This window comes from Oceanobacter sp. 4_MG-2023, assembly GCF_030689165.1.
GTDB lineage: Bacteria > Pseudomonadota > Gammaproteobacteria > Pseudomonadales > Oceanobacteraceae > Oceanobacter.
On sequence record NZ_JAUYVV010000021.1, the window covers coordinates 1 to 57,671 of the forward strand.

At 53.1% G+C, this 57,671-nt stretch carries 40 protein-coding genes (1 of these 40 running past the window's edge); 9 read left to right on the forward strand and 31 right to left on the reverse strand.

The annotated features are described in order from the left end of the window. Positions 1-165 precede the first annotated feature (165 nt). From Q8W24_RS13350 to leuC, 14 genes are all read right to left on the reverse strand, one after another. Positions 166-1,380 carry an O-succinylhomoserine sulfhydrylase gene (locus tag Q8W24_RS13350; RefSeq protein WP_303434554.1) on the reverse strand — a complete coding sequence of 405 codons (1,215 nt, stop codon included), beginning with the start codon at positions 1,378-1,380 and terminating at the stop codon, positions 166-168. 117 nt (positions 1,381-1,497) lie between these two features. Next, complete coding sequence (gene purF, locus Q8W24_RS13355) at positions 1,498-3,024, reverse strand: amidophosphoribosyltransferase (protein WP_303434553.1); 1,527 nt, start codon at positions 3,022-3,024, stop codon at positions 1,498-1,500. 12 nt (positions 3,025-3,036) lie between these two features. Then, positions 3,037-3,540: a CvpA family protein gene (locus tag Q8W24_RS13360; RefSeq protein ID WP_303434552.1), complete on the reverse strand. Its 504-nt coding sequence runs from the start codon at positions 3,538-3,540 to the stop codon at positions 3,037-3,039. Between the two features lie 179 nt (positions 3,541-3,719). After that, a complete protein-coding gene (locus Q8W24_RS13365; protein WP_305475602.1) occupies positions 3,720-4,505 on the reverse strand; it encodes an SPOR domain-containing protein in 786 nt (261 codons plus the stop codon). After that, positions 4,490-5,821, reverse strand: a complete 1,332-nt coding sequence (locus tag Q8W24_RS13370) for a folylpolyglutamate synthase/dihydrofolate synthase family protein (protein WP_305475604.1) — start codon at positions 5,819-5,821, stop codon at positions 4,490-4,492. Before Q8W24_RS13370 ends, Q8W24_RS13365 begins: the two co-directional genes overlap by 16 nt. Before the next feature lie 32 nt (positions 5,822-5,853). Continuing rightward, positions 5,854-6,657 carry a tryptophan synthase subunit alpha gene (trpA, locus tag Q8W24_RS13375; RefSeq protein WP_303434549.1) on the reverse strand — a complete coding sequence of 268 codons (804 nt, stop codon included), beginning with the start codon at positions 6,655-6,657 and terminating at the stop codon, positions 5,854-5,856. Between the two features lie 14 nt (positions 6,658-6,671). Next, positions 6,672-7,919 carry a tryptophan synthase subunit beta gene (gene trpB, locus Q8W24_RS13380; RefSeq protein ID WP_370693334.1) on the reverse strand — a complete coding sequence of 416 codons (1,248 nt, stop codon included), beginning with the start codon at positions 7,917-7,919 and terminating at the stop codon, positions 6,672-6,674. Beyond that, positions 7,891-8,544 (reverse strand): phosphoribosylanthranilate isomerase, encoded by a 654-nt coding sequence (locus tag Q8W24_RS13385; RefSeq protein WP_305475619.1) that lies wholly within the window; start codon positions 8,542-8,544, stop codon positions 7,891-7,893. The genes trpB and Q8W24_RS13385 overlap by 29 nt, the downstream gene beginning before the upstream one ends. Positions 8,545-8,619: 75 nt before the next feature. After that, positions 8,620-9,444, reverse strand: a complete 825-nt coding sequence (gene truA, locus Q8W24_RS13390) for a tRNA pseudouridine(38-40) synthase TruA (protein WP_303434548.1) — start codon at positions 9,442-9,444, stop codon at positions 8,620-8,622. A 3-nt stretch (positions 9,445-9,447) separates the two neighbouring features. Continuing rightward, the gene (locus Q8W24_RS13395) at positions 9,448-12,969 is read right to left on the reverse strand and encodes a FimV/HubP family polar landmark protein (protein WP_305475605.1); all 3,522 of its coding nucleotides are present in this window, start codon (positions 12,967-12,969) and stop codon (positions 9,448-9,450) included. A gap of 251 nt (positions 12,970-13,220) precedes the next feature. After that, the gene (gene asd / locus Q8W24_RS13400) at positions 13,221-14,339 is read right to left on the reverse strand and encodes an aspartate-semialdehyde dehydrogenase (RefSeq protein WP_303434546.1); all 1,119 of its coding nucleotides are present in this window, start codon (positions 14,337-14,339) and stop codon (positions 13,221-13,223) included. A gap of 124 nt (positions 14,340-14,463) precedes the next feature. Further along, the gene (leuB, locus tag Q8W24_RS13405) at positions 14,464-15,540 is read right to left on the reverse strand and encodes a 3-isopropylmalate dehydrogenase (protein WP_305452410.1); all 1,077 of its coding nucleotides are present in this window, start codon (positions 15,538-15,540) and stop codon (positions 14,464-14,466) included. A gap of 99 nt (positions 15,541-15,639) precedes the next feature. Further along, positions 15,640-16,284: a 3-isopropylmalate dehydratase small subunit gene (gene leuD / locus Q8W24_RS13410; RefSeq protein WP_303434544.1), complete on the reverse strand. Its 645-nt coding sequence runs from the start codon at positions 16,282-16,284 to the stop codon at positions 15,640-15,642. A gap of 14 nt (positions 16,285-16,298) precedes the next feature. Beyond that, positions 16,299-17,717, reverse strand: coding sequence for a 3-isopropylmalate dehydratase large subunit (gene leuC, locus Q8W24_RS13415; protein ID WP_305475607.1), 1,419 nt, complete (start codon positions 17,715-17,717; stop codon positions 16,299-16,301). Between the two features lie 183 nt (positions 17,718-17,900). Between leuC and Q8W24_RS13420 the strand changes: the two genes are divergently transcribed. Both Q8W24_RS13420 and uspE read left to right on the forward strand, forming a co-directional pair. Further along, positions 17,901-18,776: a LysR family transcriptional regulator gene (locus Q8W24_RS13420; protein WP_305415545.1), complete on the forward strand. Its 876-nt coding sequence runs from the start codon at positions 17,901-17,903 to the stop codon at positions 18,774-18,776. Between the two features lie 134 nt (positions 18,777-18,910). Then, the gene (gene uspE, locus Q8W24_RS13425; protein WP_303434541.1) at positions 18,911-19,837 is read left to right on the forward strand and encodes a universal stress protein UspE; all 927 of its coding nucleotides are present in this window, start codon (positions 18,911-18,913) and stop codon (positions 19,835-19,837) included. Between the two features lie 150 nt (positions 19,838-19,987). Here the strand turns inward: uspE and Q8W24_RS13430 are convergent, their stop codons facing one another. From Q8W24_RS13430 to sdhC, 10 genes are all read right to left on the reverse strand, one after another. Further along, the gene (locus tag Q8W24_RS13430) at positions 19,988-21,877 is read right to left on the reverse strand and encodes a propionyl-CoA synthetase (protein ID WP_303434540.1); all 1,890 of its coding nucleotides are present in this window, start codon (positions 21,875-21,877) and stop codon (positions 19,988-19,990) included. Between the two features lie 247 nt (positions 21,878-22,124). Then, a complete protein-coding gene (sucD, locus tag Q8W24_RS13435) occupies positions 22,125-22,997 on the reverse strand; it encodes a succinate--CoA ligase subunit alpha (RefSeq protein ID WP_303434539.1) in 873 nt (290 codons plus the stop codon). Positions 22,998-23,006: 9 nt separating this feature from the next. After that, positions 23,007-24,173, reverse strand: coding sequence for an ADP-forming succinate--CoA ligase subunit beta (gene sucC, locus Q8W24_RS13440; protein ID WP_305415546.1), 1,167 nt, complete (start codon positions 24,171-24,173; stop codon positions 23,007-23,009). Between the two features lie 126 nt (positions 24,174-24,299). Then, positions 24,300-25,742, reverse strand: coding sequence for a dihydrolipoyl dehydrogenase (gene lpdA, locus Q8W24_RS13445; RefSeq protein ID WP_303434537.1), 1,443 nt, complete (start codon positions 25,740-25,742; stop codon positions 24,300-24,302). A 24-nt stretch (positions 25,743-25,766) separates the two neighbouring features. After that, positions 25,767-26,972 (reverse strand): 2-oxoglutarate dehydrogenase complex dihydrolipoyllysine-residue succinyltransferase, encoded by a 1,206-nt coding sequence (odhB, locus tag Q8W24_RS13450; RefSeq protein ID WP_303434536.1) that lies wholly within the window; start codon positions 26,970-26,972, stop codon positions 25,767-25,769. Between the two features lie 26 nt (positions 26,973-26,998). Then, positions 26,999-29,836, reverse strand: coding sequence for a 2-oxoglutarate dehydrogenase E1 component (locus tag Q8W24_RS13455; RefSeq protein WP_305475609.1), 2,838 nt, complete (start codon positions 29,834-29,836; stop codon positions 26,999-27,001). Positions 29,837-30,115: 279 nt separating this feature from the next. Beyond that, entirely contained in the window at positions 30,116-30,826 is a 711-nt protein-coding gene (locus tag Q8W24_RS13460) for a succinate dehydrogenase iron-sulfur subunit (protein ID WP_303434534.1), read from the reverse strand. A 13-nt stretch (positions 30,827-30,839) separates the two neighbouring features. Beyond that, positions 30,840-32,612 (reverse strand): succinate dehydrogenase flavoprotein subunit, encoded by a 1,773-nt coding sequence (gene sdhA / locus Q8W24_RS13465; RefSeq protein ID WP_303434533.1) that lies wholly within the window; start codon positions 32,610-32,612, stop codon positions 30,840-30,842. Between the two features lie 3 nt (positions 32,613-32,615). Continuing rightward, a complete protein-coding gene (sdhD, locus tag Q8W24_RS13470) occupies positions 32,616-32,963 on the reverse strand; it encodes a succinate dehydrogenase, hydrophobic membrane anchor protein (RefSeq protein WP_303434532.1) in 348 nt (115 codons plus the stop codon). Beyond that, positions 32,957-33,331, reverse strand: a complete 375-nt coding sequence (gene sdhC, locus Q8W24_RS13475; protein ID WP_303434531.1) for a succinate dehydrogenase, cytochrome b556 subunit — start codon at positions 33,329-33,331, stop codon at positions 32,957-32,959. Before sdhC ends, sdhD begins: the two co-directional genes overlap by 7 nt. Positions 33,332-33,689: 358 nt before the next feature. Between sdhC and gltA the strand changes: the two genes are divergently transcribed. Continuing rightward, positions 33,690-34,967: a citrate synthase gene (gene gltA / locus Q8W24_RS13480; RefSeq protein WP_303434530.1), complete on the forward strand. Its 1,278-nt coding sequence runs from the start codon at positions 33,690-33,692 to the stop codon at positions 34,965-34,967. A 420-nt stretch (positions 34,968-35,387) separates the two neighbouring features. On the opposite strand, the gene Q8W24_RS13485 is transcribed toward gltA, so the two are convergent. Together Q8W24_RS13485 and waaC are read right to left on the reverse strand one after the other, a co-directional pair. Continuing rightward, entirely contained in the window at positions 35,388-36,197 is an 810-nt protein-coding gene (locus Q8W24_RS13485; RefSeq protein WP_305475611.1) for an MOSC domain-containing protein, read from the reverse strand. A gap of 120 nt (positions 36,198-36,317) precedes the next feature. Continuing rightward, positions 36,318-37,334 (reverse strand): lipopolysaccharide heptosyltransferase I, encoded by a 1,017-nt coding sequence (gene waaC, locus Q8W24_RS13490; RefSeq protein WP_305475612.1) that lies wholly within the window; start codon positions 37,332-37,334, stop codon positions 36,318-36,320. Between the two features lie 163 nt (positions 37,335-37,497). Here waaC and Q8W24_RS13495 point away from each other — a divergent pair, with 163 nt between their 5' ends. The 6 genes from Q8W24_RS13495 (at position 37,498) to Q8W24_RS13520 (ending at position 48,596) form a co-directional block, all read left to right on the forward strand. Further along, the gene (locus Q8W24_RS13495) at positions 37,498-38,445 is read left to right on the forward strand and encodes a lysylphosphatidylglycerol synthase domain-containing protein (RefSeq protein ID WP_305452416.1); all 948 of its coding nucleotides are present in this window, start codon (positions 37,498-37,500) and stop codon (positions 38,443-38,445) included. A 112-nt stretch (positions 38,446-38,557) separates the two neighbouring features. Next, positions 38,558-39,634 (forward strand): glycosyltransferase family 2 protein, encoded by a 1,077-nt coding sequence (locus Q8W24_RS13500; protein WP_303434526.1) that lies wholly within the window; start codon positions 38,558-38,560, stop codon positions 39,632-39,634. A 5-nt stretch (positions 39,635-39,639) separates the two neighbouring features. Continuing rightward, a complete protein-coding gene (locus Q8W24_RS13505) occupies positions 39,640-41,295 on the forward strand; it encodes a glycosyltransferase family 39 protein (protein ID WP_305475613.1) in 1,656 nt (551 codons plus the stop codon). After that, on the forward strand, positions 41,288-42,088 hold the full coding sequence (locus Q8W24_RS13510; protein ID WP_305475614.1) for a phosphatase PAP2 family protein: 801 nt from the start codon (positions 41,288-41,290) through the stop codon (positions 42,086-42,088). Before Q8W24_RS13505 ends, Q8W24_RS13510 begins: the two co-directional genes overlap by 8 nt. A gap of 242 nt (positions 42,089-42,330) precedes the next feature. Continuing rightward, entirely contained in the window at positions 42,331-43,542 is a 1,212-nt protein-coding gene (gene fabB, locus Q8W24_RS13515) for a beta-ketoacyl-ACP synthase I (protein ID WP_303434523.1), read from the forward strand. 164 nt (positions 43,543-43,706) lie between these two features. Continuing rightward, on the forward strand, positions 43,707-48,596 hold the full coding sequence (locus tag Q8W24_RS13520; protein WP_303434522.1) for a biotin carboxylase N-terminal domain-containing protein: 4,890 nt from the start codon (positions 43,707-43,709) through the stop codon (positions 48,594-48,596). A 182-nt stretch (positions 48,597-48,778) separates the two neighbouring features. Here Q8W24_RS13520 and Q8W24_RS13525 read toward each other — a convergent pair whose 3' ends face one another. From Q8W24_RS13525 to recB, 5 genes are all read right to left on the reverse strand, one after another. Next, on the reverse strand, positions 48,779-49,426 hold the full coding sequence (locus Q8W24_RS13525; RefSeq protein WP_303434787.1) for a hypothetical protein: 648 nt from the start codon (positions 49,424-49,426) through the stop codon (positions 48,779-48,781). Between the two features lie 18 nt (positions 49,427-49,444). After that, entirely contained in the window at positions 49,445-49,873 is a 429-nt protein-coding gene (locus Q8W24_RS13530) for a roadblock/LC7 domain-containing protein (protein WP_305475615.1), read from the reverse strand. A 223-nt stretch (positions 49,874-50,096) separates the two neighbouring features. Then, positions 50,097-53,117: a DUF748 domain-containing protein gene (locus Q8W24_RS13535; protein ID WP_305475616.1), complete on the reverse strand. Its 3,021-nt coding sequence runs from the start codon at positions 53,115-53,117 to the stop codon at positions 50,097-50,099. A 155-nt stretch (positions 53,118-53,272) separates the two neighbouring features. Then, positions 53,273-55,288 carry an exodeoxyribonuclease V subunit alpha gene (gene recD / locus Q8W24_RS13540; RefSeq protein WP_305415555.1) on the reverse strand — a complete coding sequence of 672 codons (2,016 nt, stop codon included), beginning with the start codon at positions 55,286-55,288 and terminating at the stop codon, positions 53,273-53,275. After that, positions 55,285-57,671, reverse strand: the 3' portion of a protein-coding gene (gene recB / locus Q8W24_RS13545) for an exodeoxyribonuclease V subunit beta (RefSeq protein WP_305475617.1). The gene runs 1,609 nt beyond the window's last position; the window shows 2,387 of its 3,996 coding nt (coding positions 1,610-3,996); the start codon falls outside the window, past its right edge — the gene reads right to left on this strand; it ends in the stop codon at positions 55,285-55,287. Before recB ends, recD begins: the two co-directional genes overlap by 4 nt.

The following is a 57,671-nucleotide window of genomic DNA, read 5'->3' on the forward strand; positions in this document are numbered from 1 at the left end:
CGTCATTTCGCTGCATTCGTCGCCTTGCTCTGAACAACGGCAACACTCGCGCAGAGCCGTGCAGGATTAAATAGATGCCCCCAATAGTTATTCCGCTACGCCATTCTGCAACATCTGGGCATAAAAAAACGGGGCCGCAGCCCCGTCTGTGTGACCAGGATGCCGTCAGAGTGAATCCAGTCCTCGGGCCAGATCCTTGCGAATGTCGTTCACATTCTCCAGACCAACCGCAACACGAATCAAGCCTTGGGTAATACCAGCCGCCAGCCGCTCTTCTTCTGCCAAACGCCCATGGGTCGTTGTACCCGGATGCGTAATGGTGGTTTTGGCGTCGCCCAGGTTGGCGGTGATGGAAATCATGCGGGTGGCATCAATCACTTGCCAGGCTTCTTCACGTCCGCCATCCACTTCAAACGACAATACGCCACCCGGCAGACTTTGCTGCTGCTGGATCAGGTCATACTGCGGATGGGATGCCAGGCCACAATAGTTGACCTGTTTCACCTTCGGATGCTGTTGCAACCAGTTGGCCAGGATAGTGGCGTTTTCACTGTGGGCTTTCATGCGCAGGCTGAGTGTTTCCAGCCCCTTGGTAAAGACCCAGGCATTAAACGGGCTCATGGTTGGACCCGCGGAACGCAAAACACCAATCACGGGTTCAATCAGTTCGTGGCTGCCCAGTACGGCACCACCCATGCAACGGCCCTGGCCATCGATGTATTTGGTGGCGGAATGCACCACCAAATCGGCCCCCAACGCCAGCGGTTGCTGGATCACCGGGGTACAAAAGCAGTTGTCCACCACCAGCAGGGCATTGGCGTCACGGGCCACCTGCGACAGTGCAGCGATATCTGCGACTTCAACCAGTGGGTTGGAGGGAGACTCCAGGAAAAACAACCGGGTTTCCGGCTTGCAATGTGCTGCCCAATCGTTGACATCAACCGGATTCACATAATCGATAGCAACGTTGAATTTACGCAGGAATTTTTCAAACAGAACGATGGTGCTGCCAAACACACTGCGAGAGCACAGGACATGATCCCCCGCTTTCAAATGGGCCAGCGCCGCCGCATAAATAGCTGCCATACCGGAAGCCGTTGCAGCACAGGCTTCTGCCCCTTCCATCGCCGCCAGGCGGTCTTCGAAGGTGCGTACCGTCGGGTTGGTATAACGGGAATAGACGTTACCCGGGTTGTCTCCGGCAAAACGTGCTGCGGCTTCTGCGGCCGAGCTGAACACATAGCTGCTACTCGGGAAGATCGCTTCGGAGTGTTCGTTTTCCTGGGTCCGGTACTGGCCCGCACGAACCGCCAGGGTTTCCATTTCACAATCGGTCAGATCCGATTGATAAGGGGCCAACAAGTCGTGAATATCATTCATCAGGTTTCTGCCTTTTCTATGGCTTAAAAACATGGCCTAAAAACGCAACAGGGCAGCGGAGGCTGCCCTGTTATACAGATTCGGTTCAGGTGTCAGGCACCTGTAATACCGAAATAATCAGGATTCTGCCTCGTTGTGCAGGTCAATCGCTACGTTGTTGGCACTGGCGGCCTTGCGGCCTCCCTTGGAGGAATCGCTGCGCAAGTCGGACAGGCGCTGGAAATAATTGTCATCAATATCGCCGGTGACGTATTCACCGTTGAATACCGAACAATCAAATGCTTTCGCAGCCGTTTTGCTGCCTTCCAGACATGCACTGATCAGGTCATCCAGTTCCTGGTAAATCAGCCAGTCAGCCCCAATGGCCGTTGCAATTTCATCGGTGGTACGGCCGTGCGCAATAAACTCTTCCTTGGCCGGCATATCAATCCCATAAACATTGGGATAGCGTACCGCAGGGGCGGCCGATGCAAAATACACATTGAGAGCACCGGCATCCCGAGCCATCTCAATAATCTGCTCGCACGTGGTGCCCCGGACAATGGAGTCATCGACCAGCAGGACATTCTTGCCGCGAAATTCCAGCTCCAGTGCGTTGAGCTTCTGACGCACGGATTTCTTGCGCTGCTGCTGCCCTGGCATAATGAAGGTACGGCCGATATAGCGGTTCTTCATAAAGCCTTCGCGGTACTTGACGCCAAGCCGATTGGCCAGTTCCTGCGCCGATGAACGGCTGGTATCCGGAATCGGTATCACAACATCGATATTGTGATCCGGCTGCTCCCGCATGATTTTTTCCGCCAGTTTTTCCCCCATCCGCAGGCGCGCCTTATACACCGCGATGCCATCCATAATGGAGTCCGGGCGGGCAAAGTATACCTGCTCAAACAGACACGGCGTCAGACAGGCGTTGTCAGCGCATTGCTGGGTGAAAATCTCACCGGCTTCGGTCATGACAACACATTCACCGGGTTCAACATCTCGCTCAAGCTGAAATCCCAGGGCATCCAGCGCGACGGATTCCGATGCCACCATGTACTCAGGGCCGGTATCGGTATCACGACGGCCATAAACAGCCGGACGGATACCATTCGGATCACGAAAGGCCACCACGCCATAACCACAGATCATGGCGACCACTGCGTAACCACCACGAACACGCTCATGCACACGACGCACCGCCCGGAAGATCATTTCCGGAGTGGGCACCAGCTGCTTTTGTTCTTGCAGTTCGTGAGCAAAGATATTCAACAGGACTTCAGAGTCTGATGTGGTATTGATATGCCGCAGATCTTCACGGTAGAGGTCTTGGGCCAGATCGGTGGTGTTGGTCAGATTGCCGTTATGTGCCAGTACGATGCCGTAGGGCGAGTTCACATAGAATGGCTGGGCTTCCGCCGAGCTGGAACTGCCTGCCGTCGGATAACGTACGTGACCAATGCCCATACGACCAATCAGTCGCTGCATATGGCGGGTACGAAATACATCTCGTACCAGGCCATTATCTTTCCTTAGATAAAACTTTCCCTGATCACTGGTGACAATGCCTGCCGCATCCTGGCCGCGGTGCTGTAGCACCGTCAACGCATCATAAATAGACTGGTTGACATGGGTCTTGGCGACGATACCCACAATTCCGCACATTCGCGTATTACCTCAGAAATCAGACGGGATAGAGGACATCACCCGGTTCGCTGCGCCTGGCAACGTATTACGCGCCCAGTCTGCCAGCACTTCCAGGTGAGGAATAAACATTGATTGCTGCCACCAAGGGTCTTTCGGCACCATGGTAAGCTGCAACCCATAAACAATCGCGACCAGAACAACCAGTCCACGGATACAGCCAAAGACCATACCGAGGATACGATCAGTGCCACTCAATCCGGTCAGACGCACCACCTCGACAATCAGGTGGTTGACCATGGCACCAATAGCCAGTGTGCCCAGAAAGAGCACGACAAATGCGGCGATCCAGCGTAATGAATTGGTTTCAATATAATCAGTCAGGAGCGTGGCCAGATTACCACTGAACATGCGGGCAACCACAAACGCCCCAATCCACACAGCCAGCGACAAGGCTTCCCGGACGAAACCGCGTTTAAGGCTGATCAGGCTGGAGATTCCCAGCACCGCCAATATTACCCAATCAACGACGGCCATCTTGCTCTCGTAGCAGACTCAAAGAAGCGCGCAGTATAGGGTTTAGCATGGATTTCGACAACTGGAGAGACCGGCTTGTGGGCATTTTGCGCCAGCGAAAGCAGAAAAAATTCTATCTCCCGTAGCAATCAAGCCGCATGAATCGCTCTTGAGACAATCATTCATGGGCCAGCCTGGCGTTAGCGCGCCATAAAACGTTTGATGCGAAGGTCCGAGCGCTGCAGCTTTTTTTCCAGCTGACTACGCAGTGTTTCAGCCTGCTGTTGTTGTAGCTCCGGGCCAGCAAACACACGGGTCAGACCATCATCATCGGTACGGGCAAAGGCCTTGAAACCCTGCTGACGTATCGTATCCCGGAAGCCCATGGCATTGTCAGCGCTAGAAAAAGCGCCCAACTGTACTACCCAGGCATAGGGCAAGCCACTGTCGTCGAGATGGCCTCGATCCGGCTGCTTCCTGACCGCCGCAGGGATCATGTCATCCAGCCCGGCCAGGACATCGCTATCGGCTTGCCCGGTTTCCGCTGCAACGGGCTTGGCCGTTTGGGCAGGCGTAACAGCCGGCGTGGCCGTGGATGCCGCTACGGTATTGGCACCCGTCACCGGCTCACCATGACCCGCTGCGGTTCCTTGTTGCGCCGTTGCTGCCGCTGTTTTTGCTGTTTGTTCTGTACTTGCTGTTGCTGTACTTGCTGTTGCCGTACCCGTTGGTTCCGTCGCCGCGGTACCGGGTTGTGGCGTCAGCAACTGGGCCGCCGCCTCACCACTGGCCAGCTGTTCCAGATCAATACGAATACGCTGCTGGTTCTGGACTTCCGTCCAGTCCGGCATATCAGGCATGGGCGGCATATCCTGATCGATCGTTAGCCGCTGGCTGGAACCATCGATCACAATCGGCACGGCGATACCCAGTGCCAGCACAGTGACAACGGCCCCGAGAATACGTTTGTTCAGATGCTTTTCCATACATACTCTCCGCTTTTTTGCTGGGCATGAATGTATGTCAATGCCTGCTCAACGGTATAGAAAGACCCAACAACCAGCCAATGCTCATCAGCAGTGGCCGTTTGTTGCCAGTGCTCCAGGGCATCACGAACCCTTGTACAAGCTGTCACCTCAACGCCGCTGCCTTGCGTCACCACGGTGTGGAAGCGCAGTGCCAGTCCGGCAACATCCAGTCCCCGCGGGCAATCAAGTCCGGCCAGCGTCCACTGCGTGGTATCGGGTAATGCCTGCACCACCGCTTCTACCGGCTTGTCGGCCAGCATGGCCAGCAGAATGCCATCCACCTCTTGCTCTCGGGTGGCCAGATACGCAGCGGCCTGTTCATTATGAGCAACATCCAGCGTCAGTCTGAGTTGTCGTCCATCCGGACACAGGCACTGCCAGCCCTGCAAACGGCCAGGAACCCGCAGGCGCTTGAGGGTTTTGACCACTTCCACTTCAGGCATCAAATGGCCAACCGCTGCCAGCGCCTGTACTGCAGTGGCGATATTGGCCGCCGGAATAAATCCGCGCGGCAATACCCACGACATCGAGGTATCCTCATCCGGACACGGCAGAAAGCGCAGATTCAGAACCGCCTCGCCCCCTTGCACACACTCAGTGATATCAAAGGCTTCGCCCCGCCCCAGCCATAAACCTTCAGCCGCCTCTACCGTCGTGCGAGCACGCTCAGGAGGCATGGGCTGACCACAGACCAGATAACGGTCTGGCCGGACAATGGAGCATTTTTCATAGGCGATAACATCGAGGTCGTTACCCAGCCAGGCTTCGTGATCCAACCCGATACTGGTGACGACCGACAAGTCGGCGTCCACTACATTGACGGCATCCAGACGCCCGCCCAAGCCAATCTCCAAGACACAGGCATCGAGATTCTGTTGTTTGAACCAGGCCAGTGCAGCCAGGGTGCCAAATTCAAAATAGGTCAACGCGATACCTTGACGCGCCTGTTCAACCAGTGCAAATGACTGGCACAGATCCGCATCCGATATATCGTTGCCGTTTACCGACACACGCTCGTTGTAGCGCAGAATATGCGGCGAATTATAACAACCGACCGAAAATCCCTGACGTGACAACAAGGCACTCATCAATGCTGAGGTTGTGCCTTTACCATTGGTGCCTGCGACCAGTATCACCAGCCCGGCCGGGTGCAAGCAGCCCAACCGTTCTGCGACCGTACGGACGCGGTCGAGGCCCATATCAATTTCAGCAGGATGCACCGACTCCAGGTGCTCGAGCCAACGCTTGACGTTCCAACTGCTGAAGTCAGCCATCCTGAATATCCTTCTTGGTTACGACCGGGTTATTACTGATCCATCGCGCTGCGCATTTCCTGCATCAGCGCGGCGACCAGACGTTGAGCTTCGGCGGGGTTGGTGGCATTGTCGGCGATACGGTTAACGATCGCACTCCCCACAATCACGCCGTCGCACACGGCCGATACGGCCGCGGCTGTGGTGCCATTCTGAATACCAAAGCCCACCCCTACCGGGATAGACACGTGTTGGCGAATCCGTTGCAAGTTACGTTCAACATCGTCGACATCCAGGGCTTTCGAGCCAGTCACGCCTTTTAGCGAGACATAATACACATAACCACTGCCAGCCTGGCCAATGGCTTCGATACGCTCATCGGTCGTGGTCGGTGCAATCAGGTACACCATATCCAGACCCGCACTTTTGAAGATGGCGTCAACATCAACGGCTTCTTCCGGTGGCAAGTCGACCAGCAGCACACCATCAACACCGGCAGTCACCGCTGCTGTTACAAAGGTGTCATAACCCATGGCTTCGACCGGATTCAGATACCCCATCAGCACCACCGGGGTCGTGCTGTCAGTAGTGCGGAATTCCGCCACCATCGCCAGTACATCACGTAACGAGGTGTTATGTTCCAGCGCCCGCTCACAGGCCAATTGAATGGTCGGGCCATCCGCCATCGGATCGGAAAACGGCACCCCCAGCTCAATCAGGTCACAACCGGCGTCCACCAGTGTGTGCATCATGGGAACGGTGGCGTCCTTTTGTGGATCACCGGCAGTGATATAGGGAATCAAGGCTTTTTTGCCCGTGGTTTTCAAGGCAGCAAACAAACTAGCTATACGAGACATATCGAATTCCGTCCTTATGCAGTCACGCCATCAAGAGTGGCAATGGTATGAATGTCCTTGTCACCACGACCGGACAGGTTGACCACAATCACCTTGTCGGAAGGCATGGTGGCTGCCAACTTCATCGCAAAAGCGACGGCATGGGATGACTCCAGTGCCGGCATAATGCCTTCCAGCTGTGTCAGCTTGTGGAATGCCTCAATGGCTTCGCTGTCTGTAGCGGCGACATACTGGGCACGGCCAACATCTTTCAACCAGGAGTGCTCAGGGCCAACTCCGGGGTAATCCAGACCGGCAGAGATCGAGTGTGTCCCCATGATCTGGCCGTTGTCGTCTTCCATCAAATAGGTGCGATTGCCATGCAAAACGCCAGGACGCCCTTTACTCAAAGGTGCGGCATGGTCATCTCCTTCCAGCCCCAGTCCACCCGCTTCAACGCCATACATGGCTACTTCCGGATGCTTGATATAAGGGTAAAACATGCCGATGGCATTGGAACCACCACCCACACAGGCCACGACTGCATCTGGCTGACGGCCAATCTGTTCCTGGCTTTGCGTTTGGGTTTCACGGCCGATAACAGACTGAAAATCCCGCACCAGCATTGGGTAAGGATGCGGCCCAGCCGCAGTACCGATAATATAGAAGGTGTCGTCCACGTTGGTCACCCAATGACGCATCGCTTCGTTCATCGCGTCTTTCAGGGTTTTGGTACCGGATGTGACCGATTCCACCTCAGCGCCCAGCAGCTTCATGCGATAGACATTCAGCTTTTGACGCTCAACATCCGTCGAGCCCATAAAGACTTTGCATTCCAAGCCGAAACGGGCAGCGACGGTGGCCGAGGCCACACCGTGCTGGCCAGCACCGGTTTCAGCAATAATCTTCTTTTTGCCCATAAACTTGGCCAGTAATGCCTGACCAATGGTGTTGTTGATTTTATGGGCACCGGTGTGGTTCAGATCTTCCCGCTTGAGGAAAATACGCGCCCCGCCACAGTGGTCGCTCAATCGCTCGGCGTAATACAACGGCGACGGGCGGCCAACATAGTGCGCCAGGTCGTGATCAAACGCTTTCTGGAAATCTTCATCATCACGCAGTTTCAGATACGTTGCTTGCAACTCATCCAACGCCGCGGTCAGGGTTTCAGAGACAAAACGGCCGCCGTAAATACCAAAGTGGCCGCGCTCATCGGGCAGATTAGCGTCTAATACCGCAGCATGTGCGTTTTGTTCAGAAGTTGTGTTGTTCGTAGTTGACACGATACACCTCATTCATAAATGCCTGAATCTTGCTGGCATCCTTGATGCCTTTGTTTCCGGGACCATTGGCCTCAACGCCACCGCTGACATCCACTGCAAAAGGATGTACATCGCGAATAGCGGTTGCCACGTTATCGGGAGACAGGCCACCAGCAAGAATAATGGGTTTGTTTAAATCGTCTGGCACCAGCGACCAATCAAAGGTTTCGCCAGTACCACCCGGAACACCGGGTTTGTAGCTGTCTAGCAGCAGAGACAAGGCACCTGGGAAGCGCACGCACGCCTCCACCATATCCGACGCTTGCCGAACACGGACTGCCTTGATATAGGGGCGGTTGAATTGTTGGCAAAAGCCATCGTCTTCGTCACCGTGGAATTGAATAAGGTCGATTCTAACGACATCCAGAACGCTTTGCACTTGTTCAGAAGTCGGATTCACAAAAAGAGCGGTTACCGTAACAAACGCCGGAACCATAGCCACAATAGCAGCCGCTTGCGTAATATCAACCGCTCTCGGACTGGGTGGGTAAAACACCAGGCCAATGGCATCGGCCCCGGCATTCACAACCGCCAGAGCATCTGCTGCACGGGTAATACCACAAATCTTGGCACGTGTACGGGTCATGGGTAAGGTCGGCATCAGCAAGCTCCTGCATAAATCCGGCGATGGTAGCAGAAAACAGGCCTGCAAAGGTCTGGTTCAGCCGTCAGTCAACGCCAGTACAGGCTCTAACAGTAACGGACCAAAGGGCTGGCTGGGAATATCAAATTGCTCCGGGTAACGTACCCCAACAAAATGCAAACCATCCCCTGGGGCTGTCACTCCGGCGGCCAGGCGGGATTTGGCTTCAAGTACCTCGGTCATCCATTCGACCGGCTGATGGCCCTCGCCAATAGGAATCAGGCAGCCAACGATATTACGCACCATATGGTATAGAAAGGCGCTTGACTCCAGCTCCAGCATAATCAGATTACCCCATTGCCGTACTTCGATACGGTGCATGGTTTTGACTGGGGTTTTGGCCTGGCAATCCTTGGCCCGGAAAGAAGAAAAGTCGTGCTCACCCAACAACAACTGGGCAGCCTGATGCATACGGTCGGCATCCAACGGATAACGCCACCAGGTTAACTGCTCATATTGCAGTGCCTGACGGTATTGGCTGTTGTTGATCAGGTAACGATAACAACGGGCCTGGGCTTTGAAACGGGCGTGAAAATCCGTATCGACCTGGCCAATCCACTGCAACGAGATCTGGGCTGGCGTATTGGTGTTAATCCCCATTAGCCAACCATAATCACTGCGTTTGGAAGTGGTATCGAAGTGGATAACCTGACGGGTTGCATGCACACCGGCGTCGGTACGCCCTGCACAGGCAATCTCAACCGGGTGATTGGCGACCTTGGAGATAGCCGCCTCAAGTGCGGCCTGAACCGTGGGTTCATTGTGGTGTTTCTGCTTCTGCCAACCGTGGAAACAAGCGCCGTTGTATTCCACGATGGCAGCATAACGATAGGTATCAGACATGGATCAGGTCAGCGAATCCAGCAAGTTCTGGGCTTCCTGCTTCTGATGGTCGCTACCTTCCTGAACAATTTCGCCCAGCAGTTCCTTGGCACTGTCGGACTCACCCATATCAACGTAGGCTCGTGCCAAATCCAGCTTGGTGTCGTTGGCATCAGTACCGGACAAGTAGGCAAATTCATCTTCTGTTTCTGCCAGTTCATCCAGGTTGATCGAGTCTGCGGTGAATGATGGAATATCCATCTCGTCAAGACTTTCACCGGCTGGCTCTTCTGGTGCTTCTTCCAGGTCGGCCAGTTCCGGCAGCGCTTCAGATTCCAGATCAAACGTTAATTCTTCGAGATCATCCAGAGGTGGCAATTCATCCTCTGCGGCGTCCTCTTCCACGGCGGCTACTGGCAGTTCTGTTTCCGTAACGGCTTCCAGTTCCGGTATATCGTCAAGGTCGCCCAACTCTGGCAAGTCTTCCAGTGTTTCTGGAGCACTGTCAGCGCTGGCCTCGTCTTCCAGCTCGGCCAGGTCAAAATCATCGAGCTCCATATCCAGCTCAGACAACTCATCCACGGCTTCTTCTGCCGCATCGTCAGACCCAGCGGCTTCAGCCTCTGCGAATTCTTCCAGCTCGCCCAGTTCCGGCAACGCCAGTTCATCATCACTGTCGTCGCTGTTGACCAGCATTCTGGCACCAGACAGGTCTTCTTCGCTCAACTTGGGCAGGTCTGTCATCGCATCCAGCGAATCCAGTTCCGCTTCCAGGCTGTCGAGGTCAAACTCCATCAGGTTATCGTCTGTCAACTCTTCAGCACTATCGCTGGCACTGGTGGCTTCTGTCGCCGATGCCAACATTTCCAGTTCATCATCAGCAACCGCGTCGTCGTCGGCTTCCACAACTGGAAGGTCAAAACCGCTGCTTTCTTCATCGTCAGCCGTTGAGCTGTTATCTTCCTCTACTTCCAGCTCTGGGATATCCAGCTCAGGAACGTCGAATTCCAGTACGTTGTCATCGCTGCCGTGATCAGTATCCGCCAGGCTTTCTTCTTCAACCTCGCCCAGTTCTGGAACATCCAAGCCATCCAGATCAAATTCCATCACGTTATCATCCGACAGCCCGGCAGATGCGTCGCTTTCCAGAGGCTCTTCTGACAGCTCGGCCAGCAGGTCGTCTGACACATCAAAATCCATCAGATTGTCGTGTTCTGGCTCACTGACTTCTGTTTCCGGCTCGGCAGCCAGTTCTTCACTACTGTCTTCAAAGGCAGAGAGATCAAATTCCACACCCTGGTCGTCGGCAGAAATCGTGATCTCGTCGGTATGGTGCTCGTCGCTATCCGCCAGGCTATCCAGTGAAAAGTCCATGCCGTTGTCATCTGCGGCCGGAAGGTCGGCTTCGATATCGTCGCCCTGATCCAGCGCGGTTTCGAAATCCATCGCATCGTCACCCAGCACAGGCATGATATCGATGCTTTCTTCCATATCCGTGACGGGAGTCTCTGCCTCTGCTGTCGTCGCAGTGTTGTCCAGTTCACTTTGAAATTCCATGTCCAGATCATCAAGCGATATACCAGACAGAGCATGGGTAGACGGTGCAATCGGATTACTCAGGCGGGAGCGGAACTGCTCTGCAAGCGTAATATCGTCATCTGAGCCGAAGCCCAACAAACGTGCTTCTTCATCGGCAAAGGCGCTGTCATCGTTGAGTTCAGCCAACACTTCCAGCAGTTTAAGGCTGAGATCCGTGCGCCCGGGTTGGGATTCTACGGCTGGAGTCAGTTTGCTCCGTGCTTCATCAAAACGGCCATAGGCAATATCGGCATCCACAGCGGTCAGTAATTCATCCGGTGCATCCAGGCTGTCGGTTGAAATATCCAGCGCATCATCATCAAACAGGTGGTCACCCAATTGCACACCGCTGTCACCACTGCTGCTGCCCTGATCGAAGTTGAAGTGGTCAAAATCCTCGCTTGGTGAAGCGGCGGCGGCCACTTCCTCACTGGCTTCCTGTAACAATGCGGCTTCCGCATCGTCATCGGCTGCTTTTTTAGCAGCCTTGCCTGCCAGGAGTTTTTTCATCAGCGAATAAATCAGAGCGATCAGCAACAACAGAACAGCCAATACGCCACCCAACATGATCGGATCCTGCAGAATGCGATCGATCATGCTTGGCGCTGGCGGTGGCGGAATCACCCGAGGTTTAGGGCGCTGCTCTGCCATTTCCGGCTTGGGTTGTTTGGGTTCAACGGCGGCAGCGGCAGTGTCCGGCTTGGGCTCTGTATCAGCACCTTCAGCACCTTCAGCACTATCGGCGACGCTCTCACTGCGCTCAATCGCGCCAGCAGCCGGAGTGGTGTCTGCTTCGCTGGCCGGTGTTGCCAGGGCACTGGTTTCATTGTCCTGGCCGGCGTTTACTTGCAGGTTGGCCAGCTGGTCGTCTTTCAGGCTGACCAGACGTTGCAGAGCTGCGATCTGTTCTTCCAGAGAGGCAAGCCGGTCTACCAGTTCGTTGTTTTCACGGCGGCTTTTATCCAGGGTTTCCAGTGCGATTGCCAGATCATTTTCCAGTGCTTCGCGGCGGCCATCACCACGACCGACAATCTCACCACTGGCACCGGCAGAACCGGATTGTTCTCCGCGGTCCGATACCAGGCGTACTTCACCACCGGTTGATGTTGCACGGGCAGATGGCGTGGTTGCTGCTCGCCCGGTTGCATCCAGTTGCGCGGTACCGGCAATTTCCTGATTCTGACGTGCCACTTCGGAAACGGCATCATCAAAACTGATGGTACGAATTTGCTCAGAGTCTGGAATACGCAATACCTGATGGGTTTTCAGGCGGTTGATGTTGCCACCGATAAAGGCATCCGGGTTCTGCTGCTGGATGGCAACCATCATTTGTTGCGGTGTAATGCGGGGATCGGGCCGGGTAGCCAGAGCAATGGCCCACAGGGTGTCATTCGGCTGTACCCGGTAAGTACCCGGTGCGCCAGAGTCACTTTGCCATTGTTCCGCATTATTATGATTTGACGGCGCAGGTCGATTGGTTGGGGCCGCTGGACGGCTGGCGGCCGCTGGCGCGCTGGCTGCACCGCCAGTAGCGGTAGCCGTACTGGTTGGTGTGGATACCAGCGGTTGATAACTTTCTTCCGCAAAAGTAGGAGGGTCGAGCAATACGGTAAACTCTCGTACGACACGGCCGGATGGCCAGTTCAACTCAACCAGAAAATTCAGAAAAGGCTCGGTAACCGAATCCCGGGTCGTCAGGACAATCTTGTCGCCCACTACCTGAAATTTTATTTTGGTAAGAAAATAGGAACGTTCGACGTTGGAGCGTTCAAAGGCTTCGGCACTGGCAAGTACCGGTTTGATTTCCCATTCAGAGAGACCTTCTGAATCGACCAGAACTATTTCGGCAGCCAGAGGCTGATTCAGCGCCGACTTGAGCGTCAACTCTCCCAGTCCCAAGGCCAGTAACTGAGTTGACACGGTCAAGCTTCCGACCAGCAGCAAGGCATTCGCAAATAGGCGCTTCATTGATGCATCCTTGGTTGTCACTTTACGGCTTTATAGCCCTGATTAATCAAAAATTTACGGATATCAAATCCGTCAGCAAGCACTAATACTGGCGGAGGATAATCAAATCCAAGTATCAAGGATAACCGGTTCTGGCGCAATCGTTGCGGCCGATATGCGTCAACAAAACTGATATGTATGAAAGGTTTATGACGTACTCGAGATGTTGCGTATGAAAAAGCGGACACTCGTCCGCTTTTATTTATCAATTTCTATGAACGGTTTAACAAAATCCGCAACATTCTGCGTAAAGGTTCTGCCGCCCCCCAGAGTAATTGATCACCAACGGTAAACGCAGAAATATATTCTGGCCCCATATTCAACTTGCGAATGCGGCCTACCGGTATATTCAGCGTGCCGGTAACGGCTGCCGGAGTTAATGCCGTCATACTGACATCACGGTCATTGGCAATGACACTCACCCACTCATTATGAGACGCCAGAATGGCTTCAATTTCGGCCACAGGAATATCACGGGTCAGCTTCATGGTCATTGCCTGACTGTGGCAGCGCATGGCACCAACACGTACACAAAGGCCATCAATAGGCACTGGATTATGCCCACTCCCCATAATCTTGTTGGCTTCTACCTGGGCTTTCCATTCTTCACGACTCTGACCGGAATCCAGTTGTGAATCGATATAAGGAATCAAACTACCGGCCAGCGGTACACCAAAATGATTTTTGGGATATTCATCACTATTGATAAATTCGGATACCTGACGATCGATATCCAGAATAGCAGTAGCGGGATTGTCGAGTTTATCGCTAACATTGGAATGAATGGCGCCCATTTGCGCAATTAATTCGCGCATATGCTGGGCACCGGAACCGGAAGCTGCCTGGTAGGTCATGGGGGCAACCCACTCCACCAGCCCTTGCTCAAACAGACCACCCAGTGCCAATAACATCAGACTGACGGTACAGTTGCCGCCGACATAGGTTTTGATGCCGTCTTCGAGGCCCTGGTCAATCACACTGGCATTGACCGGGTCGAGTACAATAATGGCGTCGTCTGCCATACGCAAAGAGGAGGCGGCATCGATCCAGTAGCCTTGCCAGCCGGTCTCACGCAAAGCGGCATACACTTTGGAGGTGTAATCCCCCCCCTGACAGCTGATAATGACATCCTGCGCTGCCAAGGCGGAGAGGTCGTAGGCATCTGCCAGTACGCCGTTATCCTTGCCACCCAGAGTCGGTGCTGTTTTGCCTGCCTGGGAGGTGGTAAAAAATTGCGGGGTAATCAGGGCGAAATCACCCTCTTCTTCCATCCGCTGCATCAGTACGGATCCCACCATACCGCGCCAACCAACCAATCCTGTTTTTAACATGTGTTTTTACCTTGTTCTTGATACAGCAAAACCGCGACAGGCGCGGTTTGCATTCCAAACGGGTATCCGGGTTATCTGACCAGTCACAGTATACCCGGACATTACCCCCGGGTATGCCGCCAGATTACAGGGCTGCCAATACGGCTTCACCCATTTCACTGGTGCTGACACGGGTCATGCCTTCCGAGAAGATATCCCCGGTACGCAGTCCCTGATCCAGCACCTTGCTGACAGCCGCTTCAATCGCATCTGCAGCGACACCTTGATCAAGGCTATACCGTAGCATCATGGCCACCGAGAGGATAGTTGCCAACGGGTTAGCAAGGCCCTGACCGGCAATGTCCGGCGCGGAACCATGACACGGCTCGTACATACCCTTGTTGTTTTTATCCAGCGAGGCAGAAGGCAGCATGCCGATAGAGCCGGTCAACATGGCGGCGGCATCGGACAGGATATCGCCAAACATATTGCCGGTAACCAGTACATCGAACTGTTTTGGAGCACGTACCAGCTGCATGGCGGCATTGTCGACATACATATGCGACAGCTCGACTTCCGGATAGTCTTTTGACATTTCTTCCATGATTTCGCGCCACAGCACGGTCACTTCCAGTACGTTGGCCTTGTCAACCGAGCAGAGCTTTTTGTTGCGCTTCATGGCTGATTCAAACGCCACTCGACCGATACGACGGATCTCGGATTCGTTATAGACGTAGGTGTTGTAGCCTTCACGCTCGCCATTTTCCAGTGTCCGTACACCCCGTGGCTGACCAAAATAAATGCCGCCTGTCAGTTCACGTACAATCAGGATATCCAGCCCGGAGACCACTTCCGGTTTCAGGGTTGAAGCATCCGCCAGCTGCGGGTACAGGATGGCCGGACGCAGGTTGCCAAACAGGCCGAGATTTTTGCGGATATCCAGCAGCCCTTGCTCCGGGCGCTTGGAGCGGTCTTCCAGCTTGTCCCATTTGGGGCCACCCACAGCCCCCAGCAGGATGGCATCTGCGGCCAGCGCCTTGTTCAGGCTGTCTTCAGGCAGCGGGAAACCGGTAGCGTCGTATGCCGAACCACCAACGAGACCATGATCAATCACCAGCCCCATGTTAAAACGACGATCGACGGCTTCCAGCACCTTGACGGCTTCCGCGACAATTTCAGGGCCAATACCATCACCTGGCAACACCAGAATTTTCTTGCTCATTATTATGTCCTGTTACTGACGGTGGCACCGGCTACCCGCCGCCACCGTAAAATTCACAACCAGCCCAGTTCGACGATCGATCCGGACCCTTGACCTGTATTAACCCGCGTTAAATAACCAGGGGGATGATTCACGGCGAGCCGCTTCGTACTGGCGAATATCGTCCGCATCCTGCAAGGTCAGCCCGATATCATCAAAACCATTCAGCAAGCAGTATTTACGGAAAGCATCCACCTCAAATGGAATATCCTGGTCATCAGGAGTCAGAATCAACTGTTTTTCCAGATCGATGGTCAGCGCATAGCCTTCGCTGCCGGATACCGCCTTGAACAGGCCATCCACAACCGCTTCTGATAATACAATCGGCAGCAAACCATTTTTAAAACAATTGTTGTAAAAGATATCGGCGTAACTAGGGGCAATCACCACGCGGAAACCAAAATCTTCCAGTGCCCAGGGCGCATGCTCACGACTGGAGCCACAACCGAAGTTTTCCCGTGCAATCAACACGGAAGCCCCCGCGTAACGCGGCTGGTTCAAAACAAAATCGGGGTTTAATGGCCGACCGCTGTTATCTGCATCCGGCTGGCCTTCGTCCAGGTAACGCAATTCGTCAAACAGGTTAGGGCCAAAGCCACTGCGTTTGATCGATTTCAGAAACTGCTTCGGTATGATCATGTCGGTATCGACATTGGCCCGGTCCATTGGCGCTACGATGCCGGTGTGTACAGTAAATGCTTTCATGCTATTTCTCCGGATCAGAATTCGCGAACGTCAACAAAATGGCCTGCAACAGCAGCGGCAGCGGCCATTGCCGGGCTGACCAGATGCGTCCGGCCGCCATACCCCTGACGACCTTCAAAGTTGCGGTTAGAGGTGGAAGCACAATGCTCACCGTTACCGAGCTTGTCAGCATTCATTGCCAGACACATGGAACACCCTGGCTCACGCCATTCAAAACCGGCCTCGATAAAAATCTTGTCGAGTCCTTCCTGCTCAGCCTGGGCTTTCACCAGACCAGAACCCGGAACGACCAGCGCTTGCATAACGCTGCTGGCTACCTGACGGCCTTTGGCAATGTCAGCGGCCTGACGCAGATCTTCAATACGGCTATTGGTACAAGAACCAATAAAGACCCGATCCAACTTGATGTCGGTAATTTTCTGACCAGCTGCCAGCCCCATATAGGCATAAGCCCGTTCAAAACCGGCACGTTGGGCACTGTCGCGCGCGTCGTCCAGAGTCGGGACGGTTGCATCAATGGTGGTGACCATTTCTGGCGAGGTTCCCCAGGTCACTTGTGGTTTGATGTCTTCCGCACGAATCTCAACGACCTTGTCAAACACGGCATCGTCGTCAGACACCAGGTCTTTCCAGGCCGCCATGGCCATATCCCATTGCGCGGCTGTCGGCGCGTAAGGGCGACCCTTGACGTACTCCGCCGTAATTTCATCAAAGGCCACCATGCCCACACGGGCACCTGCCTCAATGGCCATGTTGCACATGGTCATACGGCCTTCCATGCTCATTGAGCGAATGGCAGAGCCACCAAATTCCATCGCACAGCCATTACCGCCAGCCGTACCGATAATACCGATGACGTGCAATACCACGTCTTTACCCGTAATGCCTTTGCCTAACTCGCCGTCTACCTTGATCAGCAGATTTTTCATCTTGCGCTGGATCAGGCACTGGGTCGCCAGTACGTGCTCAACTTCCGAGGTGCCAATACCATGTGCCAAAGCCGCAAAAGCGCCGTGGGTCGCAGTATGTGAGTCACCACACACAACGGTCATGCCCGGCAAGGTAGCTCCCTGCTCCGGACCCACAACGTGCACGATGCCCTGACGCTGGTCTTTCATCTTGAATTCGGTAATTCCGAATTCATCACAGTTGCTGTCCAGTGTGACGACCTGGATCTTGGAAACAGGATCAACAATACCGTCCACTCCGGATTCACGCTCGACGGCGGTGGTGGGTACATTGTGATCCGGTGTCGCCAGGTTGGCATCCAGCCGCCATGGTTTACGCCCGGCAATACGCAGGCCTTCAAACGCTTGGGGTGAGGTTACTTCGTGTAATAACTGACGATCGATATAGATCAGAGCGGTGCCATCGTCACGCTCTTTGACGACATGCTGCTGCCAGAGTTTGTCATACAATGTTTTACCGGCCATGGTGGCTCCTTATTGGAATTCTCTGTCGACTGGTGTGCTTTCACGGTCCCCGCCCTTTGTATGTGGACGATTGCGTTATGGTACTCACTCTGATAAACAACACAAATTCATTCTTTTTCTATATTGAATTCCTAACAGGAATACCTTGCCAGCCATCAAGCCGGAGACACCATCGGAGGCATTATGGACAGCCAACAACTGAAAGCTTTTTTGGCCGTTGCCCATCACCGGTCCTTTTCACTGGCCGCGGAACAGTTGTTCCTGACACAGCCCGCAGTCTCCAAACGTATCCATCAACTTGAACAGCAGCTGAACAGCCCACTGTTTGATCGTCATAACCGTTCTATCAGCCTGACGGAGTCCGGTCAGCGGCTATTGCCAAAAGCCCGAGATATTCTCGAATTAATGAATGATACCCAGGTACAGATCAGTAACCTGACCCATTCGGTTGAAGGCACATTAAGCATGGCCACCAGTCACCATATTGGCCTGCACAGAATCCCGCCTTTTTTGAAAGCCTTTGTACGACAATATCCGGCGGCCCAGCTGGATATCCGCTTTCTCGGTTCAGAAGATGCCTATCAGGCGGTAGAGCAACGTCAGGTAGAATTGGCTCTGACAACATTGGATAAACGTCAGCCGGATAAAATAACCGCCATCCCGCTGTGGCAGGATGATATGGTCTGCGTCTGTGCCCCCGGCCACCCGCTCGCACAGCAACAGGTCACTCTGGCCAGCCTGGCGGAGAATGCCGTTATTTTGCCAGAGCCAGATACCATTACCTACCGGGTGGTAGATGCAGCCTTCCGGGAGGCGGGGCTGACTCTGGAAACCCGGATGCCGACCAATTACCTGGAAACCATCAAAATGATGGTGGGCGTTGGGCTTGGCTGGTCAGTGCTTCCGTCCAGCATGGTCGACGAACAACTGTCAGTTCTGCCCTGGCCCGGTGTACCGATGACCCGCTCTCTCGGCGTGATCCACCTGACCAATCGTACTCTGTCGAATGCCGCCAGCGCCCTGATTAGCCTGCTCAGTAACAACAATCCTGACGCATGACATCATGACACAAGGCACCAGGGCGTAAGCTGAAAACATAAACGATCAATACCAACAAGAAGCTTGGCTTCTGCCTTGACGGTCTGTCACGGTATGATCGCTGCTTGCACATCAATCACACGGGAGACGCCGTTATGCTGAACATCAATCATTTGCTGGTCGTACTGGACTCTGACCACCCAGAACAAACGGCACTGAACAAGGCACTCTGGTTAGCCGAAGTACTGAAGGCTGATGTGTGTTTACTGGCCTCTGTCTACGAACCTTATTGCGGTGAAAGTCCTTATCTGGAAGAAGAAACCAAACAACAGATCCGGCGGGCACGCATAGAAGCGACCAACCGCTGGATTGAAAGTTTTGTACCAGAAGTGGAAGAACGTGGTCTCAAGGTTCGTACGGAAGTACATTGGAACAAGCATCTGCACGAAGCCGTCATCGAATCTGTCCGTACAACCGACTACGACCTGGTTATCAAGGGAACCCAGCCCCATAATCTGATCGACCGTTTGTTTACCAATACCGACTGGAATCTGATGCGTCATTGTCCGGCGCCGGTCTTACTGGTCAAGTCCCCGGCATCATGGAAACAAAACCGCATTCTGGCAGCGATTGATGCGACCTCAACGGATGAAGGCCATCAGCGCATCAACGACAATATCCTCGCCTATGCAGAACATCTGGCCGACCATTTTGAAACCGACCTGCATATGGTCAACGCTTTCCCCCAAGTGGATCTTGCCTTCGCCATGGTGCCCGAAGTCACTGCCCCGGATGATATTCAGGCCTATATCACCGAGCAGCACAAAGATGCCTGCGAACAGTTGGCGAAAAAATACAATATCAACACCGATCATGTGCATATTGTGGAAGGAGAAACCGACATCGTTGTTGCCGAGACCGCAGCAACCATCGCCGCGGATGTATTGGTCGTCGGGTCCATAGGACGCAGTGGTATTTCTGGTGTATTTATTGGTAACACGGCTGAGCAACTGGTCGACAAGATTGCCTGTGATGTTCTTATCATCAAGCCACAAGATGGCGTATTGCCGGATGCTGAATAACCTGGCGAGCCAGGAATTGCGGGCATAAAAAAACCGGGCCTCAGGGCCCGGTAAAATTCAAGATCAGAGAGTGAGAGAGCGTGATATTCGGGCTGCAGAACAGCCCGGGTCACAATGATATGACTCACTAATCAGATTAAGTTCCTGCTTTTATTTCCTGACGCCTTTTTCTTTCAGGGTTGTTTCGATTTCGGCCAGGCATGCCGGATCATCGATTGTCGATGGCGCGGTGTAATCTTCATTGTTGGCAATATTCCGCAAAATCTTACGCAAGATTTTGCCGGAACGGGTTTTTGGCAAACGCTGTACAACAACCGCATGTTTGAAACTGGCGACCGCACCAATCTGGTCACGAACACGTTTCACCAGCTCACGCTGCAACTCACCTTCGTCAACGTCGATACCATCTTTAAGCAGGATCAGGCCCAGCGGCTCTTCACCTTTCAAGTCACTGGTTTGGCCAATAACAGCACACTCCGCCACTGCTGAGTGCCCAGCCACGACCTCTTCCATTTCACCAGTCGACAAACGGTGTCCGGCAACGTTAATGATGTCGTCAGTACGGCCGAGTACAAACAAGTAGTTATCTTCATCCAGATAACCACCGTCACCGGTCACATAATAGCCTTCAAAGGTACGCAGGTATCCAGCAACAAAGCGGTCATGATTACCCCAGATGGTTGGCAAACATCCCGGCGGCAATGGCAGTTTAAGTGCAATGCTGCCCTGCTCGTTACCAGCAACCGGATTGCCCCGTGAGTCCAGAATCTGCACATTGAAACCAGGTGATGGACGGGTCACAGAACCTGCTTTTACCTCAGCAGGCTCAAGCCCCATATGGTTACCAGCGATAGCCCAGGCTGTCTCGGTCTGCCACCAGTGATCCACAATCGGCCGCTTGATGTGTTCCATCACCCAGTCATACGTCGGTGGATCCAGCCGCTCACCGGCCATAAACACGGTTTGCAACTTGCTGAGGTCGTATTGCTGTGCCAGCAGACAATCCGGGTCTTCCTTGCGGATGGCACGGAACGCGGTTGGTGCTGCAAACAGCCCTTTGACACCATATTCTTCACATACCCGCCAGAACGCACCGGCATCCGGTGTCCGTACGGGTTTGCCTTCATAAAACACGGTCGTACAACCAGCCAGCAACGGGGCATAAACCATATAGGAATGACCCACGACCCAACCAACATCCGATGCTGCCCAGAAGACATCACCGATCTGCATGTCGTAAACGACTTCCATACTGTATTTCATGGCAACCGCGTGGCCACCATTATCCCGAACCACACCTTTCGGCTTACCTGTAGTACCCGAGGTATAGAGTACGTACAGAGGATCCGTCGCCAATACCGGGGTGCAGTCAGCAGGCTCTGCCGCAGCGACACCGACTTCCCAGTCAATATCGTATTGATCATTCAGTTCACAACGGCATAAATCCCGTTGCAGGATAATGCAGCACGATGGCTTGTGTTCAGCAATATCAATCGCTGCATCAAGAATCGGTTTGTATTCAATGATTTTACTTACTTCAATACCACATGAGGCCGACACAACGACCTTCGGTGCGGCATCGTCAATCCGTACAGCCAGCTCATTGGCGGCAAAGCCACCAAATACGACAGAGTGGATAGCACCCAGACGCGCACAGGCCAACATGGCAATGGCGGCTTCTGGCACCATCGGCATATAAATAACAACCCGGTCGCCTTTTTCAACGCCTTGAGCTTTCAGCAAGCCAGCAAAGCGGGCCACTGCCGATGTGAGCTCTTTATAGGTATAAGAACGTTTGGTGTTCGTAACGGGAGAATCATAAATCAGGGCTAACTGATCGCCGCGCCCTTTCAAAACATGATAATCAAGAGCCAGATACGCGGTATTCAGTTCACCATCGGCAAACCAGCGGTCTATGCCATTCTCATCCTTGCTTAAAATAACATCCGGTGCTTTGAACCATTGTATTTTACCGGCTTGTTCTGCCCAGAAACCTTCGGGATCATTGATGGACTGTGTATATTGTTGTTGATATGTCATTAGTCTTCCCCCTTGACTGTCGGGGGATAGCATAAGCGATGGCTCATTCTTGCAGCTATTCGACCAAGGGGGATCACACCTTGGTCTATAACCAGCTGTTGTCAGATTGGTGTATGCCATGTCGATTTCTTCTATAAAACGGCTTTCCATCAAGATGATCTGGCATCATTTGAGTATGGCACAGCCATAAAAAAACCCGCCGAAGCGGGTTCTTTTATGGCTGTTCAAACAACAGGCTTATGCTTGTTTACCAGCCGGTTTTTTCTTTCAGAGCCATACCGATGTCAGCCAGGCTGCGTACGGTAGTCACACCAGCGTCTTGCAGTGCGGCAAATTTTTCATCTGCGGTACCCTTGCCACCAGAGATAATGGCACCAGCATGACCCATGCGCTTGCCTGCAGGTGCCGTCACACCGGCGATATAGGAAACCACTGGCTTGGTAACATTGGCCTTGATGTAGGCAGCCGCTTCTTCTTCAGCAGTACCACCGATCTCACCAATCATTACGATGGCTTCAGTCTGCGGATCGTTCTGGAACAATTCCAGTACGTCGATGAAGTTGGTACCCGGAATCGGATCTCCACCAATACCAACACAGGTAGACTGACCAAAACCATAATCGGTTGTTTGCTTGACCGCTTCGTATGTCAGGGTACCGGAACGGGAAACAATACCGACTTTGCCTGGCAAGTGGATATGACCTGGCATAATACCAATTTTGCACTCTCCTGGAGTGATAACCCCAGGGCAGTTAGGTCCGATCAGGCGTACACCCAGCTCGTCACATTTAACCTTGGCATCCAGCATATCCAGCGTCGGGATACCTTCCGTGATACAAACGATCAGTTTGATACCAGCGTTAGCGGCTTCCAGGATTGAATCTTTACAGAAAGGTGCTGGTACGTAGATAACAGACGCTTCTGCACCAGTAGATTCAACGGCTTCAGCCACAGTGTTAAACACTGGCAGGCCAAGATGAGTCTGGCCACCCTTGCCCGGGGTTACACCACCGACCATTTGGGTGCCGTATTCAATCGCCTGTTCAGAGTGGAAGGTACCTTGGGCACCAGTAAAACCCTGACAAATAACTTTTGTATCTTTATTGATTAAAACGCTCATGATTACCCCTTATTTGCCAGCTGCTGCGGCAACAACTTTCTGTGCTGCGCCAGTCAGATCGGTGTCAGCTATGATGTTCAGGCCACTTTCAGACAGAACCTTGGTGCCTTGTGCTGCATTGTTGCCTTGCAGGCGAACAACAACAGGTACCTTGACGCCAACTTCCTTGACCGCACCGATAACGCCTTCTGCAATCATGTCGCAACGGACAATACCACCGAAGATGTTGATGAATACTGCTTTGACAGAATCATCAGAGAGGATGATCTTGAACGCTTCAACAACGCGTTCTTTGGTAGCACCGCCACCTACGTCCAGGAAGTTGGCAGGGTTGCCGCCATGCAACTTGACGATATCCATGGTGCCCATGGCCAGACCTGCACCATTCACCATACAACCGATATCACCATCCAGAGCAACATAGTTCAGCTCCCATTTGGCAGCATGTGCTTCGCGCTCATCTTCCTGGGAAGGATCATGCATTTCTTGCAAATCCTTATGACGATATACCGCGTTACTATCGATGTTCAGTTTCGCATCCAGACAGTGCAAATCGCCATCAGAAGTGATAACCAGCGGGTTCACTTCCAGCAATGCCAGATCCTTGTCAGCAAACAATTTGGCCAGACCAATAAAGATTTTGGTGAACTGTTTGATCTGATCGCCTTTCAGGCCCAGCTTGAATGCCAGCTCGCGACCCTGGTAAGGCTGTGCGCCAACCAGTGGATCAATCGTTGCCTTAAGGATTTTTTCTGGAGTTTCTTCTGCAACCTTCTCGATTTCCACACCACCTTCGGTCGATGCCATGAAAACAATACGTCGGGTTGAACGGTCAACAACCGCTCCTAAATACAGCTCTTGTGCTATGTCAGTACAGGTCTCAACCAGAATACAACTGACGGGTTGGCCATTTTCATCCGTTTGGTAAGTTACCAGATTCTTGCCCAGCCACTGATCGGCAAAGGCAGTAATTTCATCCTTGGAGGTCACCAGCTTGACACCGCCGGCTTTACCGCGCCCACCTGCATGTACCTGGGCTTTGACAACCCAACGGTCACCGCCGATTTCATCAGCTGCTGCTGCTGCTTCTGCTGCTGTTTTGGCTGCCACACCTTTTGAGACTGGCAAACCGTACTGAGCAAAAAGCTGTTTACCCTGATATTCGTGAAGGTTCATCGCTTTTGTCCTATTTATTTTTAATTTGTCGGATGCCGAACAACTTGTGTGCAAAGCACAGAGTGCGAAGTGTTCAGCTAGATAAACAAAGGCCCGGACTAACCGGGCCTGGGCCTTACCTCGGTCTTACTTTTTCTTCGGGCGACGATTCGCTTTATGAATTGCTGCATTGTTGACAGACAATGCGGCTTCATGAAGCGCTTCAGATACTGTCGGATGGGCAAAAACCATCATACCGACATCTTCTGCACTGGAACCGAATTCCATCGCTACAACCACTTGCTGACAGATATCACCAGCACTTGGTCCAATCACACTGGCTCCCAGAATACGATCTGTCTCGGCACTGGCAATCACCTTGACAAAACCATCAGTCTGGTTACCAGCCATCGCACGGCCATTGGCGGCGAATGGGAAAGTACCTACATTGTACGCTTCACCATCAGCCTTGACTTCTTCCTCGGTTTTACCAACCCAGGCAATTTCAGGGTTGGTATAAATGACCGAAGGAATCACGTCATAGTTAACCTGTGCTTTGTGACCGTGGATACGCTCGGCAACCATAACACCCTCTTCAGATGCCTTGTGTGCCAGCATGGGGCCACGAACCACGTCACCAATCGCCCAGATTCCAGGCGCGTCGGTTTTGCACGCTTCGTCGACATGAATAAAGCCACGCTCATCCATATTGACGCCACAGTCGCCAGCCAACAGATCATCAGTGTATGGCTTGCGACCAACCGCAACGATCAATTTGTCGAACGTTTCGGTCTTCTCTTCGCCACCTTCCTGGAAAGTGACAGCAACAGCACCATCTTTTACCTCAGAACCGGTCACACGGGCACCTAGACGAATGTCCATACCCTGTTTTGTGAACAGTTTCTGAGCTTCTTTCGCAACAGCCTGATCAGCCACGTGCAGGAACTTGTCCTGGGCTTCCAGAACGGTCACCTTGGCGCCCAGACGGCCCCAGACAGAGCCCAGTTCCAAACCGATAACACCAGCACCAATCACGCCCAGACGAGCAGGAACGTCTTTGAATTCCAGCGCACCGGTTGAATCAACAATGATGTCTTCAGTCAGAGGCGTTGGCGGAATGTTCACAGGAACAGAACCGGTCGCGATGATGATATGTTCCGCTTCAAGCAGTTCAGCGTCACCACCATGAGGGGTGAATTCCACTTTTTTGCCAGCCAGTACTTTACCTACACCTTCCAGACCAGTCACACCATTGGCCTTGAACAGGGCAGCAACACCCATGGTCAGGTTTTTAACAATCTTGTCCTTGCGTGCCAACATGGTCGCAATGTCAACAGACACTTCACCGGTGCTGATACCGTGCAGGTCAAAATCGTGCTTGGCTTCTTCATACTTGTGCGAAGTGTCCAGCAGTGCCTTGGACGGGATACAACCCACGTTCAGACAGGTACCACCAAAGACGCCTTTGCCTTCCTTGCTCAGCCACTTGTCGATACAAGCGGTTTTCAGACCCAGCTGGGCACAACGGATAGCAGCAACGTATCCACCAGGACCACCACCCACTACGACTACATCAAATTTTTTGCTCATTACCAATAATCCTTAAATTGTCGATTATACGTCCAGCAACATACGTGCAGGATCTTCCAGCAAGTTCTTGATGGTCACCAGGAACTGAACTGCTTCCTTGCCATCAATCATGCGGTGGTCATAAGACAGCGCCAGATACATCATTGGCAGGATTTCAACCTGGCCATTAACAGCCATCGGACGATCCTGAATCTTGTGCATACCCATAATAGCGGTTTGCGGTGGGTTCAGAATTGGCGTAGACATCAGGGAACCGAATACACCACCGTTGGTGATGGTGAACGTACCACCCTGCATGTCTTCGATACCCAGTTTGCCGTCACGGCCACGCTTGGCGAAGTCACCGATCGTACCTTCGATTTCTGCCAGGCCCATGCTGTCTGTATCGCGCAACACAGGAACAACCAGACCGCGCTCTGTGGATACGGCAACACCGATATCCTGATAGCCATGGTAAACCATGTCATTGCCGTCAAGCGATGCGTTAACCGCAGGGAAGCGTTTCAAAGCTTCAGTTGCCGCCTTGACGAAGAAAGACATGAAGCCCAGTTTTTGGCCATGTACTTTCTCGAACTGGTCTTTGTACATCTTGCGCAGTTCCATCACTGGCTTCATGTTGACTTCGTTGTACGTAGTCAGCATCGCAGCGCTTTGCTGTGCTTCAACCAGACGCTTAGCGATAGTGGCACGCAGACGGGTCATTGGAACGCGTTTTTCGATACGCTCACCAGCAATCGGGGCAGCCACTGGAGCAGCAGCCGGAGCTGGAGCTGGAGCAGCCGGTTTGGCTGGTGCCGATTTCAGGTGATTAACAACATCTTCCTTGGTAATACGACCGTCTTTGCCGGTAGCCTTGATGTCTGCGCCTGCAACACCGTTTTCTTCTGCAATCTTGCGGGCGGCCGGGCTCATGATCAGATCACCGGCGTCTGCTACTGCAGGGGCAGCCTCAGCAGGTGCGGCTTCTGCGGCAGGTGCCGGAGCTGCAACGTCGCCAGCAACAAAAATAGCCAGCACTTCATCACTCAGTACAACATCATCTTCGTTTTTGAAGACTTCTTTCAATGTACCGTTCGCAGGAGCGACTACTTCCAGAACGACTTTGTCGGTTTCGATATCAACCAGCAATTCATCACGCTCAACTGGTTCACCAGGCTGTTTGTGCCAGGTTGCTACCGTGCCATCAGCAACTGATTCCGGAAAAGTCGGGGCCTTGATTTCGATGCTCATTATTGTTTCCTTAAGAATTCCGTCGGTTAGCCCTGCAGATCCAGAGCTTCACTAATGTATTGTTCAAGCTGCGCAAGGTGCAGCGCCATATAGCCAGCAGCTGGTGAAGCAGATGCAGCACGTCCGGCGTAGTTCAGTGTCATTCCCGGCTTAAGGCTGTTAATGGCACGTAGCATGTAATGCTGGCTGTTGTACCAGGCACCCATGTTTTTAGGTTCTTCTTGTACCCAGAAGATTTCTTCCATATTCGGATACAAAGACAGAATGGCCTTCAGATCGTCATGTGGGAACGGATACAGCTGCTCGATACGAACAATGGCAATATCCTTGATCTCTTCCGCGCGACGACGTTCCAGCAGGTCGTAATACACCTTGCCTGAACACAACAACACACGGCGTACTGACTGCGGATCCAGCTCATCAATCTCATCGATAACCGTCTGGAAGTGACCATCGGCCAGCTCTTCCAGCGTGCTGGTTGCCAGTTTGTGGCGCAGCAGGCTTTTCGGAGACATAACTACCAGAGGTTTACGCACCGGACGAATCACCTGACGACGCAGCATGTGATATACCTGTGCTGGCGTAGAAGGAATACAAATCTGGACGTTATGCTCTGCGCACAATTGCAAATAACGTTCCAGGCGCGCAGATGAGTGTTCAGGCCCCTGACCTTCATAGCCGTGTGGCAGCAGCATGGTCAAGCCGCACAAACGGCCCCATTTATGCTCACCACTGGAAATAAACTGGTCAAAGACTACCTGGGCACCATTGGCAAAATCACCAAACTGGGCTTCCCAGACCACCAGTCCACCCGGTGTTGTCGTGGAATAACCATATTCAAAGGCCAATACGGCTTCTTCAGACAGCAAGGAGTCGTACAGATCAAAGGATGGTTGATCGTCACTGACATGACATAAAGGGATATAACGGCTGGCGTCTTTCTGATTGTGCAGAACGGCGTGACGGTGCGAGAAAGTTCCCCGGCCAACGTCCTGCCCGGTAATCCGTACTGGATAACCTTCTTTCAGCAAGGTTGCGTACGCCATGGTTTCAGCGTAGCCCCAGTTGATCGGCGATGCACCGACTCCCATGCGGCCACGGTCTTCCAGAATCTTGCCAACCTGACGCTGAACGGCAAAACCTTCCGGTATTTCCAGCAACTTGGCGGACAGCTCTTGCAGGGCTGCCAGATCAAAGGAGGTATCAGCAGTGGCTGTCCACTCATGACCCAGATACGGTGTCCAGTCGACGAACAATTCCTTGTTAGGCTCTTTGACCAGGCTTTTTACTACGTGGCGGCCTTCATCCAGAGCACGGCGATATTCTTCTTCCAGCTCTTTTGCGTCTTCAGTAGTAATAACGCCATCAGCAATCAACTTCGCCGCATACAATTCGCGGGTTGTTTTCTGCTTCTTGATTTGTGCGTACATGATTGGCTGGGTACCGGATGGCTCATCCGCTTCGTTATGGCCACGACGGCGATAACAAACCATATCAATCACAACGTCTTTCTTGAATTCACGACGGTAATCAGCGGCCAGCTGTGCAGCAAACAGTACAGCTTCCGGATCATCACCATTCACGTGCAGAATCGGTGCTTCGATAACCTTGGCAACGTCGGTACAATATTCAGTAGAACGAACATCTTCACGTTTGGAAGTAGTAAAGCCTACCTGGTTATTGATTACGATATGAATCGTACCACCGGTTTTGTAAGCCCGGGTCTGGGACAGCTGGAAGGTTTCCATCACCACACCCTGACCTGCAAATGCAGCATCACCATGCATGGAAATAGGAACCACCAGTTCACCGGCTTTATCACCACGACGATCCTGACGGGCACGAACAGAACCCTCAACAACCGGCGATACGATTTCCAGGTGAGACGGGTTAAACGCCAGCGCCAGGTGTACTTCACCGCCAGAGGTCATCACATTGGATGAGAAGCCTTGGTGGTATTTTACGTCACCATGTGACTGGTATTCAGACTTGCCTTCGAACTCATCAAACAGATCGGACGCTTTTTTACCCAAGGTGTTGATCAGGGTATTCAGACGACCACGGTGCGCCATACCAATAACAATTTCTTTGGCACCGTATGAGCCGAAACGCTGAATCAGTTCATCCATCAGAGGAATCAGTGACTCACCACCTTCAAGACCAAAACGCTTGACGCCCGGGTAACGGGAACCCAGGTATTTTTCCAGGCCTTCAGCTGCAACCAGACGCTCCAGCAAATGCAGTTTGACTTCATTACTGTATTTGGGGTGGGCACGTGCACTTTCCAGTCGTTGCTGGAACCAGCGTTGCTCTGCGGTGTTAACAATGTGCATGAACTCGGAGCCTACGGTACCGCAGTAGGTTGCTTCGAGCACATCGATAATTTCTTTCAGCGTTGCTTCTTCCTGGCCCATAAACAGGGTACCAGTCTGGAATTTGGTATCCAGATCCGCTTTCGACAAGCCATGGAAATGCAGATCCAGGTCGGGAACATTTTGTCGTTCCATCAAACCCAGTGGATCCAGAGAGGCATGCTGGTGACCACGGCCACGATAGGCATTGATCAGTTGCAGTACCTGAACCTGTTTACGCTCATATTCAGTACTGACACTGCCTTGGGAAACCGGACGGTTACGATGCTGATTTTTTGAAATGAGCAGAAACTGTTCACGGATCGCTTTGTGGGGAGTGTCGACGGTAACGCTTTCGTCGGCCCTTGGAAGTTGATCAAAATAATTACGCCACTCTTCAGGTACCTCACCAGGATCCTTAAGATAGGCTTCATAGAGCTCTTCTATGTAAGCAACGTTACCACCCGCTAACTGGGAGGTGCTCCATAGCTGCTCCATTGTTTGCTCGTGCATGTACGATCACCCTGTTCCTGTAAACATTGAGGAGATCACCCACAGAGTATTTTGCACCGACTCTAGCACTGCCAGACGAGTTAGAGGGCCGACTGATAGGTCGCAAGGCCTCTGAGGTGAATCAGGAATACCCTGATCCCTCAATTGCATTATTAAATTCGTAAAATCACGCTTTGTGGGCGTGATTTTAAAAAATTTTTCACGAAAACAGACTGTGTGTCCAGCCCACTTACGTCTAACCAGCACCCCGTATCATACGGGATGCAGGCCAGTTGCCGATTAAACCTGTTGGTTCAACAGCATGTTGCGGATATGACCAATTGCGCGGGTCGGGTTAAGACCTTTTGGACATACATTGACACAATTCATAATACCCCGACAACGGAACACACTGAATGGATCAGACAGATCACTCAGACGCTCTGCTGTTGCGGTATCACGGCTATCCGCCAAGAAGCGGTATGCCTGCAACAGACCGGACGGGCCAACAAATTTATCCGGATTCCACCAGAACGACGGACAAGCCGTTGAGCAGCAGGCACACAGAATACATTCGTACAGACCATCCAGCTTCTCGCGCTCTTCCGGCGTCTGCAAACGTTCGATCGCAGGCGCAGGTCGATTATTCAGCAAGAACGGCTTGATGCGCTCATACTGGGTGTAGAACATGGCCATATCAATCACCAGGTCACGAATGACCGGCATACCGGGCAGCGGGCGCAATACCAGCTTGTCCATCTTGCCGTTGGTCGCTTCGGAAAGCGGAGTGATACAGGCCAACGCGTTCTTGCCGTTAATGTTCATGCCGTCAGAGCCACAGACACCTTCACGACAAGAGCGGCGATAAGCCAGGCTTGAATCCTGTTCTTTCACCAGAGCCAAGACATCCAGAACCATGACATCTTTGCCGCCAGGAACGGTGATATCGTAATCCTGCATGTAAGGCGCAGAATCCTTTTCTGGGTTGTAGCGATATATACTTACCAGCATTGCATACCTCCCATTAATAGGTACGGATTTTCGGTGGGAACGCTTCCATGGTCTTGGGAGCGAAGTTCACTGCGCGCTTGCCAATCGTCTTGGTTTGCGGGAAGTACAAGGAGTGGCACAACCAATTTTCGTCATCACGTTCAGTGAAGTCGTTACGGGCGTGTGCACCGCGGGATTCCTTACGCTCAATAGCCGCAACCGCAGTTGCATAGGCTGTTTCGAACAGGTTATCCAGCTCCAGGGCTTCAATACGTGCCGTATTGAAAGCACCACTCTTGTCGGCCAGCACAGTGTTCTTGACGCGAACACCCAGCTCATCCAACATTGCCAGACCTTTCTCCATGCTTGGGCCTTCGCGGAATACACCGAAGTACAATTGCATGGTTTTTTGCAGGTCTGCGCGCACGTCAGCCACACTCTCACCTTTGGTGGAGTTGTTCAGACGATTCAAACGCGCCATTGCCGCTTCAACATCGGCTTCCGATGCATCAACTGATTCAAATCCATCGCGGAAGCTTTGTTCAACCTGCAAACCAACAGCACGGCCAAACACCACCAGATCCAGCAGTGAGTTACCACCCAGACGGTTGGCACCGTGAACCGAAACACAGGCGATTTCACCCGCGGCATACAGACCTTCAATAACAACGTCATTGCCGTTTTCGTCAACGGTCAAGGCCTGGCCACCAATATTGGTCGGTACACCACCCATCATATAGTGACAGGTTGGAACCACCGGGATTGGCTCTTTCACAGGGTCAGCGTGGGCGAAGGTGCGAGACAGTTCCAGAATCCCTGGCAGCTTGGCATTCAGGGTTTCTTCACCCAGATGATCCAGCTTCAGGAATACGTGATCGCCATCTTCACCACAGCCACGGCCACCCAGGATTTCCAGTACCATGGAACGGGCAACAACGTCACGACCAGCAAGGTCCTTGGCGTTTGGAGCATAACGCTCCATGAAACGTTCACCGTCCTTGTTGATCAGGTAACCACCTTCACCACGACAGCCTTCAGTAACCAGTACACCCGCTCCGGCAATACCGGTTGGGTGGAACTGCCACATTTCCATATCCTGCATTGGCACACCAGCACGGATCGCCATACCAACACCGTCACCGGTATTGATCAGGGCATTGGTTGTGGACTGATAGATACGTCCTGCACCACCGGTTGCCAGCACTGTCGCCTTGGCTTTGATATAGAGCGTTTCGCCCGTTTCAATTTCAATGGCGATCACACCAGCGACCTGACCCTTGGAATTTTTCACCAGATCAACGGCATACCATTCATTCAGGAAGGTAGTGCCGCCTTTCAGGTTGCCTTGATACAAGGCATGCAACAGGGCATGACCGGTACGGTCAGCCGCAGCACAGGTACGGGCAGCCTGACCACCCTTACCAAAGTCCTTGGACTGTCCACCAAATGGACGCTGATAGATTCGACCTTCTGATGTACGAGAGAAAGGCAAACCCATGTGCTCCAGTTCGAACACAGCCTGAGGACCGACTGAGCACATGTACTCGATAGCATCCTGGTCACCGATATAATCGGAGCCCTTGACGGTATCGTACATATGCCAGCGCCAGTCATCATTGGGATCATCGGAAGCAATGGCACAAGTAATACCACCCTGTGCTGACACAGTGTGGGAACGGGTTGGAAAAACCTTGGTCACACACGCGGTTTTGATACCCGCTTCGGTCAGCTGCAGAGCGGCACGCATGCCAGCACCACCACCACCGATCACGATGGCATCAAACGAAATGGTTCTGATTGATGACATAACTCACACGCTCCAGAGGATATCGATACCCCAAACGAGGTAAACAAACAAAAAGCCGACACACACCAGCTGGAACAAGAAACGTACACCAGTATTTTTAAGGTAGTCGGTTGAAATGGTCCACATACCAACCCAGGCATGTGCACAAATAGATATCAGGGCGGCCATACTGAATACTTTCATCCAGGTCTGAGCAAACAATCCCTGCCACTGAGCGAACTGCAAATCTGGTGAAGCCACCAGAAAGCCCACAAGAAACAGTGTATAGAGGGCCAGCACAACAGCACTAGTTCGCTGTACTACCCAGTCATAAAGGCCACTACGGCCAAGATTTGTAACACTTGCTACCATACCCAAACTCCTGCCAGAAGAATCACGATCGCACCAAGTACCAGAGTAATAATGGCAGCAGTACGTCCACCTTCTTTGCTTTCACCAATTCCCATGTCCATCAACAGGTGTTTGATACCTGCCACAAAGTGGTAACCCAACGCAGACAAAATGCCCCAGGCGATGAACTTGACTATTCCGTTATCAAATGCGCTCGTCAAATTGGCGAAGCCTTCCGCAGACTCCAGTGACTCTGCCAACGCAGCCAGCATAAATGCGACAGCGAAGAACAGGATGAGACCGGAGATACGATGGATAATGGATGCTTTGGCGGGAAGAGGGAGCTCAATAGTAGTAATATCCAAGTTTGTAGGTCTATTGCTATTCACGGCTCTTTACACTCTCTTATGGGCTCACTACCCGCAAAACGGGGAGCGAGCGCGGGCTCAAGAAGACGGTCCCAACCTGTACAACTCTTGCACAAGTTTTAAGACCGCGACAAATTATAGTCATGCACCTTCTCTTTTACAAACACTTAGCACCTTGAGTTTACTACTATGGTATGTAGTGTTTACACGATGCCCAGACTCAGCGTGTCTGAATCGGGGAATATACCCTGTCGAAACAGAAAAATATGCTCGACCCCATGGTAATTGACAAAATGAGTTCACAACCTATAGTGAACCCCCTTAATTAGAGGTAACGCCTTAATTACTGGGCTTAATTTGAACAGCAGGAGGCCTATCCATGGCTGACAAAAAAGCAATACTAACGGTCGATGGCATTAAAGAATCCCTGGAATTACCTGTATATGAAGGAACCTTGGGGCCGGATGTTGTTGACGTTCGTAGCCTGACTGGCAAAGGCCTGTTTACTTACGACCCTGGTTTCGTATCCACAGCAGCCACAGAATCCAAGATTACCTATATTGATGGTGATGCCGGTGTTTTACTGCACCGCGGCTACCCTATTGAGCAACTGGCAGAGAAATCCGATTACCTGGAAACCTGCTACCTGTTGCTGCACGGCGAACTGCCATCACCAGCCGAAAAAGAAACCTTCGTCAGCACAATCAAGAACCACACCATGGTTCATGAGCAGCTGAGCCATTTCTTTAACGGTTTTCGCCGCGATGCCCACCCCATGGCCATCATGTGTGGCGTAGTGAGCGCCCTGTCTGCGTTCTATCACGACTCACTTGATATTCATGATGACAAGCACCGCGTCATTTCCGCGCATCGCCTGATTGCGAAAATGCCAACTTTGGCAGCTATGGTTTACAAATATTCCATCGGCCAGCCATTCATGTATCCGCGCAATGATCTGAGCTATTCCGAAAACTTCCTTCACATGATGTTCAATACACCATGCGAAGATCGGGAAATCAGCCCAATCCTGGCCAAGGCCATGGACCGCATCTTCCTGCTCCATGCCGATCATGAACAAAACGCTTCCACTTCGACTGTACGCCTGGCCGGCTCTACCGGTGCCAACCCGTTTGCCTGTATTGCTGCCGGTATTGCGGCACTTTGGGGCCCGGCACACGGCGGCGCCAACGAAGCAGTACTGCACATGCTGGCCGAGATTGGTGATGAATCCAACATCGACAAGTTTATTGCACGTGCCAAAGACAAGGAAGATCCTTTCCGCCTGATGGGCTTTGGTCACCGCGTATACAAAAACTTCGATCCTCGCGCCAAGGTGATGAAACAAACCTGCGACGAAGTATTGGCAGAACTCGGCATGGAAGATGATCCAATGCTGAAAATCGCCATGAAACTGGAAAAAATCGCTACCGAAGATGAATACTTCATCAAACGTGGCCTGTATCCAAACGTCGATTTCTACTCTGGCATCATCCTCAAGGCAATCGGCATTCCAACCGAACTGTTCACGGTTATCTTTGCCACTGGCCGTACGCCGGGCTGGATTGCCCACTGGAATGAAATGATCAGCAGCGACTACCGTATTGGTCGTCCGCGTCAGCTATACACTGGACATCAGCGTCGGGATTACCCAGCCTGATTTTCATAGCAATAAAAAAAGCCGCTTAATAGCGGCTTTTTTTATGCAAACAAACTTCTCATATAATCGTTTTCCCTACACCAGAATCAGCACTCTCATTAATAAAAACACCTATTGATTCAATAAGAATTTTCAATAATTGATATTTTCTTTATAGATCTTGGTCGTATATGAGCACCACTGACTGGCCATATCAACAGACCGGCTTTAATACTTTTTATATCAGCCAGACAAAAGTAAAGCCGACCAATGGCTATATAACATAGCGAGAAAAAACAGATATCCAGAAGAAACTTCCCGGCAGGCTCATCGTATTTCACCTTTCATCCATCGTACTGATGACACTAAAGTCGCAAATTTCACCCTCGTCAGCTCAGTGCTCACCCGCAACGACGGACAAAGTTGCCAAACACTACACCATCAGGCCACCACGACAGCCAGTGAATCCCCTACCGCCAACACCTTAATCCGCTCAACCAGCGCGTTTTGTCCAAATATCAAGCGTCGATCAATCAGGCAATGCTGCTTCAAAGCCGCCACAACGTCAGGCTGGCGCTGTTGGGTCAGAAGGTCTCGAGTCGGTATCACACAACGTTCACAGGGCTTGACCAGTAACAACTGCCCTTCATCATGAGTCAAAGCCCGCCATTGCTGCTCTGCAAATGCCTCCCCACCCCGTACCACCACATTGGGCCGAAAGCGCAGCATATCGATGTCCAGCCCAGCACTTTGACTCAAGGTCGCCAAGGACTCCTCACAGGTCACCAACAAAGGGAAACCATCAGCAAAACCAACCCACTGTCCGACGCTGGCACACTCCCGGTCGACCTGACGATGACTCTCGGGCGGCATAAACACCAGTCGTGCCGGTTTGCCCAATACTTCCGTCAGCCAGTTGGCCGCCAGATCTCCGCAATCCAGTGCTTCCGCCTTGTCCGACCAGACAGAAACGGTCAGCTGCCGACTACTGGCACCGGGAGGGTCAACCACCAGGTCTTCCATTCCATCCATCCCCAGAGTCAGCACACCTTGCTGCAACCGGGTCTGGATACTCGCCATCACAGGCAACCGGCGCTGAGTCAAAAACTCACCTTCCGGGTCAACAATCATATAGCGACGATCTCCTACCGGCCCTTGATGATCAAAGGTCAGACGATCAACCCGATAGCCGGCACAGGATTTGACCGGATACAAATACAGATCAGCAATTTCTATGGTTTGCGCTGTCATGGTAGCCCTCCGGCTGACATATTCTGGTAAAAAATAACGATGCCACAAAAAGCCATACAGACGCCAATCGATACTTGCCATGATGCCCATTGAGGCAACCACAGGCCGTCGTCACCCCCTTCACATCCTTGCCAGTACTGCTTGCATCACTGCTGCAGGAGTTATCTGCTGATAACACGGCGGCTGAATATCGCCGCTTCCCGGGTGAAGGCAGCGTTTTGACAAACAGGGGGCGCATGAGTAATCACTTTTTAATACCGTCATGGCAGGCCCCAGGGCCCCGGTCAGGGAAGCATCGGTAGCACCATAAATAGCCACTGCCGGAATTTCCAGAGCGGCGGCCACATGGCTCAAGCCGGTATCCACTCCCACAATGGCTTCAGCATGAGCCAGATAGGCAGTCAAGGAGTCCAATCCCATTCGAGGTAGTACACTGACACCCTCCACCCCATCAGCGATGACCATTGCCCGCTGATGTTCTTCTTCATTACCCCAAGGCAATACCACCTGGCGGCCACTGGCAACCACATCCGTTGCCAGCTGACGCCAATAATCCTCCGGCCACAATTTGGTAACCCAGGTTGTGCCGTGCAAAAACAGCCAATAACTGGCCTCTATGTCCGGAGCCTGCCAGCGATGGCGATCCACCCCATAGCTGAAGGGGTACTGTGTTTCATCGTAGCCCAGTGCCATCGCAAACAAGCGCCGCAAGCGATGGATGGCATGTTCCCCTCGCGCCACAGACAGAGTCTGGTCATACGCTCGTGCTGCCAGAGGTTCCCGGGCGCTGTGACGATCCAACCCTACTTTGCGACCACACGCCAGTCGAGTAATCAGCGCACTTTTAATCAATCCCTGGGCATCCATCACAAGATCGTACCGGGTTGATTTCATTTGCTGGTAAAACGCGCGCATTTCCGCCCGGTTATGCGCTGCCAGCGGCTGCTTGCGCCAACGCCGCCAGGCCACCGGAATAACCTTGTCGACCACCGGATGCCAGGCAGGAATATCTGCAAAAGCCTCCTCGACCACCCAGTCGACCGATAAACCAGGCAAGGCCCGGCGAGCATCTTCCAAGGCAGGCAAGGTATGAAAGACATCCCCCAATGATGAGGTTTTAATCAGCAGAATTTTCACAACAGCACCCAACTACACAGTTGCGCGGAAAGTACCGCCTGCCTGCCCAGGATGCAAATTTTGCTGCTCCCCGGACACGCCTTTCTTGACAAGCCCTACCGGCAGCGCAAGTATCGCTGCCCCGGCAAACCTCACCCGCCTTGCTCACAGGAACCGTCATTACATGCTGCTCAGATCGTGGAAATTCTGGATAAGCCTCGCCATTCTGCTGGTCTTTGCCGTTGTGGTTGAACGTAGTTATGGCTGGATCGCAGTACTGGCCAGCTGGCAACGTATATCGGCGGCAGAGCTGGCCGTTGCAGTCACCCTGATGCTGGTCAGCTATTTGCTGCGGGCATTCCGCTTCTACGACTTTTTTAATTCATACTGCCACGGCCACTGGTGGCGGCTGACCCGCATTACCGTATTACATAACTTTTTTAACAATCTGTTGCCCATGCGCAGCGGTGAGGCGGCATTCCCGATGCTGATGAAAACCCATTTCAGCTGCCCGGTACGCCATAGCTTGCCTGCGCTGTTATGGCTACGACTGCTGGATCTTTATGTCTTGCTGGCACTGGCGGTCTGGACCTTGAGTGATCTGCCCGGCAACCCGATCTCCGTTGATCCCGCACATGTCTGGCTGTGGCAAGCTGGCTTGCTGGTTTTACCGTTATTGGTTTTACCGGTACAGAATCGTATCCGTCAGCTGTTAGCCAGTCACCCGGGTTCCGTTGCCAACAAACTCGCTGACCTGATGCAGGCCCTGCCTTCGTCGCCCTGGCCGTTTATTCGTGCCTTGTTATGGACGCTGGTCAACTGGGTACTAAAGCTGGCAATTTACGCTTGGGTGTTGCAACAATTTATTACACTCAGTTTTGGGCAATCCTGGGTCGGTGCCAGTACCGGAGAGCTCAGCAGTATTCTGCCGATTCATGGTGTCGCAGGTGCAGGGACTTACGAAGCAGGTATTGTCGCCGGATTGTTGCCCTGGCAACTGGACACCGCAGCAGTCCTGGCCGCGGCTGTTAACCTGCATCTCTTTGTACTCGGTTGCACCCTGCTGCTGACCGCCATAATCACCTTGGCCACCAGCCGCTTGGGCAATCGGCACAGCAGTACAAATACCTAGGTATCCAGGTGTTGAAAGATTAATTGCATCTATGCAACGGTTGCCTCGTTTTATCACTCGGCGCTTTTGGGTATCATCCGCGGACTTTTAAAGTCTGCAGAGTGGTAACCCCGTGATAGATTGTAGCAAGCCGTCCTTGTCCATCGTTATTCCCATGTACAACGAAATTGACAATGTCGGCCCCATGGTTGCCCGGGTACATGAAGCCCTGATCAGCTATCAGGGTTACTGGGAACTACTGGTGGTGGATGATGGCAGTAACGATGGCACCCCCCAGGCACTGCACCGCGAAGCGGAACAATACGGTCCTCATGTCCGGGTCATTGAATTACGCCGTAACTTTGGCCAAACAGCTGCCATGCAGGCGGGCATCGACGAGGCTCGAGGTGAGATGATCGCCACGCTGGATGGTGACCTGCAAAATGATCCCGCCGATATTCCCCGCATGATTGATCACCTGATCGAAAAAGACCTCGACCTGCTCACCGGCTGGCGTAAAAATCGCAAGGACGACCTGGTGATGCGCAAAATTCCGTCTCGCATCGCCAACCGCCTGATCGGCAAGATTACCGGTGTACGGATTAATGACTATGGCTGCTCACTGAAAGTCTATCGGGCTGCCATTATCAAGCAAGTACGCCTGTACGGTGAAATGCACCGCTTTATCCCTGCTTGGGTCGCTGCGGTTGTGCCCCCCAGCCGGATCGGTGAAATTGTTGTTACCCATAATGCCCGCACCGCAGGTACCTCCAAATACGGCATTTCCCGTACTTTCCGGGTGATTCTCGATTTGTTGTCGGTTTACTTTTTTATGCGCTATCGCGCCCGTCCAGGCCACTTTTTTGGCATGATCGGTTTGGGCATGGGATCGATTGGTACGTTGTTATTAATGTATCTGGCAGTGATCAAGTTCGGCTTTGGTGAAGATATTGGTAGCCGCCCTCTTTTTCTGATCGCGGTGGTCTGTGTTATCGCGGCGCTGCAATTCCTTACCACCGGCGTCATGTCTGAGCTCATTTCACGTACCTACTTTGAGTCATCACAGCGGCAGCAGCATCAGTATATTATCTATAATCGCGATGGCGCTTCCGACGACAAGGAAGCCTGCTGGGCAGCTCCCGGCCAGGTTATTGTTGAAGCATCCACTCCTGAAGCCAATTCAGATAACGACGTCAGCAGTCAGGGCTGATTGCGATGAAAATACCACTCCCCACAGCGTTGCCGCTGTGGTTGCTGCCCGTGCTGATCGGATTTTTTTCCCTTAATCTGGGTGGCTATTTGCTGTTTGATCATGACGAAGGCGCTTTCAGTGAAGCCACTCGCGGCATGTTTGAGCGTGGCGATTTTATCACGACCTGGTTGAACGACCGGGTACGGTTCGACAAACCGATCCTGATTTACTGGCTGCAAGCCATCTCGATATCCCTGTTTGGCACGGAGGTCTGGGCTTTCCGCTTGCCTTCTGTGCTGGCAGGGATTGGCTGGTCTTTGTCGGTGTTTGCCTTTGCGCGTCGTTATATCAGCCGCGATACCGGCATCGCCGCTGCCATCATCTGTGCCAGCGCCCTCGGCATCAATATGATCTCCCACGTGGCCACGGCGGATGCGTTACTCAACCTGATTCTCACCGCTACGTTGCTGCTGATGTATCACCACAGCCAACTCAGTCTGGTGCAGCCTGAATCCCCCGGTACCCGGCAGGTGCTTTACGGTATCTATGCCCTGATGGCACTGGGTGTACTTACCAAGGGGCCGGTCGCCGTCGCGATTCCCCTGGTGGTCAGTGTGATTTTTTATCTCTGGAGTGGCCAGCGTACTGCCCTGCTGAAAGCACTGTTTTTTGTACCGGGCTGGCTGCTGTTTCTGGTCATTGCGGCACCCTGGTACATCGCCGAATACCTGGCTCAAGGGCAGGCGTTTATTGACGGTTTTTTCTTTAAACACAACGTCAATCGCTTTAACAATGCCATGGAAGGTCATGATGGTGGCTTGTTGTTTTACCCACTGGTATTGCCTTTTGTGCTGGCTCCTTTTGGGCCGCTGCTGCTGCGTATGCTGCCCAGCATCACAAGTGTTACGCGGGAGCCGCTCAACCGGTTCTTATGGATCTGGTTCTTGTTTGTCCTGATCCTGTTCAGCCTTGCCAGCACCAAATTACCCCACTACATATTGTATGGCTGCACGCCGCTGGTGTTATTGATGGCCCGTTATCGCTTTCAACTGCGTCGCCGTTGGCTGGTCGCCATACTGCCCTTGCTGTTTTTTGCGCTGATGGCGGCTTTTCCCTTACTGATCCCTTCGATCAAGGCTGGATTGACCAATCCGATCGAAATCGAAACGGCGGAACGTGCCGCTCTCTACGTCAATCAGGATTTTGCCATTATTGCAGCGGTGTTTGGCCTGCTCTCACTCCTGGCCATACTCTGGAAGCGTCTGCCTATCTGGCACGGTCTGTTGGTTACTGGAGCACTGCAGACCCTGTTTGTCTGGTATGTATTCGCTCCGGCCTTCAGTGAAGCACAACAACGCCCTATTCATGACGCAGCGATGTTTGTGCGCCAGCTGGGCCTTGATGTGGTCACCCAGTCAATTGATACCCCCAGTTTTAACGTCTATCTCGACCGGGTAACACCACGCCGGTCACTGGAGCCCGGTGAGATCGGTTTTGGCCGGATCGACCGCGTCCAGAAAATCGATGATTACCAGCTGCTGTTCCAGTCTGGCCCCATCGTTATTATTCGCCGGCCGGATAACACCGCAGGCGAGGCAGCCGAGCCGATCTCCACTCATGACCCGGCAGCGGCAACCCAACAAACACCGCCTCCAGCAACAGAGACCCTTGATGACTGATACCTGTTTGCCACTAGCGCGCCGTCATCTGCTGCCATTACTGGTAGCAGCCGCTCTGTTATTGCTGTTCGCTCTGGTGGTCGCTTTAACCGGCACCAATGCGGCCCTGTTTCTGATGCTGAATCAGGATGCTGGCCTGCTCCCCAATGCCTTGTGGGCAAATCTGACCTTCACCGCCGATACGGTCTTTGCCATGTCATTGTTGTTGCTGGTCGCCAGCTTCCGCCCGGCCCTGTTCGCCCCCAGCCTGTTGTTATTGATACTCGGCACTCTGTTTGTGCACGGCGGCAAAGCCTTGTTTGATGCCGCCCGCCCTGCGGCGGTACTGGTATCCGACAGTTTTCAGATTATTGGCCCGGTATTGCGCCATCACAGCTTCCCTTCTGGCCATTCGTTTACCGCACTGGGCGCCTGGACCCTGGTAATTCTGGCTGTGCCACCGCGCGGGCTAATGCCTCTGCTTACTCTTGCCCTGCTGGCAGCGGCCAGCCGTATCGCCGTTGGTGCCCACTGGCCACTCGATGTACTGGTGGGGTCAGCCTGCGGAATTCTGATGGCTTGCTTGTCTGCCTGGCTGGTGCAAGCATCTGCCTGGTTGCGTCGCCCGGCGGTCTTGTTTAGCTCGGCGGCATTATTAACCATTGCAGCCGTCTATATGCCCTTTTTTGACAGCCGCTACCCCGATACCCGGCTCTTGGCGACGGTGATGGCGCTTGTCACGCTCTCGACTGCCGCCGCAAAATTCTGGTGGCCCAGGGTGCGGCAAGCCAAAACACCATCATCCCTTGATTGAGATCAACACGACTGGGCTGGCGACATTGTCAGCCGGCAATCGGCTCTGACATTTGATTACCGATTCTCAGTTAAGGATATTTTTCTTTATCCATTTTTGCCGTCTGCTATATAGTAACCGCCAATTTCATGGAAATTGGGCCTTTAGACGGTTCATTACTTCTTTTTGAAACAATAATTCAACGTGTTTGTCGTACACTGGCACGTCAAAGCACAAACAATAAACTGTTCAGAGATCTGGTTATGCGTCGAGTGGTAGTTACAGGTATTGGTATTGTTGGTTGCCTCGGAAACAACAAGGACGAGGTGCTGGCATCATTGCGTGAGCAGCGCTCCGGCATCCGTTTTATTCCGGAATATGCTGAGCAGGGGATGCGCAGCCATGTTGCCGGCCGCCCCCAAATCAACCTCTCGGAACACATCGACCGTAAACTCTTCCGTTTTATGGGTGATTCTGCGGCTTATTCCTATCTTTCACTGAAAGAAGCCATTGAAGATGCGGGCCTGAGTGAAGAGATGGTGAGCAATCCCCGCACCGGCCTGGTTGCCGGTTCCGGCGGTGCATCCACCAGCGATACAGTTGAGTCTGTCGATATCCTGCGCACCAAGGGTATCCGTAAGGTTGGCCCTTACCGCGTCACCCGCACCATGGGCTCTACAGTATCGGCTAACCTGGCCACGCCATTCAGCATCAAGGGCGTGAATTACTCCATGACGTCGGCCTGTGCCACCAGTTCACATTGTATTGGTCACGGTATGGAACTGATTCAATGGGGCAAACAGGACATCGTTTTTGCCGGTGGTGGTGAAGAGGAGCATTGGTCACTCTCCATGCAGTTTGATGCCATGGGTGCGTTGTCGAGCAAGTACAACGACACACCGGAAAGCGCTTCCCGTGCCTATGACAGCACCCGTGACGGTTTTGTTATCGCCGGTGGTGGTGCCATGGTCGTTCTGGAAGAGTACGAGCATGCCGTTGCTCGTGGTGCAACAATCTACGCTGAACTGATTGGCTACTCCGCTACATCCGATGGTGCCGATATGGTCGCCCCATCCGGTGAAGGTGCTGTTCGTTGCATGAAAGATGCCCTGCAAATGGCTGGCAACCCAACCATCGATTACCTGAACACCCACGGCACCAGCACACCGGCAGGTGATATCACTGAACTGAAAGCCGTTGGTCTGGCCTTTGATGGCCAGGTTCCTCCTATCAGCTCCACCAAATCCCTGACTGGCCACTCTCTGGGTGCTGCTGGCGCACAAGAAGCTATTTATTCTATCTTGATGATGAAACACGGATTTATCACTGGCAGTGCCAATATCTCTGAACTCGATGAAGGGGCCAGTGATTATCCGATCGTTCGCGACAACCGTGACGCCGAATTAAAAACTGTGATGTCCAACAGTTTTGGTTTTGGCGGCACCAACGCGGCGTTGATATTCAAGGCTCTCTGAGCCTGATCTGGGAGCAAGGCACCAGCGCAGTTGCTCCCGTATTCGCATTTAACAGCCCGTCTCTGCGCTCGAACTATGTCCGACCGTAGTTTCGGGCTTGTTTGGTCTGGTAAGTACCCTGCCAGCTCAGCCCGATGATCGGCATATTACGGAATTGATCAACCATGTCTGAACAAAACAAACCTAAAGAAATAGACCAGCTGTTTCAAATCGCTGAACAACTTGCGGCAGATTCCTCTCTCTTCCCTGAATATGAGGACAACGCCGTTGACCATAGCGTCAAAGGGCTGGTCGATCCAAAGCATTGCAAAACCGAGCTGGCTCGCCTGAGTACACTGAACATCGATGAATATATCGAGCAGGTTGTTACTCCCAGCGAAAGCAACCAGCGCCCCGGTGCCAAATCAGTGGTTGGTCATCTGATTCTGCGTGTTATTACTGAAGTAGACGACGGTCCATTGTACGCCACAGAAGCCGATATGGACTTTAACGGCAAAATTCGCCGCGTCGGTTTTATCTGTCAAAACCGTGAACACAGCAATGGTTCCTGGGGACCGTCCCATCACAACCGGGCCGCCCAGCTGGCACGCTCCTATGCCCAGCGCGCCATGCCGATTGTCACTTTTATTGACACCCCGGGAGCCGATGCCGGAGAACAAGCCAACGCTGGCAACCAGGCGCACAGCATCTCTCACCTGATCACCGAAATGGCCAACAAGGATGTGCCCACATTAGGCATTATCTGGGGGGCCGGTTATTCTGGTGGTGCCATTCCATTGGCAACCACCAACATTTTGCTGACCATCCGTGATGGTATTTTTAACACCATTCAGCCTCAGGGTCTGGCCAGCATTGCTCGCAAGTACAACCTGTCCTGGCAAGAATGCGCCAAATACGTCGGTGTCTCCGGCTATGAGTTGCGCAAAGCCGGCATTATTGATGGCATTATTGACTACGCCCCGTCCGATGCAGACGAAAAACGCTTTAACCTGCACCAGGCCATTGTGACCGGCGTTCAATCGATCGAAAGCAATGCGGCTGAATTTGCCAAAAATCACCCGTATATGATGGATCATTACAAGCAGTCGGTAGACCGCTTCCTGACGCCATCCGACAACCTGCAAAAACTGCAAAAAGACGCCAACTTCTTTCTTGCTGAAACACCAACCGAACACATCAACGTGTTTGGTCTGACGTACCGCTACACCCGTTACCTGACCTTGCGCCGCCGCATTCACTCCAGCACCGTTGAAAACTACGGCCGTCTGGCAGAAAAAGAGATTCCCGAAGGCCAACTGCAACAGCGTCAAGCTGCAGAAGCCAAACGCAAATTCCAGAACTGGCTACAGGCACCGGAAAAAATCGTCTATGACGATGCCCTGCATAAAAGCTGGAAATCCTTCTGGAGCAAATACGAAGATCGTGACGAGAGCCGCTCGACGATTGTCCGTCTGTTCCTCGGTGAGCCGAAAAACAATTACCTGAAATCCAAGCAGGAACTGTGCTTCAAGCTTGGCCTGTACCTGTTCAATCGCTGGAAATCCGATGCCCCGGTCAACTTCCAGGGGCTGCTGGATTACCTCGAGGATTACAAACAAAGCCGCTTCCTGATCCGTGCTGATGACGTTCTCGACACTCAGGCCGTTGCACATTTTATCGAGAACAATCCCCACCCGCTGGCAAGCTATATTCGCGAACAGTTACCGCACGATGTGCATCAGGAACTGACCGAAGGCCTGAAAAAGGAAAAATCCAAAGGTGCCCTGAAGCAATCCATTGCCTCTGCCCTGAATATTATCCTGCAGGGTGTCTTGATCCCGGAAAGCGTGCGCACCGAGTTAAAGCTTTCCAGCCGGACCGATGCCCTTGCCAATGACATAAGCAGCGCTCGGGTAGAAGCCAACCGCCGCATTCTGGAAGAATCTCTGGCGCCTTACATCCAGTTTCGCCAGGAAAACATCCAGAACCCACAACATCCTGATATCACCATTCTGGATGCCATCTTGCATGACGAACTGCGTTACGAGTTCACACAAGTCTGCAAGAACATGCTGGTGTTTGGTCAACTGTATGACAACTTCATCAACAACCTGGTGAACGTTGCCAAGGAAGCCAACGAAGCCCGTGCCCTGTCACTGGAATCGCTCAAGGCCCTGCTGGAAAAATCCCTGGCCGAAGCCACGGTCGGAGACACCTATACCGAACAGGAACGGGAATCCTTTACCCACTGGCTGAGCTACTTTATCAAGAGCAGCCAACGCGGTCCCTTCCTCAAGTCCGTTGAAGAGTGGAAAAAACTGGCCTTCCCACGCCTGTCTGACACCTTGTTTGTAGTCATTACCTTTATCTTCGAGAAACTGTTGCCCGAGTACCACGCAACAGACCAGGAAGGCAAAGCCTACAGTGGCCGTATCAACCCGGTTTCCATTGGTCGTCGTAAAGACTTCTGGAACCGCTTGACCATGGCCTACCATGACTTGCTGATCCAGCAGGTTCTGGACGATACCAAACGCCAGAAAAAAACCTCGCCCAACGCATTGATCGAGCGCTTTTTCAGCGACTTCCAGGAGCTCAACAGCAGCCTGATGTCCGCCGACCCGACATCATTCCCGGGTTTCCGCAGCTCAATCGAAACAGCGCTGAAAAAAGATATCCAACCTTGCGGTGTGATTACCGGTATTGGCACCATTCATATTGGCGAGCGCGAACAGCAAGTGGGCGCTCTGGTATCCAACCTGGACTTCCAGGCCGGTGCCTTTGATATGGCGGCCGCCGAGAAATTCTGCAAACTGATGGTCGAATGCGCCAAGCTGCATTTACCCATCGTCTGCTTTGTCTCTTCCGGTGGCATGCAAACCAAGGAAGGCGCTGCAGCACTGTTCTCCATGGCAGTGACCAACGATCGAATTACCCGCTTTGTTCGTGACAACGAATTACCACTGGTGGTGTTCGGCTTTGGCGACTGTACCGGTGGAGCACAAGCCAGCTTTGTCACCCATCCATTGGCGCAAACGTATTACTTCTCCGGCACCAATATGCCATTTGCTGGCCAGATTGTTGTGCCCTCTTACTTGCCAAGCACCTGCACCCTGTCCAACTACCTGTCCGTGTCACCCCAATCCATGGACGGTCTGGTACGTCACCCGTTCTTTGACACCCTGGATGACCAGCTCCGGGCCATTGATCCGGATATGCCAGTGGCTCGTCACTCTGTTAATGATGTACTGGAGCGTGTATTACAGGGTTATGTCAGTGCCGAACGCCTGACACCTGACACCGGCAAAGGCTCTACCGCCACCAAGAAATTTGGCAAAATCGATAAAGTCCTGATTCATGCCCGTGGCTGTACCGCAGTCAAACTGATCCGCAAGGCACAGGAAAATGATATCAAGGTCGTTCTGGTACAGTCTGACCCGGATATGGAATCAGTACCGGTCGATATGCTGGGGCCTGAAGATCGCGTTGTGTGTATCGGTGGTAACACCCCGGACGAATCCTATCTGAACGCCAAATCCGTACTGCGGGTAGCGCACCACGAAAATGTGACGGCGTTGCACCCAGGGATCGGCTTCCTTTCAGAGAGCAGCCAGTTTGCTGCCCTGTGTGGTAACCACGACATCAACTTTGTTGGCCCGGCCGTTTCCTCAATGGAAACCATGGGTAACAAATCCAACGCCATCAATACCGCCATGCGGGTACAGGTACCGGTAGTACCTGGATCTCATGGCATTCTGACCAGCTCAGCCAATGCGGCGGCGGTAGCAGATGAAATTGGTTATCCGGTGCTGTTAAAAGCCGTACACGGCGGTGGTGGTAAAGGTATTCAGGTTGTTCATTCAGCCGACAAGATGCATACCCTGTTCCACCAGATTTCTACTGAAGCCAAAGCCGCTTTTGGTAACGGTGACGTGTATCTGGAAAAATTTGTCACCTCCCTGCGCCATATCGAAATCCAGGTGCTGCGCGACATGCATGGCAATACCAAGATTCTCGGTCTGCGTGACTGCTCGGTACAACGGAACAACCAGAAGATTTTTGAAGAATCTGGCTCCACCATGTTACCGCGCGAACTGGAACAAGCTGCTTACGACTTTGCTGCCAAGCTGGCCGATGCTGTCGATTATGTCGGTGCCGGTACGGTTGAATTTATATTCGACCTCGACGCCGACACCATTTACTTCATGGAAATGAACACCCGCTTGCAGGTTGAGCATCCCGTGACCGAATGGGTATCTGGCATCGACATTGTTTCCACCCAGTTCAAGATCGCTGAAGGTGAATCCATTGCCGACCTGAAACCGGTCTCCAAAGGTTATGCCATTGAAGTACGTATCAATGCTGAGAAACCGGTATTCAAGGGTGAAGAGCTGCAGTTCGTTCCAACCCCGGGCACCATTCAGCAATGCGTCTTGCCTAAGGAAGATTATATCGACCTGATTTCCATGGCAGCTGCTGGCAAACAGGTATCCCCCTTCTACGACAGCATGATCGTGCAGATTATCTGTTATGGCGAAGACCGGGACGACACCATTGCCAAGCTGCGTGAATACCTGGATCGCGTCAAGATCACTGGCGTATGCACCAACATCCCGACGGCCAAACGCGTTCTGGATGATGAGGTATTCCGCAATGGGATTTACGATACCGGTTATCTGCCGAAATTCCTCGATCGCATCGATCTGGATGAACTGATCGCCGACGTGGACAAAGAAGCGGACCTCTCAGCCAATGCCGTCGACGCCTCTGCCCTGAAGATCGAAGGCTCGGATGAACTGAAAGTACTGTCGCCCACCACCAGCATCTTTTATGGCTCGTCTTCGCCCAGCGAACCGGCCTTCGTCAAGGAAGGCGATATCATCGACGTTGAGCACACGCTCTGCCTGATGGAAGCCATGAAAATGTTTACCCCTCTGAGCCTGAAACAGTTCAACCGCGCTGGCGCTGACCTGTACCCGGCCAATCAGAAGTTCAAGGTTACCCGTATCATGAACTCCGATGGCCAACAGGTGAATCAGGGTGACTTGCTGTACGTCGTCAAGCCGATCCAGGAATAACAGTCGACAAATGATCATGACTCCGGTTATCAGCTCACTTGAGCGGATAACCGGAAGTTTTGCTTCTGTTACTGCTGTTGATGACCCTGTGATCGACACACATAAAAAAACCGGTTCTGGTGACAGAACCGGTTTTTTTATGTGTCATTCTCTGTTTTTCGGGCTTGGCCGTCAGACAGAAATCAGGCTGGATGGCCACCAAAGCGGCCCAGCAGCATTTTTACGATCCTGACATAAGGATGTGGCTTGAGCTCAATTTCAGACACTACAGCGCGATTCAGTACTTCAGCGTAACCGCTATACAGTGCCGCGCTATAAAACTGATACAGCTCTTCCTTGGATACCGACAATAGCTTGGCAGCCACATCCAGAGTGGTAGGACGTGCACTGAGCAAGGATGAAATCCGGTAGATATTCGGACTGGTATACAAACGGGTGAAGTTCGGCCACTGACGCAGTTGAATCACATCGTCCTCACGGCAACCATCCAGCAATCGACCACCCGACGCCTGAAACGCCGCCTGCCAATAGAATTCACGGATATCACGACCGTTCTCTTCCACCTGAGTGGTGAGTGCCACGGATTTCAAACCACGCGCACGGTAATCATCCTGTGAAGCCGTTAGCACTTCATCAAACTCGATGTTATGAATCAGGAATTTACCTGACTCACCCAAAATAACCAGATAGCGATCAGTAGAGCACAGGTAGTCATCAGTATGGAAAAGGATCTGAACGTTCTTTCCAAACTGCACTGCTTTCTTTACCAGCCGGTAAACACTTTCTTCCAGGTCGGCTGGTTGCGCCCGTTGTTCTATCACTGCACTCATAAATGATCTCCATACTGCCTAGGATGCATATTGAACCGAAGTGGGACTATCCAGGCAGCTACGCAAGCGCACAGAAATCTGCCGCGTATCCAGCATCACACGACCCAGGTTAGAACCTGCGCCGGTCGCTACTGCCAGTACTACGCCATCACCCAGTTCGGTCAGATGCATAATGCCTGCACTTCCCAGAACCACCATTTGGCGGAAGTCTCCAATACTCATTTCGTCCGTTGCCTTCTGAGCCAGCATCAACAGCGATGCATTCATTGCGGCAAAAATATCCTCATTGGTATCCTTATCGAGGGCGGCACCCATCATCATGCCTTCTCGGGTCATAACGGCAGCTGCCTTGGCTGACCCACGAGATGATGACTGGCTAATAAACTGCTTCAGCGTGTCGCTAATCTGAGCAGCCTTTGGGGAACGGGAATCAGTTTCAGAGTACATTAGCAACCTCTTCTGGATCCAACTTGGTGCAATATTATTGCGCCTTCCTGTGGTGCTTCATAGAAGCGTTTATAATATCACTGACCGACAGTCAGAACTTGATATTAATCTCACTATTAACAATAACGAATAAAGTAATCCGCTTGCTTCAGGGTGTCGAGAGCAAAATATGCGTTTTGCTTCTTCTGCACGATTTAAACTGTCAAGTTTTGTCTGGCTGCGATCAGAATCCCAACGCAACCTCGGGCAAATCCCCTCGCGCAGGAGAACAAACAGACACTCGTTCTCCCAACAACTGTTTTTTATCGTCCTGGCGCTGGGACAAATACGCCTTGACCGCATTTCCTCTGGCAGCCGCCAGTACTGGCCAGTCTTCTCCCAGAGTCTTGGCTTCTGCCTCACTGACCACCGGACAAACCTGCAATTCCAGTTCTGTCTTGCTCGTCATGGTTGTCGCTACCTTATCGAGATAGGCCTGATGTTCCGAACTGAGAACACTGTTTTGCTCAGTAAAGGTCAATGGTTCAAGCCGGATGGCAAACAGCTGATCACCAGCCAGAGAAGCAATGCTGATCAGTGCACCATACGGCTGAAATGCCTGCTTCAAATAAAATAAAGTAGCCGTGCGTACTGCTTTTTTAGTGACTTGTTGAATAATATCCTGAATACCAATATCGGGGTCATTGACAGCTCCCGACAGCGGTACATCTATTCTCAGGTTATTATTATCGTCTTTTAATACCGACAGTGCCGTTTCTACCGGCATGGCTATCTGTTTGCTGACCCGATCAATCGTATCCTGGTCTTCTGGTTCAAAACGGCTGTTTTGCAATACCAGCAGCGCCTTGCCCTGCATTTGGCCATTAACGATATTGATATTGCTGTCCAGTTTCATCATGCCTTTCTGAACGTTATATCCCATCGCCTGTACCACGTACGGACTGAAAGGAGGCAAGTTCAACTGCCGCACCTTGAGTGTAAAGGAACCTTCCGGCAAACTTTGTCGCAATCCGGCCTTTGCTGTAAATTCAATCGTATTGTAGTCATCCAGACTGGCGGCTATCGAGACCGGTACTGGCTTACCCGTTTCATGCAGCAAGGCGGCAGAATCCAGCTCGCCAACACTGACAGCCGTCAGCGTCAGTATACTTTTGTGAGCTGGTGCCACCGCCAGGTCGTACCATTGGATCTGGCTGGCGGCGGTCGCTCCTGTGCTTGAATCTGCCATGATGATACCGTCAATATGAACAATCAGTCCGGCCTCCTCGGCCGCTGCTGCAGAGCCACTGTCAGACAGCTCGGCGTCCATTGCACCACCAGCTTTGGATGCCACCGATTCTGTTGATGGCACCCCGGCGATCAACCCGTTTTCCAGTCGGGTCAGGTTGGCCCGCAGATCGGCAAAGCGATGTACGCCGGTACTCAACGTCTGCCCGTCAAATAGAATCGACGGTATCTCATACCGCCCCAGGCTGAATAAAACGCCCTGTTTTTTGGCAATGGCATTGGCACTGTCAGGCAGCTGTACCACCAATCCATTCATCACCAGCTGTTGCAACGATTGCGTAGCACGATCCGCACGGATGCCTTTCAGGTACAGTTGCTCCAACGCCACGGGAGGCTGATGCCCGGCAATCACATCAAGGTGTTTCAACGTCAGGTCACCGGTCAATTCCGGATCACGCCGCCAGTCGTTGATTGATCCCTGCCAGCTGACAACCAATGGTTGGTTCAGTGTCACGGCCTGCGGCTGAGTCAGACGTAACGCCGCTATCTGTAATGCCCCGGCCAACTCGACAGGCAGGTTTTCAGCACTGTTGACCAGACCTACCGTCATATTATCGGCCGTTATCCGGGTCTGGATACCAGGTTGCTGCCAACGCAAATCCACATTACTGACCGTAATACCAGCCAACAGCACTTCAAACTGACGGCTGCTCTGGCTCGGACTGGCACTGTGTGGCTGGACACTTGTAGCGGGAGCTTCTGCTGCCGGCACAGCGTCCGATGCTGCCTCATCGACAGGATCATCATTGCTCGCCGCAGTATCAGTATCAGACAGCTGCAGTGGCAAACCCGCGAGACGGCCATCGTTATAACGGCCATCCAGCCATATTCCGTCGATCAGCTGTTGCCCTGCCGACAGGGTAATCCCATCAAAAGCCAATTGAGTCGCCTGATAACGATCAAGGGAAAACAAGGTCACCGCCGCAGCTGCCTTTTCATCCGGCTCACTACTGCCCGGCTCAGTACTGTCTGCCACTCGCTCCTGCACCTGCACACCATCCAGCTGGAATAACCCCAACTGTTGTTGTTCGGCATCCGCAACGATTTCCTGCAGCGTCAGGCGCTCAAAACCAACCCGGGTCGCATCCAGTAGCGTCAGCGATAAGGGTTCAATCACCAGGTCACCCCGCACCCCTGGCTGGGTATGCCAGTGGGTCAGGCGGCCTTGCCATGAGAGTACAACAGGCTGATCCAGCGTCAGGGTTTGTGGTGTATCCGCCGCCAGGCCCGGAATCATCGTGGGCAGATCCAGTTCTGGCGACAGGCTGTGCAAGAATTGTTGGTTGGCCGATAAAGTATTAAGCGACAAGGCCAAGGTTAACTCGATATCGTCATCGTGACGGCTGTCGAACCCACGAACATCAACAGAACGGATGCCCAGTTGGGTCTGCAAGCCATCCTGCTGCCAGCCCAGCTGCCAGTCATTCAGGCTGATATGCTCCAGCCGAACTGCCCAGGGGGTGGCTTCACTGTCAGTTGGCTGTACTTCGGCAGGTGCCGCCCCGGAGGTTGTCAGAGGCAAGGATAATCCAGCAACCAGCAGCTGATCTCCCTGACGGGTTGCCGCCAATCGCAAGCCATCGAGCTGCAAACGGGTAATCTCGATCAGTTTGTTTTGCACCTGACCGGTATCAATATCCAGCGCGACTTGATCTATGCGGGTTTCCCCATCACCGGCTCCCGGATGCTGCAACGTCACTCCGGTCAGCGTCAGCTCGCCACGAATCAGGGCCAGCTGCCAATCATTCAACGTCAGCTGATAACCTTCACCCTGCTCGGCATACCATTGTTGTAACCAGGCAATCGCCAGTCCAGGCCCGGCAAAACGAATGACGGGTACCAGCAAGATCAACAACACCAGTAACAGCAAGAGCGAACGCCCGACCCAGAACAGCCAGCCTCGCGATGGCGCGGCAGGTGATGAAGGTTGGTCTTTGGGTGACTTGCGCGCAGCCATGCTGCCTCCTGCTATTGCTAAAAAATTGCCATCGTTGATACACACCGGCTGACGATTCAGCCACTGAAAAAACTGGCCATTCCATTAGCCCTAGCCCTGTTGCAGCCCGATTACGCCTCCTGAATTAATTGAACAACCCAAGATCGCGCTGACCGTCAACTCCACAGGGCATCACGCAAGCCACTGGCTCGCTCCACCCGGCTGGCCAATCCCTGCCGCCAGCAGCCATGACTCGTCAATAAAACAAAACGCTCACGTGCCCGGGTAATCGCGGTATACACCAGCTCTCGCGTAATGACAGGTTGCCAAAGGGGCGGCAACAGTAATTGCACCGCGACAAACTCCGAACCCTGGCTTTTATGGACTGTCATGGCAAAAGAAGTTTCATGACTGGGCAAACGACTGGGTAATAAATATCGTACCCCACCATCGGCGGTTTGGAAGGCGACCCGGAGTGCACCGGCGGCATCCGTCACAGTAACGCCAATATCGCCATTAAACAGACCGAGATCATAATCGTTACGGGTAACCATAACCGGCCTGCCAGAATACCACAGGCTATCGGCACTACGCCGAAGAAGTCCGGCACGGGTCAACAATTCTTCAATACGAAGGTTCATGCTTTCCACTCCGAACGGTCCCTGTCGAGTGGCGACCAGTACCTGGAAATCATTCAGCGCTGCCAACATGTGCACGCTGTCTGCCGACGCCACCGCGTCACAATAACTGCGATAACCATCCACCAGCACCTGCTGCCATGATGCTTGTCCGGGCGCGGTCTCTATTCCCTGATATGCAGGCGCCTCCGCAGGCAAATCCTCGGAGTCATGCAACAACAGATCAATATCCGCGTAGCGGGGAAACACTGCCAGCGCGGCTGCCACATCCCCCCGGTTGGTCGCAGCAGCCAGCTGGCCAATACCACTGTTGGCATCAAAGCGATGGGACACTTTTAACGACACCACGGCATTCACCATGCCATTCGTCGCCTCTCCGCTGGCAGAGGCCGTCACATCCGAGCCGCCCACCGCCGGGTTATAGCCGCACAAGGCGGCGACTTGCTGGCCAAAAGACACCTCCGGCCAATGCTCCACTCCGGCATCACACAGGTCAGCCAGTACACTCCCGGCTTCAACCGATGCCAACTGATCCTTATCACCCAACAAGATCAATCGGGCCATTGGTGCCAAAGCACTGATCAACTGATACATCATCGCCAGATCAATCATGGACGACTCATCCACCACCACACAGTCGTAAGGTAAATGCCGCTCAGGCCCATAACGAAAGCCCCCCGGATGCCAGCCAAGCAGACGATGCAGGGTAAAGCTGATATCCGGAATCCATTCCGCCATCGCGATACCACCTTGCGACTTGGCCCCCCGAATGGACTCGGTCATGCGGGCGGCGGCCTTGCCGGTCGGTGCTGCCAAAGCAATACGCAAATGAGGCTGTGTGGTCAGCAAGGCACTGAGCAAGCGAGTGACGGTGGTGGTTTTACCGGTACCTGGCCCACCAGTAATAACACTGAAATGCTGCAAACAGGCAGTGGTTGCCGCGATTGCCTGCCAGTCGTTCTGCCCATCATGGCGGGGCGGAAACAGCGTCGCCAGTGCTGGCCGTAATACATCCGGTTGTAATGTTGTCGTCTCCGACAACGCCAGTCGCTCCCTGATTTGCTGCTCCAGTCCGCGCTGATAAAAAAAGTAGCGCGCCAGATACAAACGTAACACCGGTTGTCCGTCTACCCAGCGCTGCTCCAGCACCAGGGGTTGCCCTTGATAGTCACCGTCGGCATCGCTGTCATCGCCATAACAGGACCACCAGCACCCCGAACAACGGCGTAGCCAGTCATGCCACTGGGCAGCAGCAGGCCAGTTGGCAGCCAACTCGGGCAGCGGCGCGTAATGTAACGGCAAACACACCTGCCCCCTACCCAATACAATCGAAACCAACGCCGAGGCCAGATACAAGGCCTGGGCCTGTACAGGTACACACTCACCTTCGTAGGCCAACAGCTGTCGGCTGAGCTGGTGATCAATTTCCCGCAACCGTTCGGTACGGACCAGCCGATCCAGCAAGGGGGACAACGGCGTGGCCACGGTCAACACTGGCAGCGGTGCCAGCCAAGGTTGATGCCCAGCTGGCGCTTCATACATCACCGTACTCATAAATCCAGTTCTCCCTGTCTCGCAGTACCTGTGTTTGGCTGCCTGGCCGACGCGGATTCCGGCTGATGCCGGGGCAGAGTGTTATCTGTTGCTCCAGCATCGGGCTCAACATCAACATCAACACCAGCATCAGCACCAATCCCGAACCCAGAACCTGCTGGCCGCAGCAAGCGTTGTTGCCAGTGCTGCAACTGTGCCCAATCGATGGTCTGGAGATACACGCCCGGCCATGGCCCGGAGGCCGCCACAGCCGCGGAGTCAGCGTCCCCCATGCCACGCAGAAACAGGTAATACACTCCCCCCAGATGCTGCTGTGGACTGTAGTCTGGTAACCGCTGACGTAAAAACTGGTCCAGTGCCAGGATATAAATCCAGGCCTGCAAATCATAATGATGCTCGACCATACTTTGCTGCAGTGCCACGCCAGTGTAATCCTGCCGCTGATCTCCCAGATAATTCGACTTGTAATCCGCCAGGTAATAACGCCCCTGATAACAGAACACCAAGTCGATAAACCCTTTCAGATACCCTGTCACCGCACTGAACTCCAGTTGTGGTCGCCGGATACCTTCAGCGTCCTGGCCGGATTCAATCAACAAACGGTTCAACGATCCCGAGCGCAACTCACCGATCGGCAAACAGAATTCCATTTCATCCAGGCGTTGATCCGTCTCCAGCGCTGCCAGTGACAAACCGCTCTCGCTGTCCAAGGGTGTCTGCACCACGCCCATCAGCCAGTCAGCCAGGGCCGGTAAATCAACGTCTTGCTGTAACAAGCCAAAATGCCCCAGCTCCGTAGGCAGAATGGTCTCGATCAAGGATTCACGAGAATGAAAATCCCACCGTTCCAGCACACGGTGCAAACAGGTACCCGCCTGGGGTCCTCGAGGAAAAGAGATGGCTGCCGAGGTAATAAACGGGTTATCCCGCCACTCAGCGGTCAACTGCCCTGTTGAGCCGTTCGTGTCCTCAGCCGTCAGCCCCACATGACTGCCAGATTCTCCGTGACTGCTGCCATGATCGGTTTCATCAAGGCGCAAATTTCCAACATCGGCCAGCAAACCCACACCGTCATGCCTGCCTCCGTCCGCGTGATAACTCAACGCGGTAAAGCTGCTGACACGCCAACGCTGATACAGAGGCCGGGAAAAATCCATCGCCACGGGCAATTGCTCCGCAACCGGGATCAAGGGGCGATCACCGTCAGGCCAATGAGGCCAGGGGCTGATCCGGACTGCCTCCCCGGATGAATGGCAAAGCGCGTCAAGCGAGACTCCTGTCGTTTGCAGCAACTCCCCCAGGGCGGAGGTGTCCAGTACTCTGGTTTTCCGGCTCATCGCCGCCGATAACCAAATAAAGCAGCCTTGCACCGGCCGCGTCAGCGCCACGTACAACAACCGCATCATTTCCGCTTTGCTGTCACGGGTAGCCATGGCTCTGGCGTCTTTATCCGGTGCCAGATTCACCACAACCCCTTGTGCCTCATCAAAATACTGTACCGAGCGGGCTTGTGGCCGCAGGGTATAGCTGTCACTCCAGAGAAAAGGCAGAAAAACCAGCGGATACTCCAGCCCTTTGGATTTGTGAATGGTGACAATCGATACCAGGTTGTCGTCGGTTTCCAACCGTAACTGGGCTTCGTCACCACTGCCTGATGCGTCCAGCACCTGCTCGGTAAACCAGCGTAATAAAGCCTGGTGGCCCCGCAAGCGACGACTGGCCTGCTGCAGCAATTCACCCAGATGCAGCAGATTGGTCAAAATACGTTCGCCATCCGCTAACTGCCGCAACCGCACGGCCCGGTCGTTATCATTCAGCCAGCGCATCAGACTGGCCATAATCCCGCGTCGTAACCAACAGTCGTGGTAGCCCTGAATCTGCGCCAGCTGCTGCTCCCAGGCAGCTTCTTCGATCAATAGCTGATGCAGCTGTTCACTGCTGAAGCCCTGTAACGAAGTCGCCAAGGCATTACGCACTGCCCGCTCGTTAGCCGGTTCGGCAATGGCTGCCAGCCAGGTCAGCAACTCGCTGGCTTCCAGGCTGCGAAAGACGGAATCCCGAGACAGGAACACGGCACCAACGCCCACCCGCGACAAGGCTTTTTTCATGATCTGGGCCTGCTTGTGGCTGCGTACCAGCACCGCCATATCCCGGGCCAGCACCGGCTGATCACCAATCTGGCCCGTCCCGGTTAATAACGCCCGGATACTGCTGGCGCATTGCTGCGCACAACGCCAAACCCCCTGATCACGGTTTTCTTCCACCTCATCCAGCCAGATCTGCAAGGGAGCCTGCGATTGAGCCGCGCCAGACAACATCAATCGCAACGGTCGATCATCCGCCTTACCAGCGGCCTTGACGGGATGAAACGGAATATCCTCAT

Coding starts and splice junctions, on each gene's coding strand:
- sdhD (WP_303434532.1), bottom strand. CDS start 32,963: ATGGTAGCAAGTGTTACAAATCTTGGCCGTAGTGGCCTTTATGACTGG.
- Q8W24_RS13525 (WP_303434787.1), bottom strand. CDS start 49,426: ATGAGTGCAGTGATAGAACAACGGGCGCAACCAGCCGACCTGGAAGAA.
- sucD (WP_303434539.1), bottom strand. CDS start 22,997: ATGAGCGTTTTAATCAATAAAGATACAAAAGTTATTTGTCAGGGTTTT.
- odhB (WP_303434536.1), bottom strand. CDS start 26,972: ATGAGCATCGAAATCAAGGCCCCGACTTTTCCGGAATCAGTTGCTGAT.
- Q8W24_RS13365 (WP_305475602.1), bottom strand. CDS start 4,505: ATGGAAAAGCATCTGAACAAACGTATTCTCGGGGCCGTTGTCACTGTG.
- Q8W24_RS13360 (WP_303434552.1), bottom strand. CDS start 3,540: ATGGCCGTCGTTGATTGGGTAATATTGGCGGTGCTGGGAATCTCCAGC.
- Q8W24_RS13420 (WP_305415545.1), top strand. CDS start 17,901: ATGGACAGCCAACAACTGAAAGCTTTTTTGGCCGTTGCCCATCACCGG.
- Q8W24_RS13455 (WP_305475609.1), bottom strand. CDS start 29,836: ATGCACGAGCAAACAATGGAGCAGCTATGGAGCACCTCCCAGTTAGCG.
- leuC (WP_305475607.1), bottom strand. CDS start 17,717: ATGGCCGGTAAAACATTGTATGACAAACTCTGGCAGCAGCATGTCGTC.
- Q8W24_RS13505 (WP_305475613.1), top strand. CDS start 39,640: ATGAAAATACCACTCCCCACAGCGTTGCCGCTGTGGTTGCTGCCCGTG.
- asd (WP_303434546.1), bottom strand. CDS start 14,339: ATGTTAAAAACAGGATTGGTTGGTTGGCGCGGTATGGTGGGATCCGTA.
- lpdA (WP_303434537.1), bottom strand. CDS start 25,742: ATGAGCAAAAAATTTGATGTAGTCGTAGTGGGTGGTGGTCCTGGTGGA.
- Q8W24_RS13385 (WP_305475619.1), bottom strand. CDS start 8,544: ATGACCCGTACACGTGCCAAGATTTGTGGTATTACCCGTGCAGCAGAT.
- trpA (WP_303434549.1), bottom strand. CDS start 6,657: ATGTCTCGTATAGCTAGTTTGTTTGCTGCCTTGAAAACCACGGGCAAA.
- Q8W24_RS13535 (WP_305475616.1), bottom strand. CDS start 53,117: ATGGCTGCGCGCAAGTCACCCAAAGACCAACCTTCATCACCTGCCGCG.
- Q8W24_RS13530 (WP_305475615.1), bottom strand. CDS start 49,873: ATGTACTCTGAAACTGATTCCCGTTCCCCAAAGGCTGCTCAGATTAGC.
- Q8W24_RS13495 (WP_305452416.1), top strand. CDS start 37,498: ATGCTGCTCAGATCGTGGAAATTCTGGATAAGCCTCGCCATTCTGCTG.
- recD (WP_305415555.1), bottom strand. CDS start 55,288: ATGAGTACGGTGATGTATGAAGCGCCAGCTGGGCATCAACCTTGGCTG.
- Q8W24_RS13485 (WP_305475611.1), bottom strand. CDS start 36,197: ATGACAGCGCAAACCATAGAAATTGCTGATCTGTATTTGTATCCGGTC.
- truA (WP_303434548.1), bottom strand. CDS start 9,444: ATGTCTGATACCTATCGTTATGCTGCCATCGTGGAATACAACGGCGCT.
- leuD (WP_303434544.1), bottom strand. CDS start 16,284: ATGAAAGCATTTACTGTACACACCGGCATCGTAGCGCCAATGGACCGG.
- Q8W24_RS13370 (WP_305475604.1), bottom strand. CDS start 5,821: ATGGCTGACTTCAGCAGTTGGAACGTCAAGCGTTGGCTCGAGCACCTG.
- sdhA (WP_303434533.1), bottom strand. CDS start 32,612: ATGTCATCAATCAGAACCATTTCGTTTGATGCCATCGTGATCGGTGGT.
- Q8W24_RS13350 (WP_303434554.1), bottom strand. CDS start 1,380: ATGAATGATATTCACGACTTGTTGGCCCCTTATCAATCGGATCTGACC.
- gltA (WP_303434530.1), top strand. CDS start 33,690: ATGGCTGACAAAAAAGCAATACTAACGGTCGATGGCATTAAAGAATCC.
- sucC (WP_305415546.1), bottom strand. CDS start 24,173: ATGAACCTTCACGAATATCAGGGTAAACAGCTTTTTGCTCAGTACGGT.
- leuB (WP_305452410.1), bottom strand. CDS start 15,540: ATGAGCAAGAAAATTCTGGTGTTGCCAGGTGATGGTATTGGCCCTGAA.
- fabB (WP_303434523.1), top strand. CDS start 42,331: ATGCGTCGAGTGGTAGTTACAGGTATTGGTATTGTTGGTTGCCTCGGA.
- Q8W24_RS13395 (WP_305475605.1), bottom strand. CDS start 12,969: ATGAAGCGCCTATTTGCGAATGCCTTGCTGCTGGTCGGAAGCTTGACC.
- uspE (WP_303434541.1), top strand. CDS start 18,911: ATGCTGAACATCAATCATTTGCTGGTCGTACTGGACTCTGACCACCCA.
- Q8W24_RS13520 (WP_303434522.1), top strand. CDS start 43,707: ATGTCTGAACAAAACAAACCTAAAGAAATAGACCAGCTGTTTCAAATC.
- Q8W24_RS13510 (WP_305475614.1), top strand. CDS start 41,288: ATGACTGATACCTGTTTGCCACTAGCGCGCCGTCATCTGCTGCCATTA.
- Q8W24_RS13460 (WP_303434534.1), bottom strand. CDS start 30,826: ATGCTGGTAAGTATATATCGCTACAACCCAGAAAAGGATTCTGCGCCT.
- Q8W24_RS13430 (WP_303434540.1), bottom strand. CDS start 21,877: ATGACATATCAACAACAATATACACAGTCCATCAATGATCCCGAAGGT.
- purF (WP_303434553.1), bottom strand. CDS start 3,024: ATGTGCGGAATTGTGGGTATCGTCGCCAAGACCCATGTCAACCAGTCT.